Source organism: Hydrogenophaga sp., from assembly GCF_011772445.1.
Taxonomy (GTDB): domain Bacteria; phylum Pseudomonadota; class Gammaproteobacteria; order Burkholderiales; family Burkholderiaceae_C; genus Hydrogenophaga.
This window is the reverse complement of sequence record NZ_WVZN01000013.1, coordinates 55,112-111,699: the sequence shown is the minus strand read 5'-3', so window position 1 is coordinate 111,699 and position 56,588 is coordinate 55,112. Positions and strand designations below refer to the sequence as shown.

The 56,588-nt window shown below is 69.2% G+C and carries 48 protein-coding genes (2 of these 48 running past the window's edge); 30 read left to right on the top strand and 18 right to left on the bottom strand.

All coding sequences use genetic code 11. The annotated features are described in order from the left end of the window. Positions 1-720, bottom strand: the 5' portion of a protein-coding gene (gene argB, locus GTO19_RS06200; RefSeq protein WP_291019229.1) for an acetylglutamate kinase. Its footprint begins 177 nt before the window's first position; 720 of the gene's 897 nt are visible here — the first part of the coding sequence; the start codon lies at positions 718-720; the stop codon falls past the left edge of the window. Between the two features lie 57 nt (positions 721-777). Beyond that, positions 778-2,763, bottom strand: a complete 1,986-nt coding sequence (locus tag GTO19_RS06195; RefSeq protein WP_291019226.1) for an SDR family oxidoreductase — start codon at positions 2,761-2,763, stop codon at positions 778-780. Positions 2,764-2,979: 216 nt separating this feature from the next. On the opposite strand from GTO19_RS06195, the gene GTO19_RS06190 reads away from it, so the two are divergent. The 3 genes from GTO19_RS06190 to GTO19_RS06180 are packed head-to-tail and all read left to right on the top strand — an operon-like array spanning position 2,980 to position 5,493. Beyond that, positions 2,980-3,546 carry a phasin family protein gene (locus GTO19_RS06190; RefSeq protein WP_291019224.1) on the top strand — a complete coding sequence of 189 codons (567 nt, stop codon included), beginning with the start codon at positions 2,980-2,982 and terminating at the stop codon, positions 3,544-3,546. A gap of 56 nt (positions 3,547-3,602) precedes the next feature. After that, positions 3,603-4,826, top strand: coding sequence for a patatin-like phospholipase family protein (locus GTO19_RS06185; RefSeq protein WP_291019222.1), 1,224 nt, complete (start codon positions 3,603-3,605; stop codon positions 4,824-4,826). Between the two features lie 13 nt (positions 4,827-4,839). Next, on the top strand, positions 4,840-5,493 hold the full coding sequence (locus tag GTO19_RS06180) for a TetR/AcrR family transcriptional regulator (protein ID WP_291019220.1): 654 nt from the start codon (positions 4,840-4,842) through the stop codon (positions 5,491-5,493). Here the strand turns inward: GTO19_RS06180 and GTO19_RS06175 are convergent. From GTO19_RS06175 to GTO19_RS06160, 4 genes are all read right to left on the bottom strand, one after another. Continuing rightward, positions 5,462-5,827, bottom strand: coding sequence for a hypothetical protein (locus tag GTO19_RS06175; protein WP_291019217.1), 366 nt, complete (start codon positions 5,825-5,827; stop codon positions 5,462-5,464). The genes GTO19_RS06180 and GTO19_RS06175 overlap by 32 nt on opposite strands. 119 nt (positions 5,828-5,946) lie before the next feature. Next, positions 5,947-7,044: a M14 family metallopeptidase gene (locus GTO19_RS06170; RefSeq protein ID WP_291019214.1), complete on the bottom strand. Its 1,098-nt coding sequence runs from the start codon at positions 7,042-7,044 to the stop codon at positions 5,947-5,949. Further along, the gene (locus tag GTO19_RS06165; protein WP_291019211.1) at positions 7,041-8,261 is read right to left on the bottom strand and encodes a M20 aminoacylase family protein; all 1,221 of its coding nucleotides are present in this window, start codon (positions 8,259-8,261) and stop codon (positions 7,041-7,043) included. The genes GTO19_RS06170 and GTO19_RS06165 overlap by 4 nt, the downstream gene beginning before the upstream one ends. Before the next feature lie 104 nt (positions 8,262-8,365). Then, entirely contained in the window at positions 8,366-9,514 is a 1,149-nt protein-coding gene (locus GTO19_RS06160; RefSeq protein WP_291019208.1) for an ABC transporter substrate-binding protein, read from the bottom strand. A 146-nt stretch (positions 9,515-9,660) separates the two neighbouring features. Between GTO19_RS06160 and GTO19_RS06155 the strand changes: the two genes are divergently transcribed. From GTO19_RS06155 to GTO19_RS06145, 3 genes are read left to right on the top strand one after another with little or no spacing between them, the layout of a single operon-like run. Beyond that, complete coding sequence (locus GTO19_RS06155) at positions 9,661-11,712, top strand: molybdopterin oxidoreductase family protein (RefSeq protein ID WP_291019205.1); 2,052 nt, start codon at positions 9,661-9,663, stop codon at positions 11,710-11,712. Next, on the top strand, positions 11,712-12,782 hold the full coding sequence (locus tag GTO19_RS06150) for an aminopeptidase (protein WP_291019202.1): 1,071 nt from the start codon (positions 11,712-11,714) through the stop codon (positions 12,780-12,782). The genes GTO19_RS06155 and GTO19_RS06150 overlap by 1 nt, the downstream gene beginning before the upstream one ends. Positions 12,783-12,802: 20 nt before the next feature. Further along, positions 12,803-13,138, top strand: coding sequence for a polyhydroxyalkanoic acid system family protein (locus tag GTO19_RS06145; RefSeq protein WP_291019200.1), 336 nt, complete (start codon positions 12,803-12,805; stop codon positions 13,136-13,138). Here the strand turns inward: GTO19_RS06145 and GTO19_RS06140 are convergent. Then, entirely contained in the window at positions 13,131-13,385 is a 255-nt protein-coding gene (locus tag GTO19_RS06140; protein ID WP_291019197.1) for an acyl-CoA-binding protein, read from the bottom strand. The two genes, GTO19_RS06145 and GTO19_RS06140, sit on opposite strands and share 8 nt — an antisense overlap. A gap of 99 nt (positions 13,386-13,484) precedes the next feature. Here GTO19_RS06140 and GTO19_RS06135 point away from each other — a divergent pair, with 99 nt between their 5' ends. Next, positions 13,485-14,978 carry a wax ester/triacylglycerol synthase family O-acyltransferase gene (locus tag GTO19_RS06135; protein WP_291019195.1) on the top strand — a complete coding sequence of 498 codons (1,494 nt, stop codon included), beginning with the start codon at positions 13,485-13,487 and terminating at the stop codon, positions 14,976-14,978. Between the two features lie 3 nt (positions 14,979-14,981). Here GTO19_RS06135 and GTO19_RS06130 read toward each other — a convergent pair whose 3' ends face one another. Together GTO19_RS06130 and GTO19_RS06125 are read right to left on the bottom strand one after the other, a co-directional pair. After that, positions 14,982-15,752 carry a type III pantothenate kinase gene (locus GTO19_RS06130; RefSeq protein ID WP_291019193.1) on the bottom strand — a complete coding sequence of 257 codons (771 nt, stop codon included), beginning with the start codon at positions 15,750-15,752 and terminating at the stop codon, positions 14,982-14,984. 47 nt (positions 15,753-15,799) lie between these two features. Continuing rightward, positions 15,800-16,468: a helix-turn-helix transcriptional regulator gene (locus GTO19_RS06125; protein WP_291019191.1), complete on the bottom strand. Its 669-nt coding sequence runs from the start codon at positions 16,466-16,468 to the stop codon at positions 15,800-15,802. 183 nt (positions 16,469-16,651) lie between these two features. On the opposite strand from GTO19_RS06125, the gene GTO19_RS06120 reads away from it, so the two are divergent. Beyond that, a complete protein-coding gene (locus GTO19_RS06120; protein ID WP_291019190.1) occupies positions 16,652-17,899 on the top strand; it encodes a sensor histidine kinase KdpD in 1,248 nt (415 codons plus the stop codon). After that, on the top strand, positions 17,890-18,876 hold the full coding sequence (locus tag GTO19_RS06115; protein ID WP_291019188.1) for a response regulator: 987 nt from the start codon (positions 17,890-17,892) through the stop codon (positions 18,874-18,876). The genes GTO19_RS06120 and GTO19_RS06115 overlap by 10 nt, the downstream gene beginning before the upstream one ends. 37 nt (positions 18,877-18,913) lie before the next feature. Here the strand turns inward: GTO19_RS06115 and cqsA are convergent, their stop codons facing one another. Further along, a complete protein-coding gene (cqsA, locus tag GTO19_RS06110; protein ID WP_291019186.1) occupies positions 18,914-20,155 on the bottom strand; it encodes an alpha-hydroxyketone-type quorum-sensing autoinducer synthase in 1,242 nt (413 codons plus the stop codon). 502 nt (positions 20,156-20,657) lie between these two features. On the opposite strand from cqsA, the gene GTO19_RS06105 reads away from it, so the two are divergent. The 6 genes from GTO19_RS06105 (at position 20,658) to GTO19_RS06080 (ending at position 29,722) form a co-directional block, all read left to right on the top strand. Beyond that, positions 20,658-21,776 (top strand): TRAP transporter substrate-binding protein, encoded by a 1,119-nt coding sequence (locus GTO19_RS06105; RefSeq protein ID WP_291019184.1) that lies wholly within the window; start codon positions 20,658-20,660, stop codon positions 21,774-21,776. A 64-nt stretch (positions 21,777-21,840) separates the two neighbouring features. Continuing rightward, positions 21,841-22,461, top strand: coding sequence for a TRAP transporter small permease subunit (locus GTO19_RS06100; RefSeq protein WP_291019182.1), 621 nt, complete (start codon positions 21,841-21,843; stop codon positions 22,459-22,461). Next, positions 22,461-24,473: a TRAP transporter large permease subunit gene (locus GTO19_RS06095; RefSeq protein ID WP_291019181.1), complete on the top strand. Its 2,013-nt coding sequence runs from the start codon at positions 22,461-22,463 to the stop codon at positions 24,471-24,473. The genes GTO19_RS06100 and GTO19_RS06095 overlap by 1 nt, the downstream gene beginning before the upstream one ends. A gap of 134 nt (positions 24,474-24,607) precedes the next feature. Then, a complete protein-coding gene (locus tag GTO19_RS06090) occupies positions 24,608-25,489 on the top strand; it encodes a PPK2 family polyphosphate kinase (RefSeq protein WP_291019178.1) in 882 nt (293 codons plus the stop codon). Positions 25,490-25,511: 22 nt separating this feature from the next. Then, a complete protein-coding gene (icmF, locus tag GTO19_RS06085; RefSeq protein WP_291019176.1) occupies positions 25,512-28,805 on the top strand; it encodes a fused isobutyryl-CoA mutase/GTPase IcmF in 3,294 nt (1,097 codons plus the stop codon). 23 nt (positions 28,806-28,828) lie between these two features. Then, positions 28,829-29,722 carry a diacylglycerol kinase family protein gene (locus GTO19_RS06080; RefSeq protein ID WP_291019175.1) on the top strand — a complete coding sequence of 298 codons (894 nt, stop codon included), beginning with the start codon at positions 28,829-28,831 and terminating at the stop codon, positions 29,720-29,722. Positions 29,723-29,732: 10 nt separating this feature from the next. Here the strand turns inward: GTO19_RS06080 and GTO19_RS06075 are convergent, their stop codons facing one another. Beyond that, positions 29,733-30,905, bottom strand: a complete 1,173-nt coding sequence (locus GTO19_RS06075) for a hypothetical protein (RefSeq protein WP_291031098.1) — start codon at positions 30,903-30,905, stop codon at positions 29,733-29,735. Between the two features lie 250 nt (positions 30,906-31,155). Here GTO19_RS06075 and rocF point away from each other — a divergent pair, with 250 nt between their 5' ends. After that, positions 31,156-32,073 (top strand): arginase, encoded by a 918-nt coding sequence (gene rocF, locus GTO19_RS06070; RefSeq protein ID WP_291019169.1) that lies wholly within the window; start codon positions 31,156-31,158, stop codon positions 32,071-32,073. Here rocF and GTO19_RS06065 read toward each other — a convergent pair. Continuing rightward, positions 31,976-33,709: a GMC family oxidoreductase gene (locus GTO19_RS06065; RefSeq protein WP_291019166.1), complete on the bottom strand. Its 1,734-nt coding sequence runs from the start codon at positions 33,707-33,709 to the stop codon at positions 31,976-31,978. The two genes, rocF and GTO19_RS06065, sit on opposite strands and share 98 nt — an antisense overlap. A 160-nt stretch (positions 33,710-33,869) precedes the next feature. Here GTO19_RS06065 and GTO19_RS06060 point away from each other — a divergent pair, with 160 nt between their 5' ends. Beyond that, positions 33,870-34,727 (top strand): 3-hydroxybutyryl-CoA dehydrogenase, encoded by an 858-nt coding sequence (locus GTO19_RS06060; protein ID WP_291019163.1) that lies wholly within the window; start codon positions 33,870-33,872, stop codon positions 34,725-34,727. Between the two features lie 54 nt (positions 34,728-34,781). Here the strand turns inward: GTO19_RS06060 and GTO19_RS06055 are convergent, their stop codons facing one another. Both GTO19_RS06055 and GTO19_RS06050 read right to left on the bottom strand, forming a co-directional pair. Then, a complete protein-coding gene (locus GTO19_RS06055; RefSeq protein WP_291019162.1) occupies positions 34,782-35,243 on the bottom strand; it encodes a hypothetical protein in 462 nt (153 codons plus the stop codon). A 175-nt stretch (positions 35,244-35,418) separates the two neighbouring features. Further along, positions 35,419-36,843 carry a hypothetical protein gene (locus tag GTO19_RS06050; RefSeq protein ID WP_291019160.1) on the bottom strand — a complete coding sequence of 475 codons (1,425 nt, stop codon included), beginning with the start codon at positions 36,841-36,843 and terminating at the stop codon, positions 35,419-35,421. Between the two features lie 142 nt (positions 36,844-36,985). On the opposite strand from GTO19_RS06050, the gene gorA reads away from it, so the two are divergent. After that, positions 36,986-38,401: a glutathione-disulfide reductase gene (gene gorA / locus GTO19_RS06045; RefSeq protein ID WP_291019158.1), complete on the top strand. Its 1,416-nt coding sequence runs from the start codon at positions 36,986-36,988 to the stop codon at positions 38,399-38,401. Between the two features lie 97 nt (positions 38,402-38,498). Continuing rightward, positions 38,499-40,286, top strand: a complete 1,788-nt coding sequence (locus tag GTO19_RS06040; RefSeq protein WP_291019156.1) for an FG-GAP repeat protein — start codon at positions 38,499-38,501, stop codon at positions 40,284-40,286. A 20-nt stretch (positions 40,287-40,306) separates the two neighbouring features. Here the strand turns inward: GTO19_RS06040 and GTO19_RS06035 are convergent, their stop codons facing one another. Then, positions 40,307-41,581, bottom strand: a complete 1,275-nt coding sequence (locus GTO19_RS06035; RefSeq protein WP_291019153.1) for a DUF4010 domain-containing protein — start codon at positions 41,579-41,581, stop codon at positions 40,307-40,309. 14 nt (positions 41,582-41,595) lie between these two features. On the opposite strand from GTO19_RS06035, the gene GTO19_RS06030 reads away from it, so the two are divergent. The 9 genes from GTO19_RS06030 (at position 41,596) to GTO19_RS05990 (ending at position 52,327) form a co-directional block, all read left to right on the top strand. Beyond that, positions 41,596-43,104: an AMP nucleosidase gene (locus GTO19_RS06030; RefSeq protein ID WP_291019150.1), complete on the top strand. Its 1,509-nt coding sequence runs from the start codon at positions 41,596-41,598 to the stop codon at positions 43,102-43,104. 24 nt (positions 43,105-43,128) lie between these two features. Further along, complete coding sequence (locus tag GTO19_RS06025; RefSeq protein ID WP_363302956.1) at positions 43,129-43,833, top strand: DUF6088 family protein; 705 nt, start codon at positions 43,129-43,131, stop codon at positions 43,831-43,833. Continuing rightward, a complete protein-coding gene (locus GTO19_RS06020; protein WP_291019146.1) occupies positions 43,820-44,851 on the top strand; it encodes a nucleotidyl transferase AbiEii/AbiGii toxin family protein in 1,032 nt (343 codons plus the stop codon). The genes GTO19_RS06025 and GTO19_RS06020 overlap by 14 nt, the downstream gene beginning before the upstream one ends. 7 nt (positions 44,852-44,858) lie before the next feature. Beyond that, positions 44,859-47,132 (top strand): molybdopterin cofactor-binding domain-containing protein, encoded by a 2,274-nt coding sequence (locus GTO19_RS06015; protein WP_291019144.1) that lies wholly within the window; start codon positions 44,859-44,861, stop codon positions 47,130-47,132. A gap of 10 nt (positions 47,133-47,142) precedes the next feature. Next, positions 47,143-47,598 carry a (2Fe-2S)-binding protein gene (locus GTO19_RS06010; RefSeq protein WP_291019142.1) on the top strand — a complete coding sequence of 152 codons (456 nt, stop codon included), beginning with the start codon at positions 47,143-47,145 and terminating at the stop codon, positions 47,596-47,598. Between the two features lie 121 nt (positions 47,599-47,719). Then, entirely contained in the window at positions 47,720-49,096 is a 1,377-nt protein-coding gene (locus tag GTO19_RS06005) for an acyclic terpene utilization AtuA family protein (RefSeq protein WP_291019139.1), read from the top strand. After that, a complete protein-coding gene (locus GTO19_RS06000; protein ID WP_291019137.1) occupies positions 49,093-49,455 on the top strand; it encodes a hypothetical protein in 363 nt (120 codons plus the stop codon). Before GTO19_RS06005 ends, GTO19_RS06000 begins: the two co-directional genes overlap by 4 nt. A gap of 42 nt (positions 49,456-49,497) precedes the next feature. Continuing rightward, positions 49,498-50,481, top strand: coding sequence for a tripartite tricarboxylate transporter substrate binding protein (locus GTO19_RS05995; RefSeq protein WP_291019135.1), 984 nt, complete (start codon positions 49,498-49,500; stop codon positions 50,479-50,481). Between the two features lie 226 nt (positions 50,482-50,707). After that, positions 50,708-52,327 carry a tannase/feruloyl esterase family alpha/beta hydrolase gene (locus GTO19_RS05990; protein WP_291019133.1) on the top strand — a complete coding sequence of 540 codons (1,620 nt, stop codon included), beginning with the start codon at positions 50,708-50,710 and terminating at the stop codon, positions 52,325-52,327. Between the two features lie 33 nt (positions 52,328-52,360). On the opposite strand, the gene purT is transcribed toward GTO19_RS05990, so the two are convergent. Continuing rightward, a complete protein-coding gene (gene purT / locus GTO19_RS05985; RefSeq protein WP_291019131.1) occupies positions 52,361-53,563 on the bottom strand; it encodes a formate-dependent phosphoribosylglycinamide formyltransferase in 1,203 nt (400 codons plus the stop codon). Positions 53,564-53,591: 28 nt separating this feature from the next. Next, on the bottom strand, positions 53,592-54,443 hold the full coding sequence (gene asd, locus GTO19_RS05980; protein ID WP_291019129.1) for an archaetidylserine decarboxylase: 852 nt from the start codon (positions 54,441-54,443) through the stop codon (positions 53,592-53,594). A gap of 51 nt (positions 54,444-54,494) precedes the next feature. Between asd and GTO19_RS05975 the strand changes: the two genes are divergently transcribed. After that, positions 54,495-55,439 carry an ATP-binding cassette domain-containing protein gene (locus tag GTO19_RS05975; RefSeq protein ID WP_291019127.1) on the top strand — a complete coding sequence of 315 codons (945 nt, stop codon included), beginning with the start codon at positions 54,495-54,497 and terminating at the stop codon, positions 55,437-55,439. Between the two features lie 105 nt (positions 55,440-55,544). Then, positions 55,545-56,366 (top strand): ABC transporter permease, encoded by an 822-nt coding sequence (locus tag GTO19_RS05970; protein ID WP_291019125.1) that lies wholly within the window; start codon positions 55,545-55,547, stop codon positions 56,364-56,366. 15 nt (positions 56,367-56,381) lie between these two features. Here GTO19_RS05970 and GTO19_RS05965 read toward each other — a convergent pair whose 3' ends face one another. Further along, positions 56,382-56,588 carry the 3' portion of a hypothetical protein gene (locus GTO19_RS05965; RefSeq protein ID WP_291019124.1) on the bottom strand. 51 nt of this gene lie beyond the right edge of the window, so 207 of the gene's 258 nt are visible here — the last part of the coding sequence; its start codon lies beyond the right edge, outside the window; it ends in the stop codon at positions 56,382-56,384.

Here is a 56,588-nt window from a genome sequence, read left to right as displayed (position 1 = left end):
GATGCGCTGGGGCGTGAGCTCGGTGAGCAGCTCGCCGTTCTTGTCGAGCACGCCGCGGATGTTGGTGAGCATCAGCAGTTTCTCGGCCTGCAGGACGGTGGCCAGCCGGGCGGCCACCACGTCGGCGTTGATGTTGTAGCTCTCGTTCTGCTCGCCATAGCCGATGGGGCTGACGACGGGGATGAACTGGTCGTCCTGCAGGGCCTTCACCACCGCGGGCTCGATGCCCACGATGTCGCCGACCTGGCCGACGTCGTGTTCACGCGCCGGATCGGCCTGATCGGCCAGCCGCAGCTTGCGCGCGCGGATCATGGCGCCGTCGCGGCCCGTGAGGCCCACGGCCTTGCCGCCGGCCTGGTTGATCAGGCCCACGATGTCCTGCTGCACCTCGCCGGCCAGCACCCATTCGACGACTTCCATGGTCTCGGCGTCGGTGACGCGCATGCCCTGGATGAACTCGCCCTTCTTGCCCAGGCGCTTGAGCAGGGTCTCGATCTGCGGGCCGCCGCCGTGCACCACCACGGGGTTGATGCCCACCAGCTTGAGCAGCACCACGTCTTCGGCGAAGTCCTGCTGCAGGGCCGGATCGGTCATGGCGTTGCCGCCGTACTTGATGACCATGGTCTTGCCGTGGTACTGCCGGATGTAGGGCAGCGCCTGGGCCAGGATCTCCGCGCGGTCGCGCGGGGCGATGGTGGTGATGTCGGGGGCGGTGGTCATGCGCGGCTTCTTCCGTGAGGAGCAAAAGCCCGGATTCTAGGGATGCGCCGCGACCGCTCAGAAGTGAATCCCTCGCATCATCTGCTGCATGGCGATGGCTTCGGGCGACAGCTGCGGCTTCGCGCCCTTCTCGCCCTTGGCCGCCGCGGAGTCCGGGAACATGCGAAAACTCGTGTTCATCACGATCTGCGCGATGCGCGGCACCAGCGCGTGCATCACCTGGCCGGTGATGCCCAGTCGCGTGGCGATGCGCACCGGCTTGTCGATGCAGGCCTGCGCGATCATGTCGGCGGCCTCCTCGGGGCTGAGCGTGGGCACGTTGTTGTAGATCTTGGTGGGCGCGATCATGGGCGTGCGCACCAGGGGCATGTTGATGGTGGTGAAGGTGATGCCCTGGTCGGCGAACTCGCTGCTGGCGCAGCGCGTCCAGGCGTCGAGCGCGGCCTTGCTGGCCACATAGGCCGAGAAGCGCGGCGCGTTGGTCAGGACGCCGATGGAGCTGATGTTGACCACGTGCCCCCGGCGCCGCTGCACCATGCCCGGCAGCAGGCCCATGGTCACACGCAGGCAGCCGAAGTAGTTGAGCTGCATGGTGCGCTCGAAGTCGTGGAAGCGGTCGTAGCTGCCCTCGATGGCGCGGCGGATGGAGCGGCCCGCGTTGTTGATGAGGAAGTCCACGCCGCCGTGGTTCTGCACCAGCAGTTGCGTGAAGCGGTCGCAATCGGCCATGTCGGCGATGTCGGCCGGGTAGGCGATGAACGCGTAGCCCTTGGCCTTGGCTTCCTTGCAGGCTTCGTCGAGCTTGTCCTGGTCACGGCCGCAAATGATGGTGGTGGCACCGGCCTGGGCAAAGGCATGCGCCGCCGCCAGGCCGATGCCCGAGCTCCCGCCCGTGACCAGGACCACCTTTCCCGCGACGGTCCCCCGCAGGCTGCGGTCGCGGTGCAGGTCGGGGTCGAGGTGGCGCTCCCAGTAGTCCCACAGGCGCCAGGCGTAGTCTTTCAGGTTCGGGCACTCCACGCCGCTGCCCTTGAGCGCGGCCAGTGTGGCGCGGCAATCAAAGCGCGTGGGGTAGTTGACGAAGGTGAGCATGTCCTCGGGCAGGCCCAGGTCCTTCATCACCGCGTCGCGCACGCGTCGCACCGGGGCCAGGGCCATCAGGCCCTTCTTCACGCTCTTCGGAATGAAGCCCAGCAGCGCGGCGTTGACGAACAGGTTCATCTTGGGGGCGTGCGCGGCCTTGCTGAAGATGTCGAGCACGTCGCCCACGCGGTAGCCCACCGGGTCCACCAGGTGGAAGCACTCGCCGCCCTTTCGCTCGCCATGGGCGATGTGGTCGAGCGCGTTGACCACGAAGTCCACTGGCACGATGTTGATGCGCCCGCCTTCGAGGCCGATGCTCGGCATCCACGGCGGCAGGATCTGGCGCATGCGCTGGATGAGCTTGAAGAAGTAGTAGGGCCCGTCGATCTTGTCCATCTCGCCGCTCTGGCTGTCGCCCACCACCATGGCGGGGCGGTACACGGTCCAGGCCAGCTTGTTCTCGGCGCGCACGAGCTTCTCGCTCTCGTGCTTGGTCATGAAGTACGGGTGGTCGATGTTCTCGGCCTCCTCGAACATGTCCTCGCGGAACACGCCTTCGTACAGGCCGGCGGCGGCGATGGAGGAGACGTGGTGGAAGTGGCCCGCGCCGATCGCCTTGGCCAGCTCCAGCGTGTGGCGCGTGCCGTCGATGTTGACGGCCACCTGGCTGTCCTCGTCGGCGCCGAGGTCGTACACCGCGGCCAGGTGGAAGAAGTGGTCGATCTGGCCTTTCAGGGCCTTGATGTCCTCGGCCGACACGCCGAGCTTCTTCTCGGTGAGGTCACCGAACACCGGCAGCGCGCGCGTGGGCCCCACGCCCCAGTACTCGCGCAGGGCCGCCACCTTGGCTTCGCTCTCGCGGCGGATCAGGAAGTGCACCACCGCCCCCTTGCGCTGCAGCAGCTTGCGGACGAGGCGCTTGCCGATGAAGCCGGTGGCTCCGGTGACGAAGTACTGCATGGGGGGCTCCTGCGTGTTGTGGTTCGGGTGCCGCGAGGCGGCATTGCTCGCGATTCTGTTGCACGCCATCGGAGGGCCCATTCCGCAGAAACCCGCGGCCGGTTTTAGTCGCCGTCCCCTACACAGGGCCGGCACGGGCGGCCACCATGCGCGGCAATGGCGGTGCCTCGCGCGCCACCAGCGCATCCGCAGCAACCACCACAGGAGCCCCGCATCATGGTCAAGAAGATCCAGAAGAAGGGCGGCAGCGCCCGCGCATCCGCCTCGAACGGCACCGCCGGCTCGCCCCTGGCCGGCGCCATCAAGGACTCGGCCCAGCAGATCTGGCTGGCCGGTCTGGGCGCTTTCGCCAAGGCGCAGGAAGAAGGCGGCAAAGCCTTCGAGACCCTGGTGAAGGAAGGCATGAGCATCCAGCGCAAGACCCAGACGGCGGCCGAAGAACGCATCAGCGAGGCCACCAGCCGCGTGAGCAGCATGGCCAACGAGATCCAGAGCAAGGCCGCCGGCCAGTGGGACAAGCTGGAGAGCCTGTTCGAGGAGCGCGTGGCCAAGGCGCTGGGCAAACTGGGCGTGCCCTCGGCGCGCGACGTGGAGGCGCTGATGGAGCGCATCGACGCACTCAATCAGCAGGTGCTCAAACTTGGCGGCGTGGGCGTGTCGGCCGGCAAGCCCGCGCGCAAGGCCGCCACCCGGTCCGCCGCAACCAAGGCCGCTCCCCGCAAGGCGCCCGCCAGGCGCGCCCCGGCACGCAAGGCCGCCGCGAAGAAGGCCCCGGCCGCCTGACGCGCGCTGCTGCACCGCAGCAGCGCTGAGCAGGGCCGCGCCCTACACTCGATCGAATGAGCCGCACCCGCCCACGCACCGCCACCACCCAGCGCGCGCCGCGCATCGCGCTGGCCCTCGCCGGTGGTGGCCCGCTGGGCGCCATCCACGAGATCGGCGCCCTGTGCGCGCTCGATGACGCGCTGGATGGTCTGGACCTCAATGCCTGCGACCACTACGTGGGCGTGTCGGCGGGCGGCTTCATCGCTGCCGCGCTGGCCAACGGCATCAGCCCGCGTGAGTTGTGCGAAACCTTCATCGAGGACCGCCCCCGGCTCGATGGCTTCGACCCCGCCTGGCTGATGCAACCCGCCTGGGGCGAGTTCGCGCGGCGCCTGCGAACGCTGCCGCGGCTGGCCGGCGAGGCCGCCTGGTTGTGGCTGGTTCAAGGCAAGGCCTTGAGCCAGGCGGCCGAGCGGCTGGGGGCCGCGCTGCCGGCCGGCGTGCTGGACAACGAAACCATCCACCGCGAAATCGCCCGCCTGTTCAGCCTGCCAGGGCGCAGCAACCGCTTTGGCGACCTGCGGTCGCGCCTCACCCTGGTCGCCACCGACCTGGACTCCGGCGAGGCCGCCCCCTTCGGCCAGCCGGGTTGGGACCACGTGCCGATCTCGCTCGCCATCCAGGCCAGCGCCGCCCTGCCCGGCCTGTTCCCGCCGGTCGAGATCGATGGCCGCCACTACGTCGACGGCGCGCTGCTCAAGACGATGCACGCCTCGGTGGCGCTGGAGGCAGGCGTGGACCTGGTGCTCTGCATCAATCCCCTGGTGCCCTATCACGCCACCCCGGACGCGACGCACGAAGGCCGCATCCCCGCGCTGGTGGAAGGCGGCCTGCCGGTGGTCATGAGCCAGACGTTCCGGTCGATGATCCACTCGCGCCTCGTGCTGGCCTTCGAACGCTACGAGCGCACCTACCCGGACACCGACATCGTGCTGATCGAGCCCGACCAGCGCGACGCCGAGCTGTTTTTCGCCAACACCTTCAGCTACCGCCAGCGCCGCGAAATGGCCGAGCACGCCTACCAGCGCACGCGCGCCTTGCTCAAGCTGCGCGCCGGGCGCCTGGAACCGCAGCTGGCGCGCCACGGCATCCGCATCAACCACGCCCTGCTGGCCGATCCGGCGCGGCGCCTGATCGACACGCGCTGGCAACCCGCCGACAGCGCCGCGGCCATGCGCCTGCACCGCGTGCTCGACGAACTGCAGCGCCGTCTGCCGACCGCTGCCCCGTCTCGGTGAGGACAACGCGCGCATGCCCAAGAAAGCCCCCCGCCGCACGGCCGAGCGCATCCTCGAGACCACGCTGGCGCTGTTCAACCGCTTCGGCGAACCCAACGTCTCCACCACGCTGATCTCGGCCGAGCTGGGCATCAGCCCGGGCAACCTGTACTACCACTACCCGGCCAAGGACGAGCTCATCAACTCGCTGTTCGAGCGTTATGAGCGGTCACTGGGCGAGCTGTTGGGCGCAGCCGAGGGTGTGCGCCACGTGGAAGATGCCTGGTTCTTCCTGCACTCGCTGTTCGAGCGCATCTGGGAGTACCGCTTTCTCTACCGCGACCTCAACGACCTGCTGTCGAAGAACCGCCTGCTGGAGACGCGCTTTCAGGGTTTGCTGGCGGCCAAGTCACGCGCCGTGCGCGGCCTGCTGGGCGGCCTGGGCCGCTCGGGCGCGATCCAGATCGACAGCCGCGAACTGGAGCCCACGGCGGACAGCATGGTGGTGCTGTTGACCTACTGGCTGAGCTTTGAATACGTGCGCGATCCGCGCCACGCGCTGGAGCCGGACCACGCACAGGCTGCGCTGCTGCGTGGCGCGCAGCACGTGCTGCACCAACTGGCGCCCTACCTGGAGCCGGCGCAACGGCAGCACCTCATGGCGCTGTCATCGGCATACCAGCGGTGAACGGCATCCCCAGGAAGCGCGCCGCGCTGCGGATGGCCGGCTTCATGCTGCCGATGTGCAGCCACAGAAAGTAATTCGCCGCGTCGAACGGGCTGGTGAACACCGAGGGGCGCAGCCGGCGCCCGCGCTCGGCGTAATACACCAACCACACATCCCCCTCGTAGTGGATGCACCAGCCGCCCCGCGGAAAGGCATCGGGCACGCCCAGCATCTTCACATCGACGCCGACCCGCAAACGGTCGAGTTCCTCCGCCAGATCGTCGAATGCCCAGGTCAGCGGCAATTCCCGTCGGGGCAGAGGCAACTCGTAGTACGGATCCCACTCGATGTTCATGATTCCTCCTGAGGTGGTTGGCCAGCGAAGTACGCCGCCTGCCATTGAACGCCGGGAGCGCCGGGAACGGATTCAGGACCCGAACGGAATCACGCATCGATCACAAACGGGGCGCACGCTCACCCCGCCAGGCCGTCCACGGCCTGGAACAGTGCCTGGCGCGCCTGGCTCACGATCTGCCCGCGCCAGGTGTCGGTGTCGGTATAGAACGCGTCCTTCACGCGCTGCTTGATGGCGGCCTGCAATTCGGCGGGCGCGTCAGGGTGCTGGTGCAGCCAGTGGTCGCCGCGCAGCGAGCCGATCACCTCGGCGATCGGCACGGTGCCGTACTCCAGCGCGATGCCGGTGTACTCGGCCTGCGGGCACTCCGCGTACACGGCGGCCCACATCATGCCGGTGAGCCTGGCGGAGGTGGACGAGCCGTCGTAGATGGAGGTGATGGGTGTGGCGCCGTCGCCGCCCCACCAGGCCTTGGCCCGCTGGAAGGCGGCCGCGTCGTCGCGGCAGGCGAAGATGCGCTCGCCCAGGCCGCTGGGGCCCAGGCCGGTGTGCAGGTCGATCCACGCCACGCGGCGCGCGTGGCCGGCCTGCTCGCGCAGCACCTGGCGCACGGTGGCGTTGTTCCAGGTGGGCACGGTGCCGCCGAAAAACAGGCCGTCGGCGAAGCGGTGCTGGCCGATGGTGATGGCGGCCTGGAAGGCGGTCATGCCATGCTCGGCGATCCAGGCCTGCACCGCCGCCTCGTTCCCGGCTGTGGGCGGCCACGTCTCGGGCAGCAGCAGGTGGTGCAGTTCCGCATAGGCCTCGTTCACCGGCAGGGGTTTCGAGAAGTCCTGGAAGTTGCGGTTGAGGTCCACGTTCTCGTGCGTCACCCGGCGCAGCCACGAGAAGCCGTGCGGGTTGAGCGCGTGGATGTAGAGCACCGCCACGCCCGCGTCCCGGGCCTTGGCGCGCCACTCGGCGTCGTGCGCGGCATACACCTGCACGCCCGACCCGCAGAAGCCTTCGACGCCGTGGCAGGCGCTGCTCACGATCAACAGGTTCTGCGCATCCGGCGAACCGTCGAGCGCCGTGTCCATGGCCAGGGTTTCGCCTTCGCGGCCCTTGAGCGGGTGCTCGTGGCTGCGAATGGCCATGCCCGCCGCGGCGGCGGCTTCGAGGAACTTGATGCGGGCCCGGGCGTAGGAAGGGGAGAAAGCGTCGCGGATGTCGATCACGCCGCACCCCCGGTGGCGCGCGGCCGGGCCAGCCATTTCTCGGCCAGGCGCACCCAATAGGTGGCGCCCAGTGGAATGAGGTCGTCGTTGAAGTCGTAACTCGGGTTGTGCAGCATGCAGGGGCCTTCTCCGTGGCCCATCTCGCGGTGGGTGCCGTCACCGTTGGCGATGAACACGTAGCAGCCGGGCCGGGCCTGCAGCATGTAGGCGAAGTCTTCCGCGCCCATCGTGGGCTCCTGGGCGAGCACGCGCTCGGGCCCCACGATGTCGGCCAGCACCTCGCGCGCGAAGGCGGTCTCCACCGGGTGGTTCACGGTGGGCGGGTAGTTGCGGTTGAACTGGAACTCGCAGGTGGTGCCGTAGGCCGCGCACAGGTGATCGGCGATTTCCTTCATGCGACGCTCGATCAGGTCGAGCACCTCGTAGGTGAAGGTGCGCACGGTGCCGCGCAGTTCTGCGCTGTCGGGCACCACGTTGTTGGCCTCGCCGGTGTGGATCATGGTGACGGAGATGACGCCCGCGTCCACCGGCTTCTTGTTGCGCGAGATGATGGTCTGGAAGCCCATGACCATCTGGCAGGCCACCGGCACCGGGTCGATGCCGTTGTGCGGCATGGCCGCGTGCGCGCCCTTGCCGCGGATGGTGATGGTGAAGTCGTTGCTGGAGGCCATGACCGGGCCGGCGCTGGCTGCGAAGTTGCCGGCGGGCAGGCCGGGCCAGTTGTGCATGCCGAACACCGCCTCGACGGGGAATTCGGTGAACAGGCCGTCCTTGATCATCTCGCGCGCGCCGCCACCGCCCTCTTCGGCCGGCTGGAAGATCAGGTAGACGGTGCCGTCGAAGTTGCGGTGCTCGGCGAGGTGCTGGGCCGCGCCCAGCAGCATGGCGGTGTGGCCGTCGTGGCCGCAGGCGTGCATCTTCCCGGCGTGCTGGCTGGCGTGCGCAAAGTGGTTGTGCTCCTGCATGGGCAGGGCGTCCATGTCGGCGCGCAGGCCGATGGCGCGTCCGCTGGCGCCGCCGTCGCGCCCGTGCACGATGCCGACCACGCCGGTGGTGCCCATGCCGCGCCGCACGGGAATGCCCCATTCGGTGAGCTTGGCGGCCACCAGGTCGGCGGTGCGCACCTCCTCGAAGCAGAGTTCGGGGTGCGCGTGGATCTCGCGCCGCACGGCCGCGATGCCCGCGGCCTGGGTGACGATGGAATCGATGAGTTTCATGACCGGTCTCCGAAACCGGGCATGGTATCGGTATCAGACCGGGCCGCGCGCGCCGGGCGCGACAGCCCCGCGCGGACGTCGGGCAAGGCCCCGACGCGGGCCGATCAGCGCCGGATGCGCCCGTCTTCGGTCAGCAGAGTGAGCTCGACGAACCGGGAGCCGGTGTGCTTGTTCGGCCCGAAGTCCACCGGAAAGCCGCCCAGGTCCAGGCCCTTCATGCCCTGGATGGCGGTGATGAAGCCTTCCCGGTTGACGCTGCGGCCGGCGCGGTTGAGCGCTTCGCTGAACACCTTGGCGGCCACGTAGCCCTCGATGCCCGAGTAGTTGGGCGCGCGGCCCTGCTTGGCGCGCACCGCGGCCAGGTACTCGCCCGACAGCGCCGTCGCCGGGCTGTAGGGGAAGGGCATCACCTGGCTCACCGCCACGCCGCGCGCGTCCTTGCCGAGTTCGTCGAGCAGGGCCTGCGTGCCCACGAAGGACACGTTGTAGAGGTTGCCGGCGAAACCGGCCTTGCGCGCTTCACGGATGAAGGCGGCACAGGACTTGTAGGCGCTGATCTGCACGATGGCCTCGGGCCGGCCGGCCATGATGGACTTGATCGACTCGGCCACGTCCACGGTGTTGCGCTCCACCGTGCCGGTGGAAGCCGGCTCCATGTTGAGCGCCTTGAGCGCGCGCGTGACACCCTCCAGGCCGGCCTTGCCATAGGCGTCGTTCTGGTAGAAGACCGAGATGCGCTTGATGCCGACCTGGGTGAGCTGGCGCACGATGGCGGCCGTCTCGTCGAAGTACGAGGCGCGCACGTGGATGGCGTAGCGGTTGAACGGGTTGCGCAAGGCCTCGGCGCCGGTGAAGGGCGCGAAAAACGGGACCTTTGCCTCGGTGGCCAGTGGCAGGGCGACCACGCTGGTGGGCGTGCCGATGTAGCCGAACAGGGCGAACACGCCCTCGCCGATGAACTGCTTCGTGTTGGCCACGCAACGATCGGGCTCGTAGCCATCGTCCAGTCGCTTGAGTTCGATGCGCCGGCCGTGCACGCCGCCCTTGGCGTTGAGTTGCTCGAAGAAGAGCTGGGCGCCCAGGTGGAACTGCAAACCCAGCTGCTCGGCCGCCCCGCTGAAGGGAGCCGACTGGCCGAGCACGATGGCGCTGTCGGTCAGGCCGGCCTGGGCGTCGGCCCGCCGGGGCAGCAGGCTCAGGGCGGGCAGAACGGCCGCGGATCCGGTGGCGGTCAGCAGGTGGCGACGTCTCATGGCGGTTTCCTCGTGGTGGACCGGGCGCTGATACCCCGCAAGGGTATAAACAGCTGTTCATATGTGGGCTGGCGCATCCGCCAAGCGGCGCCCGGAGCGGGGCCAGCGCGGCGGCCTATGATCCCCCCGCCACACCGGTACCCGTCATGACCGAAGCATCACCCGTTGTTCGCGGCGCCTGTCCCCACGACTGCCCCGACACCTGCGCCCTGCTCACCACCGTGGAAAACGGCCGCGCCGTGCGGGTGCAGGGCAACCCCGCGCACCGCCACACCGATGGCGTCTTGTGCACCAAGGTCTCGCGCTACGCCGAGCGCACCCACCACCCCGACCGCCTGCTGCAGCCGCTGCGCCGCGCCGGCCCCAAGGGCAGCGGGCGCTTCGAGCCCGTGTCGTGGGACGAGGCGCTGGACGACATCGCCGCGCGCCTGAAGGCCATTGCCGCGCGCGACCCGCAGGCCATCCTGCCTTACAGCTACGCCGGCACCATGGGCCTGGTGCAGGGCGAGGGCATGGCCGCGCGCTTCTTTCACCGCCTGGGCGCGTCCTTCCTGGACCGCACCATCTGCGCCTCGGCCGGCAGCGAAGGCCTGACGCAGACCTTGGGCGGCAAGGTGGGCATGAAGGTGGAGCACTTCGCCGAGGCGAAGCTGATCCTGATCTGGGGCAGCAACAGCATCGCCAGCAACCTGCACTTCTGGAAGCTGGCCCAGCAGGCCAAGCGCGAGGGCGCGCGCCTGGTCTGCATCGACCCGCGGCGCAGCGAAACCGCCGAGAAGTGCCACGAGCACCTGGCCATCCGCCCCGGCACCGACGCGGCGCTGGCGCTGGCGCTGATGCACGAGCTGATCGCGCACGACTGGCTGGACCACGACTACATCGAACGCCACACCCTGGGGTGGGAAGGCCTGCGCGAGCGCGCCCTGCAATGGCCGCCCGCCCGTGCGGCCGAGGTTTGCGGCATTCCCGAGCAGCAGATCGTCGACCTGGCACGCGCCTACGGCACCACGAAGCCGGCCGCGATCCGCCTGAACTACGGCATGCAGCGCGTGCGCGGGGGCGGCAACGCGGCGCGCGCCGTGGCCTGCCTGCCGGCGCTGGTGGGCGCGTGGCGCCACCGGGCCGGCGGTCTGCTGCTCTCCAGTTCCGGCCAGTTCCCGGTGCGCAAGGCCGAGATGCAGCGCCCCGACCTGCTGGCCGGCCGCGCGCCGCGCACCATCAACATGACGACGATCGGCGACGACCTGCTGCGCGAGGCCTCACCCGACTTCGGGCCCAAGGTGGAGGCGCTGGTCGTCTACAACAGCAACCCGGTGGCGATCGCGCCCGACTCCAGCCAGGTGGTGAAGGGCTTCGCGCGAGAGGACCTGTTCACCGTGGTGCTGGAGCACTTCCAGACCGACACCGCCGACTACGCCGACTACGTGCTGCCGGCCACCACCCAGCACGAACACTGGGACATCCACACCGCCTACGGCCACACCGACGTGCTGCTCAACCGGCCCGCCATCGCCCCACAAGGCCAGGCGCGCAGCAACACCGACATCTTCCGCGCCCTGGCCGCGCGCCTGGGCTTCGACGAGCCCTGCTTTGCCGAGGACGACCTCACGCTCTGCCGCACGGCCTTCGGCGATGACATCGACTTCCAGCAACTGCTCGACGTGGGCTGGGCCACGGTGCCGGTGCCCGAGGCGCCCTTCGCCGAGGGCGGCTTCCCCACGCCCTCCGGCCGCTGCGAATTCCACAGCGCGCGCCTGGCCGCCATGGGCCTGGACCCGTTGCCCGACCACCTGCCCAACGCCGAGCCCGGCGGCACGCACCCCGACTTTCCGCTGGCCATGATCTCGCCGCCCGCGCGCAACTTCCTCAACAGCAGCTTCGTCAACGTCACCAGCCTGCGCGACATCGAGGGCCAGCCGCGGCTGGAGATCCACGCCGACGACGCCGCGCCGCGCGGCATCGCCACCGGCCAGATGGTGCGCGTGTTCAACCAGCGCGGCGAGTACCGCTGCGTGGCCGAGGTTTCCTCTCGCGCGCGCCCGGGAGTGGTCAACGGCCTGGGCATCTGGTGGCGCAAGCTCGGGCCCTTTGGCACCAACGTCAACGAGGTGACCAGCCAGCGCCTGACCGACCTGGGCCGCGCGCCCACCTTCTACGACTGCCACGTGCAGGTGGCGCCGCTGGAGGCCCGCCACTGATGCGCGCTACCGGCCTGGCGCTGCTGCTCGCGGCGACGGCGCTGGCCACTGGTTGCGCGCGCACGCAGGGCGCGGGCTACTACTGGCAGTCGGTCACGGGTCACGTCGACCTGATGTGGCGGGCGCGCCCCGTGGACGACTGGCTGGCCGACGAGGGCACGCCAGCGGCGCTGCGGCAGCGGCTCGAGCTGGCGCGCCGGCTGCGCGCCTTCGCCGTGAGCGAGCTGGCCCTGCCCGACAACGCCAGCTACCACCGCTACGCCGACCTGGAGCGCAACGCGGCGGTCTACAACGTGGTCGCTGCGCCGCCGCTGTCGCTCACCCTGCAGACCTGGTGCTTCCCGGTGGCCGGCTGCGTGGGCTACCGCGGCTACTACCGCGAGGCCGACGCGCGGGCCTTCGCCGCCAGCCTGGGCGACGAACTGGAGGTGGGCGTCTACCCCGTGCCCGCCTACTCCACCCTGGGCTGGATGAACTGGGCCGGTGGCGACCCGCTGCTCAACACCTTCATCCGCTACCCCGAAGGCGAGCTCGCGCGCCTGCTGTTCCACGAACTCGCTCACCAGGTGCTCTACGCGAAGGACGACACCGGTTTCAACGAGTCCTTCGCCACGGCGGTCGAGCGCATCGGCGTGCAGCGCTGGTTCGCGCAGGCGTCCACGCCGGCGGCGCGCGTGGAGTACGAGGCCTTCGACCAGCGCCGCCGCGCCTTTCGCGCGCTCACGGCCTCGGTGCGGGAGCGGCTGCAGGTGGTGTACGGCGACGCCACGCTGGACGATGCCGCCAAGCGGGTGCGCAAGGCACAGGTGATGGCCGACTTCCGCCGCGAGTACGAGGCGCTCAAGGCCTTCTGGGGTGGCTTCGCGGCCTACGACCCCTGGGTGGCGCGCGCCAACAACGCTCTGCTGGGCGCGCAAGGCGCCTACGACCAGCTCGTGCCGGGCTTCGAGGCCCTGTTCGAGCGCGAGGGCCGCGACTTCACGCGCTTTTATGATGCGGTGCGCACCCTCGCCGCCCTGCCCAAGGAAGAACGGCACCAGCGCCTTCAGGCACTGGCGATCACGCGCTGACCATCCGGAGAAACCGCCCCATGGCCGACATCCACATCGAACGCGAGCACACCCTGGGCCTTCCCGCCGCGCGCAAGCTCGCCTGGAAATGGGCCGAGCAGGCCGAGGAAGAGTTCGACATGAGCTGCACCTACGAGGAAGGCGCGCGCGAGGACGCCGTGGAGTTCACGCGCTCCGGCGTCAGCGGTTGCCTTCAGGTGACGGCGAACCGCTTCGTGCTCGACGCGAAGCTCGGTTTCCTGCTCGGCGCCTTCAAGGAACGCATCGAGGCCGAGATCGTGAGCAACCTGGACACGCTGCTGGCGGGCAAGAAGCCCGCTGCAAAGAAGACAGCCACCAGGAAGAAGATCAGCTGAGGGATTCGATGAGGTCGATGTACTGCTGCATCGCGTCATCGGATGAAGCACCCTTGAAGCCGTTCCACGCGTCCCACTTGGCGCGGCCCACCATGTCGCTGAAGCCGGGTTTCTTCTCCGTGTTGTCACCCGCGGTGGCCTGCTTGTACAGGCCGTAGATCTTCAGCAGCGTGGCGTTGTCGGGCCGCTCGCTGAGCTTCTTGGAATTGGCGACGGCGGTCTCGAAACGGGCTTTGAGGTCGGACATGGGGTCTCCTGAGGATGGACACCGCGGGGATGGCGGTTTGTCCCGGTATCTTACGGAGCGTGGCCTGCCCACAATAGAGAACCCACCCGAGGAGACACCATGGACCACCGCGTCGCGGCCGTCACGCAGGCACTGAGCAGCACGCTCGGCCTCCAGGGCGAGCGCATGAGCAAGGTCGACACCGCCTGGCTGCGCATGGACTCGCCGGCCAACCTCATGATGATCGTGGGCGTCTGGGTGCTGCAGCCGGGCGTGGCGCGCGAGGCACTGGCCCAACGCGTGAGCGAACGCTTGCTGCCCTACCGGCGCTTCCGGCAGATCGCGCGCGAGGACGCGGCCGGCGCGGCGTGGATCGACGACCCGGACTTCGATCTGGCCCGCCACATCACCACCCACCGCCTGCGCCGTCGCCGCGGGCAGAGCGAACGCGAGGCGCTGCAGGCCCGGGTGGGCGAGCTCGCCGTGCAGCCGCTGGACCACCGCCACCCGCTGTGGCAGTTCGAGCTGATCGAGCGTTACGGCGGCGGCTCGGCGCTGATCGCGCGCATCCACCACTGCATCGCCGACGGCATCGCCCTCATCAGCGTGATGATGAGTCTGGTGGACGGCGGCGAAGCCCCGGCGCCACGCGCCCGACGCGCCAAGGCCTCGGCCAACGGTGCCGAGGACTGGCTGGCCGACACGCTCATCCGCCCGCTGGGCGACATCACCGCGCGCGCGCTGGAGGTGGCGGGCGGCGGCGCGGCGAAGTCGCTCTCGCTCATGGCCGCTCCGCAGCAGACCCTGGCGGGCACGGTGGATCAGGCGGTGGACCTGGCCCGCATCGGAGCCCAGCTCGCCAGCGACGCTGCCGCGCTGGCCCTCATGCCTGACGACTCGCCCACGCGGCTCAAGGGCACGCCCGGGGCCGTGAAGCGCGTGGCCTGGTGCGAGCCGGTCCCGCTGGATGCGGTCAAGGCCATCGGCCGCGCCTTCGACGCCTCGGTCAACGACGTGCTGCTGTCCTGCGTGGCCGGCGCCATCGGCCAGTACCTGCGCGGCCACGGCGATGACACCGCCGGCAAGGAAATTCGCGCCATGGTGCCGATCAACCTGCGCCCGCTGGAGGACGCCTGGAAGCTCGGCAACCGCTTCGGCCTCGTGCCGCTGCTGCTGCCTGTTGGCCTGGCGAACCCGGTGGAGCGGCTCTACGCCGTCCGTGCGCGCATGCGCGGGCTCAAGGGCAGCCTGCAACCCCTGCTGGCCTTCGCGCTGCTGTCGGTGGCGGGCCTGCTCATCAAACCCGCGCAGGAGGCCCTGCTCAGCCTGTTCGGTCGCAAGACCACGGCGGTGATGACCAATGTGCCCGGGCCCGGCAAGAAGCTGCAGTTCTGCGGCAGCACGCTGGAGCAGACCATGTTCTGGGTGCCGCAGACCGGCAGCGTGGGCCTGGGCGTGTCGGTGCTGAGCTATGGCGGCGGCGTGCAGTTCGGCGTGATCGCCGACACCGCGCTGTGCCCCGACCCGCAGGCCATCATCGACGGCTTCACGCCAGCCTTCGAGCAGTTGCTCGCCCTGACGCTGATGCTGCCCTGGGGACCCGAGCCCGGTTAGTGCTCAGGCCATCGCCAGGCGCTTGCTGGCGATGTGCAGCAGGCCGTCGAAGATCAGGCTTTCGACCAACTCCACTTCGGTGGACATGGACGGCGCCATCTTCCAGCCCGCCCCCCCGGTCATGTAGACCTCGGGCGTTTCGCCGCAGTGCTGGCGCAGGTTCTCCACCATGCGTTGCACCGCACCCGCGATGGCGAAGGTGCCGCCGCTGGTGAGCGCGTCACTGGTGTTGGTGGGGAAGTCGCGCACCTCGCCGGTGGGCACGTGCAGGCCCGCGGTGCCCGATTCGAGCGCCCGCAGCATGATGCCGTGCCCCGGCAGGATGAGGCCGCCCAGGAACTTGCCCTCGGTGTCGATGGCTTCGACCGTGACGGCCGTGCCCACCATCACCACCACGCAGGGCCGCGGCCGCCCGTGCGACAGCAGGCGCTGGCGGGCGCCGATCATGGCCACCCAGCGGTCGGAACCCAGCCGCGCGGGGTGGTCATAACCATTGATCACACCGGCCTCGGCGTTGCCCGACACCACCCACTGGGGCGTCACATCCCACATCTCCAACTGTTCCTCGACGCGGCGCTTGACCGCGTCGCCGGCCACGATGCAGCCCAGCACCCAGCGCGGCGTGGGCAGCTGGCTCCAGTCGCCCTCTTCCAGGGTTTCGATGTTCTCGAGGAACTGGGCACCGTGCGTGATGAGCCGGGCACCGACACGCGGTTCTTCGTACAGCGCCCACTTCAGGCGCGTGTTGCCGACATCCAGGGCGAGAAAGGCCATGGGGCGCGATTATGACAACGGCTTGACCCACCCGCGGCGGGGATGGATCAGATCAAGCCCAGCCAGCAGGCCCGCTGCACAGCCCCCAGCTTGTTGTCCGTCTGCAACTTGGACATGGCATTGGCCAGGTGGTAGTTCACCGTGCGCTCCGAGCAATCCATGCGCAGCGCGGTCTCGCGCGCCGTCAGGCCCTCGAAGGCAAGGTTCAGGCTTTCGAGCTCGCGCGGGCTCAGGCTCACGCGCTGCTCGGCCAGGGCGCGCTTGAGCATGGGCCACACATTGAAGACCGACCAGGCCAGCGTGGCGGCCTCCAGTCGGCTGTCGTAGGCGCGGGGGCTGAACATGAAGCATTCGAAAGCCCGGCCGGCCGGCAGCGGGAAGGCCACGCGCACCAGGCTTTGCTGACCGTGGGCCAGAAACAACCGACGCCAGCGGCTGGAGTGCTCGGCGGCCGACTTGGAGATATCCTGCCAGGCGACCAGGGGCGCGTCGCTCTCCCTCCAGCTCGCACCGAAGTCCGTGCTGGCGGCCAGCGCCTCGGCGGGGGCCAGCATGCGGGGCGGGTGGACAGCCAGCAGCTCGCGGCGCTCACTGGGTCCCAGCGGGTCCGGCCCGAGCACCAGAACGACCTCGACGCCCTGTTCGCGCAAGGCCATGAGCCAATCGGCCAGGATGCTGTCGACACCGACACTGTCAAAGTTGACAGGGAGTGTCATGGGCGCCTTGGCTCACAAGGTTGCAGAATGCGCGCAACTCGGGCGTCGACGATGACATCCGTTAGCGTCCAGTCAGGACAGGAGACCATATTGCGGCTGAACCGGTTGCAGTGGAAAAGCGGGTGGGCAAGGTGGCGGCAGTGGTTGCTCGACGAAGTCGTGCACACGCCGCTGGAGCCCATTTTGCACCCATCGCCCCGCCGGCTGGTGTGGATCGGCTTCTTCACGTTCAGTGGGCACCTGCTGATCTACTGGATCTGGGCGCACGCCGTGCCCCAGCCCTACGAGAACCTGGGCGCCCGCCTCATCATGGCCCTGCTGGCGCTCTTCTACCTGATGCCGGGCCTGCGCCGCGACCCGACTTCCGCCATGAGCGGGCGCCTCTTCAGCCTGGCCACCTGGATCCAGCTGCCCTGGTTCTTCAGCTGGATGTACGCCATGAACGGCGGCAACCAGGCCTGGCTGGGCAGCGTGGCAGCCATGGTGCTCATCTACTACCACGCCACCGACTGGCGGCTGGCCACGCTGGGCTTGCTCTCGGGCGGGGCGGCCGGCCTGTACTCCGCGCACCTCATGGGCGCCTCGCCGGTCGGTCCCGACCAGCCCATGGCCAACGTGGTGGTGATCGCCTTCGCCTGGACCATGGGCCTCATGCTGGGCATCTCCAGCGCCAACCTGCGCCGCGCGCGGCTGCTCAACACCCTCTCGACCATGGGCGTGATGGCGCACGAATTGCGCACGCCCCTGGCCACGGTGAACCTGATGGGCGACGTGTTGCGCAACCTCTCGCAGCACGACGTGAGCGACGCCAAGCGCAAGAAGTTCGAGGAACTGGCCACGCGGCTGCAGAATCTGGTGCGCAGCATGAACCGCCAGATCGATACCCAGATCTCCAACGCCCAACTGCTGCGGCTGCCGCGCGAGCACAGCGCCATCCAGGCGGCCGAACTGGTGCAGGAGGTGGTGGCCAACTACCCCTACCGCAGCTCGCGTGAACGCGACTGCGTGCGCGTGCAGGTGCAGCAGGATTTCTGCTTCATGGGTTCGCGCTCGCTGTTCGCGCAGGTCGTCATCAACCTGCTCAAGAACGCCCTGCACGCCCTGGCCGCGGCCAGCCACGCGCCGCAGCCCGGCGACCTGCGGGTCGACGTGGGCATCCACCACGGCAAGGGCCGCATCGCCGTGTCCGACGATGGCATCGGCATCTCGCATGAACTGCAGAGCCGCATCTTCGAGCCCTTCTATTCCTCGCAAGCCGGTGCCGGCAACGGACTGGGCCTCACGTTCTGCAAGAACGTGGTGGAGGGCGCGCACGGCCGCCTCAGCGTGCACTCCGAACCGGGGCTGGGCGCCGTCTTCATGATCGACCTGCCACTGACCACCACGGCGCCCGTGCGGCCCGCCGCCACCGCGCAATCCCAATGGCTCTGACACTTTCCCTATTCCAGCGGCCGGGGGGCGTCCTGTTCCTCGACGACGACCCGGACTACCTCGACATGCTCGGCATGGTGGTGCCGGCCCAGACCCAGGTGGAGTTGTACGCCCGGCCGTCTGCCTTCCTGACGCGCATGCAGTCCGAGCCCGCGCACTGGGAAGCCGATGCCGCGCTGCAACTGCAGATGGTCGACCGCTGGCGCCAGGGCCAGGCCCTCATTCCCCAGGTGCTGCGCTACTGGGCCAGCCGCCCCGAGCGCTACCACCTGGCCCAGGTCTGCGTGGTCGACTACGCCATGCCCGGCACCGACGGGCTCACCGTGCTCAACACCCTGCTCGACTGGCCGGGTGCGCGCGTGCTGCTCACCGGCCAGGCCGACGAGCAGATCGCCATACAGGCGTTCAACAATGGCCTGATCGACCAGTTCGTGCCCAAGCAGGCCACCGACATCACGCGCCACCTGCTGGGCGTGCTGCGGCGCCTGGCCCAGGCGCCGCACCCGCGGCTGAACACGCTGTGGCGCGGCGTGCTGCGGCCCAACCAGCTCTCGCTGCTGCAGATCCCGTCGGTGGCGCAGTGGCTGCGCGACTACACCCACCACCACTGGGTGGAGTACGTGGTCATCGGCGAGCCCTTCGGCCTGATCGGGCTGGACATGGCCGGCCAGGTGCACTGGCTGCAACTGGAGCCCACCTCCAGCCTGCCTGACCTGGCCGACCTTGCCGCCTCGGCCGCGCTGGGCATGGACGTGGTGCAGTCCATCCGGTCCGGCCAGCGGCTGGCGGCAGTGGAGCTGCACCAGCAGTTGGCCCTGCCCGGCAAGGTGCGCACCGCACCGGCGATTGCCATCGGCGAGGACGGCCTGCTCATGGCAGCGCCCTTCCAGCTCGAGTCTTCCGAGCTGCAACAGCCGATCTACCCGTACCGCAACTTCCTGCAGGCCGAGAACCACCGGACGGTGCAGGACGGCTGATCCCCGGCGGGAGCGCCACCGGGGCTGGCCGCGCGCTTCAGTCGGCCGCGCCCGCGCGGGCGCGGCGTGCGATCGGCCACTCCCAGGGCTGCACGATCGGCGCCACCTCCCGCAGCACGGCCTCGATGTGCTCGATCTCGGCCTCGGTCAGCGCGGCGCTCAGCGTCAGACGCACCATGGCGCGGTTGCGGCTGGTGGCCGGCGCGCAGAAGATCGCGCCGAACACGCCGCGCGCCTCCAGCTCGTCGCGCAGGCGCATGGTCTCGGGCTCGGTGCCGGCCTCCAGGGCAATGATCTGCTCGGTGCCCTGGTGGATGGGGTAGCCCATGTCGCTGATGCTCGCGCGCAGCCGGCGCGTGATGGCCATCAGCCGCTCGCGCTGGGCGTCGGCGCGCTGCAGCACGCCCACGGTGGCGCGCAGACCGGCCACCTCGTGCGGCAACAGGCAGGAGCTGAAGATGTTGGGGAAGCTGGAGCTCAGCATGTAGTAGCGCATGCTGGCCGGCATGGTGAAGAAGCCTGCCCGCCCGGCCATGGCCTTGGCCAGGCTGGCGGTGATGAAGTGCACGCGGTCGGTGAGGCCCAGTTCGGCGCACAGGCCGGCGCCGCGCGGGCCGTGCGTGCCCAGCGAGTGCGACTCGTCCACCAGGATCATGGCGCCGTGCTTTTCCACCACCTCGACCATCTCGCGCAGCGGGCAGATGGCCCCCGTGGTGCTGTAGACCGAGTCCACCACCACCACGCCCGGCCCCTTCTTGGCCAGCACGCGGTCCAGGTGGTCGGGATCGTTGTGGCGGAACGGGGACGCCGGCGCGCGCGCCGCGTGCGCGCCTTCCCACAGCGAGGTGTGGGCCATGGTGTCGATGTAGACCGGGGTGTCGGCGTTGGCGATGGCCTGCAGCAGGCCCACGTTGGCCGAGTAGCCCGACTGGCAGATCAGCGCGTCTTCCTTGCCGACCCAGCCGGCCATTTCCAGTTCGAGCGCGCGCGAGGGGTGCTGAGCCAGTACAAATACCCCGGACTGCACCACGAACTCGGTGTTGCGGGTCAGGGCGGCGACCTGGGCCGACACGATGTCGGGGTGTCCGGTGACGCTCAGGTAGTCGTTGCCGTCGAGGCGCACCGCGTTCGGACCGGGTTGGCTGCCGTGCAGCACGAACTTGCCCCCCCAATGGCCTTCCCAGCGCGGCACGAAGTCGCGCTGGATGCGGGCGCGCAGGGCGGGGTTGAGCGGCGGGTCCTTCGGCGCCGCGAGTTCGAGCATTCCCAACGTAGTCATGGAGTTCCTTTAGAAAGCCTTTAAAAGGCCCGAGGGCTCCATTGAAAAAAGGAATGTGTGACGGATCGCACAAACCCTGTCAGGATTGACAGGGGGTATGACGCTTTCGACTCATATTTGAGGCTGCAAAACCGACCAGTGGTCGGATGAGCTCAGCGTCTGAGCAACATTTTGTGGCTGGTTTTCCGTCCCGTTACTGCCCCCAGGCGCCGCGCCGGCCCTGCTGCGTTGCAGCAGCACCAGATCGGGGCATCGCTTCGACTGCCCCCGCTAGCCCTGTTTGGTCGCGGCAGGCCGCCCACTTCGCATGATGAAAGCCTGAAGAATTTCAGCTTCGCTTTCAAAAAAATTCATGCCCCTCTTCCCCCTCATCTTTCCCGTCAGGAGAAGGCGGACGAGAAGCTGACACCACCCCTCCCGCTCGGTGAAAACCCTGTCTTGGTAAGCATGCACGCGGAAGGATGATCCCCGCTCCACCTGAACCCTCACTGGAGACAAACCGATGTCCGAGAAGAAAACCGTCACGTCCCGCCGCGGCGTGCTCAAGGGTGCTGCGGTCGCCACCGGCGCCATGGCCGTGCCCATGGTCGCCACCGCGCAAACCACCACGCTTCGCTTCCAGTCCACCTGGCCCGCCAAGGACATCTTCCACGAGTACGCCAACGACTTCGCCAAGAAAGTCAACGACATGGCCGGTGGCCGCCTCAAGATCGAGGTGCTGCCCGCGGGCGCGGTGGTGCCGGCTTTCCAGCTGCTGGAAGCGGTGTCCAAGGGCACGCTCGACGGCGGACACGGTGTGATCGCCTACCACTACGGCAAGAACTCGGCCCTGGCGCTGTGGGGCTCTGGCCCGGCCTTCGGCATGGACCCGAACATGGTGCTGGCGTGGCACTACTACGGCGGTGGCAAGGACCTCGTCGAAGAGATCTACAAGTCGCTGAACATGGACGTGCAGTCCTTCCTGTACGGCCCGATGCCTTGCCAGCCGCTGGGCTGGTTCAAGAAGCCGGTGGCCAAGGTCGAAGACATGAAGGGCCTGAAGTTCCGCACCGTGGGCCTGGCAGTGGACGTCTTCACCGCCATGGGGACGGCGGTCAACCCGCTGCCCGGCGGCGAGATCGTGCCCGCCCTGGACCGTGGCCTGATCGACGCGGCCGAGTTCAACAACGCCTCGTCCGATCGCGTGCTGGGCTTCGCCGATGTGGCCAAGAACTGCATGCTGCAGAGCTTCCACCAGAGCGGCGAACAGTTCGAGATCCTGTTCAACGGCGCGAAGTACAAGGGCCTCAACGCCGAGCTCAAGGCCATCATCGACTACGCCGTCCAGGCCGCCAGCGCCGACATGAGCTGGAAGGCCATCCACCGCAACAGCGAGGACTACATCGAGCTCAAGAAGGCCGGCGTCAAGTTCTACAAGACGCCCGACCCGGTGCTGCGCGCGCAACTGGCCGCCTGGGACACGACCATCGCCAAGAAGGCGGGCGAGAACCCGCTGTTCAAGAAGGTGCTCGACTCGCAAAAGGCGTTTGCCGCGCGCGCCGGCCAATGGCAGAACGACTACACCGTCGACTTCAAGATGGCCTACAACCACTACTTCGGCCGCGGCGCGAAGAAGAGCTGATCACCGCTGACAGCCCAGGAGAGGGCGCCCCTGTGGGCGCCCTTTCTGTTTCCCGGAAATCCTCATGCAAAAGCTTCTCTTGACGGTCGACGCGATATCAACCTGGTTCGGCAAGGCCTGCGCCTGGACGGTGGTGGCCCTGACCCTGCTGATCAGCTGGGAGGTGTTCTCCCGCTACGTGCTCAACGACCCGCACGCCTGGGTGCTCGACGCCCAGATCATGCTGTACGGCGTGCTCTTCATGACCGCGGGCGCCTACACCCTGGCCAAGAACGGTCACGTGCGCGGCGACGTGCTCTACGGGTTCTTCCAGCCGCGCACGCAGGCCTGGATCGACCTGACGCTCTACATCCTGTTCTTCCTGCCCGGCATCGTGGCGCTCACCTGGGCGGGCTGGACCTTCGCCAACGAATCGCTGGCCATCCGCGAGCAGACCTTCAACGCCGACCCGCTACCGGTCTACCCCTTCAAGTTCTTCGTGCCCATTGCCGGCGCCTTCCTGCTGCTGCAGGGCATCGCCGAAATCATCCGCTGCGTGATCTGCATCCGCACGGGCGCCTGGCCCAGCAAGGAAGAGGACGTCGAGGAAGTCGACGTCGACAAACTCAAGGAGATGGTGCACGTGAAAGACGCCGACATCGAGGCGCTGGACCAGAGCCTGGCCAAACAGAAAGGCGGCCAGTGATGACGATCCGCAAGGAACTCTGGTTCGGCTTCATCCTGATGGGGATCATTCTGGCCGGCGTGGTCGGCATGGTGATCAGCGTCGACACGATGACCAACGGCCACTACGGCCTGCTCATGCTGTCGCTGGTGGTGGTCGCCATCATGCTGGGCTTCCCTACCGCGTTCACGCTCATGGGAATGGGCATGATCTTCACCTTCTTCGCCTACCACTCCGGCAAGCAGACAGCCGGTGGCGCGATCACCCAGACGCTGGACCTGATGGTGCAGCGCGCGTTCTCGGTGATGGCCAGCGACGTGCTGATCGCCATTCCGCTGTTCGTGTTCATGGGCTACCTGGTCGAGCGCGCGAACCTGATCGAGAAGCTGTTTCGCAGCCTGCACCTGTCGCTCGCGCGCGTGCCGGGTTCGCTGGCAGTGGCCACGCTGGTCACCTGCGCGGTGTTCGCCACGGCCACCGGCATCGTCGGTGCGGTGGTCACGCTCATGGGGCTGCTGGCGCTGCCGCAGATGCTCAAGGGCGGCTACGACACGCGCCTGGCCGCGGGTTCCATCACCGCCGGCGGCTGCCTGGGCATCCTGATCCCGCCCTCGGTGCTGCTCATCGTCTATGGCGCCACGGCCGGCGTCTCGGTGGTCAAGCTGTACGCGGGCGCCTTCTTCCCCGGCCTCATGCTGGCGGGTCTGTACATCGTGTACGTGATCATCCTGGCCAAGCTCAAGCCGGCCTGGGCCCCGCCCCTGACGGCCGAGCAACGGCAGGTGCCGCTGCCCGAACCGCTGCTGAAGATCGGCGCCACCGCCGGCAAGTCGGCGCTGCTCGGCCTGCTGTCCGCGCTCAAGGGGCGCAACAACCAGGGCGTATCCACCGGCTACCTGCTGCGCCAGCTCGGCGTGGTGCTGCTGCCGGCGGCGCTGTTCGTGGCCGTCGCCGTGCTCAGCTACCCCAGTGCCAAGCCAGTGGCGGCCGACGTGCCGGCCGGGCTGGTGCCCCTGGGCCTGGGCAGCCCCTCGCAGGACGCGGGCACAGGTCTGGCCGAACCCCCCGGGGGCGAGGCGCAGGGCCTGGCCGAGCCCGAGGGCGGCCTGAGCGAGCCCCCCGGCGACGAGGGCGGCGCGGGCCTGGCCGAACCGCCGTCCGGGGACCAGCCCGAGGCCCTGGGCGAACCCGAGCCCGAGCCCGCGGGTGGCCTCGCGGAGCCGTCGGGCTCGCCCGCCAGCCCGGACGAGGGCCCGACGGATGCCGACACGGCCGTGGGCGGCGCGGGCGCGGGCTACTGGATCGGCGTGGCCGTGGGCGCACTGGCGCTCGCGGTGTTCTACGCACTGTTCAGCTACGCGCGGGTCGAAATCTTCAAGATGCTGCTGTCCAGCTTCTTCCCGCTGATGGTGCTCATCCTGGCCGTGCTCGGCTCGATCGTTTTCGGCCTGGCAACACCCACCGAAGCGGCAGCCGTTGGCGCCTTCGGCGGCTTCCTGTTGGCCGCCGCCTACCGCCAGCTCACCTTCAGCGTGGTCAAGGAGAGCGTGTTCCTCACGGCCAAGACCAGCGCCATGGTGTGCTGGCTCTTCGTGGGCTCGGCCATCTTCTCGGCCGCGTTTGCGCTGCTGGGCGGCCAGGAGCTGGTGGAGCAGTGGGTGCTGGGCATGAACCTGTCCAAGACGGAGTTCCTGATCCTGTCGCAGATCATCATCTTCATCCTGGGCTGGCCGCTGGAGTGGACCGAGATCATCGTGATCTTCATGCCGATCTTCATCCCGCTGCTGGACAACTTCGGCGTCGACCCGCTGTTCTTCGGCCTGCTGGTGGCGCTGAACCTGCAGACCGCCTTCCTGAGCCCACCGGTGGCCATGAGCGCGTTCTACCTGAAGGGCGTGGCGCCGAAACACGTGACGCTGAACCAGATCTTCGCCGGCATGATTCCCTTCATGGGCATCCAGATCATCGCCATCGTGCTGCTGTACCTCTTCCCCGAGATCGGCCTGTGGCTGCCTTCGGTGCTCTACAACTGATCACCGCTCATCCCGCACGGGGGCGCTTCGGCGCCCCTTTTTCATGGTTTGCCGCTACCATTGACGTTTACGTTAACGTCAATTCAATGGTGCCCGGTCAGGGTATCTGCCGCTCCCCCACCAAGCCCGCCGACATGCCCAATTCCCGCGACGCCCGCCTGCCCTTCGACGCGTCGGTGCTGCGCGCGCCCAAGGGCGCCCCCTGGCGCGACTGGCAGATCGACCCCGAGGCGGCCAGACCGAAGGTGTCGCTCGACGCGCTGGACCCTGGCGCCAAACCGTTCTCCGGCGGGGACAAGGCAGCCGACAAGGAGGCCGTGGAACGCCTCGCCGGCGAGATCGACGCCCTGCAGAACGTGTTCCACCCCGATCGGCGCTACAAGCTGCTGGTGGTGCTGCAAGGCACCGACACCGCCGGCAAGGACGGCACCGTGCGCGGCGTGTTCGGCCGCACCAGCCCGCTGGGCGTGCGCACCGTGGGCTGGAAGGCGCCCACCGAACCCGAACGCGCGCACGATTTCCTCTGGCGCATCCACCAGGCCATGCCGGGCGATGGCGAGATCGTGGTCTTCAACCGCAGCCACTACGAGGACGTGCTCGTGCCCGTGGTCAACGGCTGGATCGACCAGGCGCAAACGCAGCAGCGCTACGCGCACATCAACGACTTCGAGCGACTGCTGGCGCAGACGGGCACCGTGATCCTGAAGTTCATGCTGCACATCGGCTTCGAGGAGCAGCGCCAGCGCCTGCAGGACCGCATCGACGACCCCGACAAGCACTGGAAGTTCAGCCTGGGCGACCTGGAGGTGCGCAAGCAATGGCCCGCCTACCAGAAGGCCTACCAGGCGCTGCTGGAGGCCACCAGCACGCCCTGGGCGCCCTGGACCGTGGTGCCCGCCAACAGCAAGACCCACCGCAACCTGATGATCGCGACCATCGTGCGCGACACCTTGAAGCGGCTGGAACTGCGCTTTCCCCCCGACGACCCCGCGCTGAAGAACCTGCGCGTCGAATGAATCCACCCGAGAGAGACGAGCCATGACCCAGTTGAGCGCCGATTACCAGGCCCTGACCCAGTACCGCCCGAAGCACAAGGTGCGCTTCGTCACGGCCGCGAGCCTGTTCGACGGGCACGACGCGGCCATCAACATCATGCGCCGCATCCTGCAGGGCATGGGCGCCGAGGTGATCCACCTGGGCCACAACCGAAGCGTGGACGAGGTGGTGACGGCCGCCCTGCAGGAAGACGTGCAGGGCATCGCCGTCAGCAGCTACCAGGGCGGCCACGTCGAGTACTTCAAGTACATGGTGGACCTGCTCAAGCAGCGCGGCGGCGAGCACATCCAGGTGTTCGGCGGCGGTGGCGGCGTGATCGTGCCGAGCGAGATCCAGGAGCTGCAGGCCTACGGCGTGACGCGCATCTACAGCCCCGAGGACGGGCAGCGCATGGGCCTGCAGGGCATGATCGGCGAGATGGTCATGCGCTGCGACCAGGACCTCTCACCGCACGCACCGACGGCTTTGAAGGCCATCCAGGGCCGGGACGAGGCCCAGTGGCGCGCGCTGGCCCAGCTCATCACGGTGATCGAGAACGGCCAGGCCGACGCCAGGCTCGTGCAGGCCGTGCGCGACGCGGCCGCCGCTACGAAGGTGCCCGTGCTGGGCATCACCGGCACCGGCGGCGCGGGCAAGTCCTCGCTCACCGACGAACTCATCCGGCGCCTGCGCCTGGACCAGGGCGACGCGGCGCGCGTGGCCGTCATCAGCATCGACCCCTCGCGGCGCAAGAGCGGCGGCGCGCTGCTGGGCGACCGCATCCGCATGAACGCCATCGCGCCCTGGCAGAAGGGCCCGCGCGTCTTCATGCGCAGCCTGGCCACGCGCGACTTCGGCAGCGAGATCAGCGCCGCCCTGCCCGACGTGATCGCCGCCTGCAAGGCCGCCGGCTTCGACCTGGTCATCGTCGAGACCTCGGGCATCGGCCAGGGCGACGCGGCCATCGTGCCGCACGTGGACGTGCCGCTGTACGTGATGACGCCCGAGTTCGGCGCGGCCAGCCAGCTCGAGAAGATCGACATGCTCGACTTCGCCGACTTCGTGGCCATCAACAAGTTCGACCGCAAGGGCGCGGCCGACGCCCTGCGCGACGTGGCCAAGCAGGTGCAGCGCAACAAGGAGGCCTGGGGCAAGCGGCCGGACGAGATGCCCGTGTTCGGCACCATGGCCGCGCGCTTCAACGACGACGGCGTGACCGCGCTGTACCAGGCGCTCAAGCCCCGCCTGGGCGAGCTGGGCCTGGCGCTGGGTGAAGGCTCGCTGCCCGTGGTGAGCGTGCGCCACAGCACCAACCAGACGCCCATCGTGCCGCCCGCACGCACGCGCTACCTGGCCGAGATCGCCGACACGGTGCGCGGGTACAAGCGCGGCGTGCACCAGCAGGCCAGGCTCGCGCGCGAGATCCAGCAACTGCGCGCCAGCGCCGGGATGCTGCGCGTCGACAAGCCCGAGCGCTCGCGCGCCGCCGAGGCCGTGATCGATCTCGCCCAGGTGCGTGAGCTCGACCAGGACCCGGGCGCGCGCAAGCTGCTGGCGCAATGGCCCGACATGCAGAAGGCCTACGCGGGCGACGAGTACGTGGTGAAGATCCGCGACAAGGAGATCCGCACCGCGCTCACCACGAAGAGCCTGTCCGGCACCGTGATCCGCAAGGTCGCCCTGCCCCGCTACGAGGACCACGGCGAGTTGCTCAAGTGGCTGATGCTGGAGAACGTGCCCGGCAGCTTCCCCTACACCGCCGGCATCTTCGCCTTCAAGCGCGAGGGCGAGGACCCCACGCGCATGTTCGCCGGCGAAGGCGACCCCTTCCGCACCAACCGGCGCTTCAAACTGCTCTCCGAAGGCATGCCGGCCAAGCGCCTGTCCACCGCCTTCGACTCGGTCACGCTCTACGGCAACGACCCCGACCAGCGCCCCGACATCTACGGCAAGGTGGGCAACTCGGGCGTGTCCATCGCCACGCTGGACGACATGAAGGTGCTCTACGGCGGCTTCGACCTGTGCCACCCGGCCACGTCCGTCTCCATGACCATCAACGGCCCGGCGCCGTCCATCCTGGCCATGTTCATGAACACGGCCATCGACCAGAACCTGGAGAAATTCCAGGCCGACAACGGCCGCGAGCCCACCGCCACCGAGGCCGCCAAGATCCGCGAATGGGTGCTGGCCAACGTGCGCGGCACGGTGCAGGCCGACATCCTGAAAGAAGACCAGGGCCAGAACACCTGCATCTTCAGCACCGAGTTCAGCCTGAAGGTGATGGGCGACATCGCGAGCTACTTCGTGCACCACGACGTTCGCAACTTCTACTCGGTCTCCATCAGCGGCTATCACATCGCCGAGGCCGGCGCCAACCCGATCAGCCAGCTCGCCTTCACGCTCGCCAACGGCTTCACCTTCGTGGAGGCCTACCTGGCGCGCGGCATGCACATCGACGACTTCGCGCCCAACCTGTCCTTCTTCTTCAGCAACGGCATGGACCCGGAGTACACCGTGATCGGCCGCGTGGCGCGCCGCATCTGGGCGGTGGCCATGCGCGAGAAGTACGGCGCGAACGAGCGCAGCCAGAAGCTGAAGTACCACGTGCAGACCAGCGGGCGCAGCCTGCACGCGCAGGAGATCCAGTTCAACGACATCCGCACCACGCTGCAGGCGCTGATCGCGATCTACGACAACTGCAACAGCCTGCACACCAACGCCTACGACGAGGCCATCACCACGCCGACCGAGGAGTCGGTGCGCCGCGCCATGGCGATCCAGCTCATCATCAACCGCGAGTGGGGCCTGGCGAAGAACGAGAACCCCAGCCAGGGCAGCTTCATCATCGAGGAGCTGACCGAGCTGGTGGAGGAGGCCGTGCTGGCCGAGTTCGAGCGCATCGCCGAGCGCGGCGGCGTGCTGGGCGCGATGGAGACCGGCTACCAGCGCGGCCGCATCCAGGACGAGTCGATGCACTACGAGACGCTCAAGCACACCGGCGAGCTGCCCATCATCGGCGTCAACACCTTCCGCAACCCGCACGGCGACCCGATCCCCCAGTCTCTGGAGCTCGCGCGCTCCACCGACGAGGAGAAGCAAGGCCAGTTGAAGCGCCTGCAGGACTTCCACGCGCGCCACGCCGCCGAGTCGCCGGCCATGCTCGAGCGCCTCAAGCGCACCGTCATCGACAACGGCAACGTCTTCGAGGTGCTGATGGACGCGGTGCGCTGCTGCTCGCTGGGCCAGATCACCAACGCGCTGTTCGAGGTGGGCGGCCAGTACCGGCGCAACATGTGACGGCACCGCCCGCTTAGGACCTGGTGCGCGCCGTTCTGTTCAACCCCAGCGCCCGCGCCGGCCGGGCCGCTGCATTGCTGCCCGCCCTGCGCAGCGCCCTGCCGGCCGACGTGGCGCTGCACGTGCCCGACAGCGCCGAGGCCGCGCTCGCGCTGTTGCAGGCCCTGCCCCGCGGCAGCCGCGTCGTCGCCGTGGGTGGCGACGGCACCCTGCACCGCTGGCTGCCCGCGCTCATCGAGCGCGACCACGAACTCGGCCTGGTGCCGCTGGGCAGCGGCAACGACGTGGCGCGCGCGCTCGGCCTCGACCACGACACGCCGCTGGCCTGGCTGTCGCATGCGCTCAATGCCCCCGCCGGCTTCATCGACCTGGGCCTGGCCCTCTGGCACGACGACCAGGGCCGCGCGCACGAAAGCCATTTCATCTCCAGCCTGAGCGCGGGCTTCGACGCCGCCGTGGCGCGCCGCGCGCTCGACGGCCCGGCCCGCCTGCGCGGCCTGCCGCGCTACCTGTGGGCCACGCTGCGCGAACTCGCGGCCTTGCGCACCTGGGCGCTGGATATCACCATGGACGGCGAGCACCTGCACAGTGGCCCCGCCCTGTTCGCCGCCAGCCTGAACACACCCACTTTCGGCGGCGGCATGCCCGCCACGCCGGGCGCACGCACGCACGACGGCCTGCTCAATCTGTTGCTGGCGGGGCCCTTCACGCGCGGCGGCGCGCTGCTGATGCTGCCGCGCCTGCTGCGCGGCAGCCACCTGGGCCACCCGCGCATCCGCACGCAGGCCTTCGAGGCGCTGCTGATCCTGGCCCGTGGTGATCTGCCCCTGGCGGCCGACGGCGAATGGCTGGGCCTGGCGCGCTCGGTTCAGGTGGTGGTGCGGCCGTCGGCCTTGCGCGTGGTGCGCAAGGGCTGATCGGAAGCCGTCAGGGCGCGGACTGCAGCGCCCCGGCCACGCGGCTGCCCCCGCCGATGGCGCGCAGCACGAAGGGGCGTGGCGTGTCGTTCACGTAGGTGGCGTCGGGCACGCCCGACAGGCCGATGCGGGCCTGCAGGGTGGCGTTGGGCCAGAAGTTCGGGGCGCTCACGTTGGTGGCGCCGGGGATGTTGGCCGCCACGTCGAACACGTTCTGGCTCTGGCTCACGTTGCCGCTGGCGAAGCCGCCCGTGATGAGCGCCGGGCTGGCGGTGCCCGCGAACAGGTTCGCTGTGAGGCTCACGCTGCTGGCGCCATTGGCCACGTACAGATAGCCGCCGCCCGTGCGTGTGCTCACCAGGGTGTTGTGCACCAGGTGCAGTGATCGCGCGGGGTTGGAGTAGCCCTCGAAACCGTAGGCGACCAGGTAGGCGTTGTCCGCGTTCGGGCCCTTCTGCAGGAAGTTGCCGCGCAGCACGACCTGGCCGCCGTTGGGGAAATCGGTCTGGTAGCTGGCGGTGCCGCTGGGGCCGTCCATGAAGTAGCTGTTTTCGATCAGGCTCTCGCGCGCGCGGCTCTTGAGGTTGTGCCCGATGCGGGCCTGGCGGAAGAAGCTGGCGCGCACCACCAGCCGATCGATCTGGCCGACGTAGAGGTTGTGCGTGTAGCCGTCGCCCCGGCCGTTGCCGGCGAACTCGGAGTAGCTGATGTCGATGCTGCCGTTGCCCGCAGTGGACAGCAGGCCGTTCTCGTTGTCGTAGAAGCCGCTGTTGACGATGCGCAGCGTGCCGCTGGTGTGCTCCGCGCGGATGCCGGCACCGTTCTGGTCAGGCACGGTGGCGTTGTGGAAGGACACGCCATCGACCGTGACGTTGGCGCCACCGATGACCCAGATGCCCTTGCCGCGCGCGTTCTGGCCATCGGCGTACAGGCGGGCATGGCCGCCCACGCCGCAGATCGTGAGGTCGCTCGCCGTCCACTGCGCCACGGCGGCCGAGCCCCGGTAGTCGCCCGCGCTGATGCGGATGGTGTCGCCGGCGCGGGCGGCACCCGCGGCGGCACTGGGCGAGGCATACGCCTTGCCGGGTCCGACCTCAAGCACCCGGCCGGCGGGATTGGCGCAGGCGGCCCCCAGACCGGGGCCGGCGCCCGGCGGCAGGGGCGTCACGCCCGACGGTGGCACGGGCGCCGGACCCGGGTTCTGGCTGGGTGGGGCCGCCCCTCCGTCTGCGCCGCCTCCACCGCCGCAAGCGGCCAAGGCAACAACGAGGGAAGAGAGCAGGAGCAGACGATGAGACATGAAACAGCACCAAGGCCTGCACGCACGCAAGGCCGGAAAAGACAAGGGGATGGACTCAGTATCCGACGCTCCCCGCCACCCGCCGGCCCCGCGGGCGGTAGCGATTCGTAAAAGTCGCGCCGAGAATGCGCCCATGAACACCTCCATCCGCCTCATCGGCGTGCCCACCGACATCGGCGCTGGCGCACGCGGTGCCTCCATGGGTCCCGAGGCCCTGCGCGTGGCCGGCCTCGCGGCCGTGCTCGAGGCGCAGGGCCTCTCGGTGACCGACCTCGGCAACCTCGCGGGGCCAGCCAACCCCTGGCAGCCGCCAGACAAGGGCTACCGCCACATCGACGAGGTGCGGGCCTGGAACCTCGCCCTGCACGGCGCCGTGCTCGCCGAACTGCGCGCCGGGCACCTGCCCATCGTGCTGGGTGGTGACCACAGCCTGGGCCTGGGCTCCATCAGCGCCGTGGCAACCCATTGCCGCGAAAGACACAAAAAGTTGCGGGTGCTGTGGCTGGACGCTCACGCCGACTTCAACACCGCCGCGCTCACGCCCAGCGGCAACCTGCACGGCATGCCCGTGGCCCTGCTGTGCGGCCTGGGGCCGCCCGAGCTCACGGGCATCGGCGGCCATGTGCCCGCCGTGCAGCCGGCGCAGATCCGCCAGATCGGCATCCGCAGCGTGGACGCGGGCGAGAAGCGCCTGGTGCACGAGCACGGGCTGGAAGTGTTCGACATGCGCTACATCGACGAGATGGGCATGCGCCACACCATGGAGCAGGCCCTGGACGGCGTGGACGCGGACACCCACCTGCACGTGAGCTTCGACGTCGATTTCCTCGACCCCGAGATCGCGCCCGGTGTCGGCACCACGGTGCGCGGCGGCCCCACCTACCGCGAGGCGCAACTGTGCATGGAGATGATCGCGGACACGGGCCGGCTGGCCTCGCTGGACGTGATGGAGCTCAACCCGGCACTGGATGTGCGCAACCGGACGGCTGAACTGGCGGTGGATCTGGTGGAAAGCCTGTTCGGGAAATCGACGCTGATGCGCCAAGCGTAGCGCGGCGCGACGCCCGGATCATGTCCACCGCCTTCTCGGCGATCATGATCACGGGCGCGTTGGTGTTGCCGCTCACCACACGCGGCATCACCGAGGCATCGACCACGCGCAGACCCCGCACGCCGTGCACGCGCAGCTCGTGGTCCACCACCGCGCCTTCGCCCGGCCCCCCTGCCGGCCCCATTCGGCAGGTGCCCACGGGGTGGTAGATGGTGTCGGCGTGGTTGCGCACGAACTGCTCGATCTGTGCCTCGCTTCGGGCCTCGGCCGAGGCGCGCGATTCGACGCCGCCGAAGCGCGCGAGCGCGGGCTGGCCCAGCAATTGCCGCATGAGCTCAAAGCCGCGCACCAGGCGCGCGGTGTCGTCCGGGTCCCGCAGGAAAGCGGGGTCGATCAGCGGCATCACCTGCGGGTCGCGGCTGGCCAGGCGCAGCGTGCCGCGGCTCTTGGGCCGCAGCAGGCACACGTGGCAGGAGTAGCCGTGGCCAAACACCGTCTTGCGCCCGTGGTCCACCAGCTTGCCGATCACGAAGTGCAGCTGCAGGTCGGGAACGGACTCGTCGGGCGCGCTGCGGATGAAGCCACCCGCCTCCGCGAAGTTGGTGGTCAGCGGGCCGGTGCGCGCCCGCCGCCACTCGGCGATGCCGCGCAGCGCCGACCACACACCCTTGAACGACAGGCCGAACAACTCGGTTGCGCGCGGCGCATTGACCACCTGCACCACGTCCACGTGGTCGTGCAGGTTGGCGCCCACGCCGGGCAGGTGGTGCAGCACGCGGATGCCGTGCTCGCCCAGGTGATCGCCCGGCCCGATGCCCGAGAGCATGAGCAACTGCGGCGAACCGAAAGCGCCCGCGCTGAGCACGACTTCGCCGCTCCCCTCCTTGCAGCGCAACAGTTGCAGCGGGCCGCGCCCGCCATTGGCGCGGTACTCCACCGCCACGGCACGCGGTGCCTGGCCTTCTTCCTCGTCCACCACCACGCGGCACACCAGCGCGTCGGTGACGACCGTGAGGTTGGGCCGGCCCAGGTGCGGCGTGAGGTAGGCCTTGGCGGCGCTGAAGCGCTCGCCGTTCTTGTGCGTGACCTGATAGTGGCCGATCCCCTCCTGTCCGGCGCCGTTGAAGTCGGCGTTGATCGGGTAGCCCGCTTCGCGCGCCGCCTGAATGAAGTGGGACACGAAAGGGTTGGGACTGGTGAGGTCGCGCACGTTGAGCGGCCCGCCGGTGCCATGGAACGCATCGGCGCCGCGCTCGTTGTGCTCCGCCCGCTTGAACAGCGGCAGCACGTCGGCCCAGGCCCAGCCCGGGTTGCCCTCGGCGGCCCAGGCGTCGTAGTCGCCGGGCTGGCCACGGGCGTAGATCATGGCGTTGACCGAGCTGGAACCGCCCAGCACCTTGCCGCGCGGCTGGTAGCCGCGCCGCCCGTTCAGGCCGGGCTGTGGCACGGTCTCGTAGCACCAGTTGGCCTGGCCGTTTTTCGCCAACACGGCCAAGCCGGCGGGGCAATGAATGAGCACGCTGCGGTCGGGCGGGCCGGCCTCGATGAGCGCCACGCGCAGGGCCGGGTCTTCGCTGAGGCGGCCGGCCAGAACGCAGCCGGCCGATCCGCCGCCCACGATGATCACGTCGTACATGCTGTCTCCTGCATTGCCGCAGACGCCCGGACGGGTACACGACAATCGGAGGCCAAGGTATCAGGCGCCCCCCTCGTGGTGTAGGCAGGCGCGCCTAGCCGAGACGCCCGCGCGACGCGGGTTTCCCCTCATCCCACTCCCTTCTCGACGAGGTTTTCGCATGAGCAGCAACAGCATCCAGACGGTCGGCATCATCGGCTCGGGCACCATGGGCAACGGCATCGCCCAGGCCTGCGCCACCAGCGGCATCCGCGTGGTCATGGTCGACATCGCGCAGACCGCGCTCGACAAGGGCCTGGCCACCGTCGCGGGGAGCCTGGACCGGCTGATCAAGAAGGAGAAGATGACGGCCGAGGCCAAGGCGCAGGCGCTGTCGCTCATCAAGGCCAGCACCCACTACGACGACCTCAAGGGCGCACAACTCGTGATCGAGGCCGCCACCGAGAACGAGCCCCTGAAGATCAGGATCCTGCAGCAGCTCGACGCGCTGCTCGCGCCCGAGGTGATCGTCGCCACCAACACCAGCTCGATCAGCATCACCAAGCTGGCCGCCGCCACGAAGCGCGCCGACCGCTTCATCGGCATGCACTTCTTCAACCCCGTGCCCATGATGGCGCTGGTGGAAATCATCCGCGGCCTGCAGACCAGCGACGCCACGCACGCCACCGTGAGGGCCCTGGCCGAGGCACTGGGCAAGACGCCCATCACCGTGAAGAACGCGCCGGGCTTCGTGGTCAACCGCATCCTGGTGCCCATGATCAACGAGGCATTCTTCGTGCTGGCCGAGGGCCTGGCCACGGCCGAGGACATCGACGCCGGCATGAAACTGGGCACCAACCAGCCCATCGGCCCGCTGGCGCTGGCCGACATGATCGGCCTGGACGTGTGCCTGGCGGTGATGAACGTCTACGTCGAGGAATACAACGACAGCAAGTACAGGCCCGCCCCGCTGCTCAAGGAGATGGTGGCCGCGGGCTGGCTGGGGCGCAAGACGGGGCGCGGGGTGTACACGTACTGAGGCGTCAGGCCCGGGCCCGCGGATGTCCGGGCGCCCCGGCCTGCCTCATCGCGGCTACTCGTCTTCGCAGACCCTACCAGTGGGATAGGTGGTAGTGGTGCCGTGCAGGGCACCCATGTAGGCCAGGTAGCGCTCCGCGCGCTCGGGGGTGTTGGCGGTGATGGCCTGGAGCTTGAGTGTGATCGAAAACCCGACCTTACCTGCTTGGCTTTGTTGCTCCAATGGCAAACCCATCTCGGCAGACTCTGACATGCATGCGGTCGCAGCCATACTGGCATCGGCCAGCGCCATCAACGCAGCACGATCGTTCAAGTCGATGGTTGCGATCCTCTGCTGCACGCGAGCCCTCTGCCTTGCCGCTTTTTTGACCGCATCGCTCACCGGCAGTGCGGCTATGTAGACATCGATGTCATCGCGAATGCCGTTGTTATCGGCATCCGGTCCAGCGACGTCAGTGGAGCGGTCAAGTTCCGGCAGAACGCCCTGCTTCTCCAGTGCGTCGAGTTGGTCCTTCATGCTGGGTTCGGCTGGCCGCGTCACGGGTTCGGTGGACACAGGTGCGGAGGCGGACGGTGACGAAGACTTGCCACCACCGCAAGCGGACGCCAACAAGGCGAGGATCGCGAGGACGAGAGGTCGAGTGAAGCGGACAGTCGATGTGAACATGGGTGCCTCCTTGTGTCGTGGGTGATCAGAGCGCATCGAGCGCCTTCGTGACGAACTGACGGATCTGGGCGCGCACGGGGCCCGCCTCGTCCAGGTAGGTGGCGAGCAGCTTGTGGCCCGAACGGTCCTGGCTGTTCACCGGCAGGCTTACGTTGGACACCGGCAGATAGGTGCCGTCGACCCGCCGCAGGCCGTTGATGACGACGTCGCTGTCGGCGAGCACATAGGGGCCGCGCAGCGTGGGGGAAGCGGGCGCGATGTGCACCACCTGCGCCGCGACGTAGCCGGTGTCCTCGCCCACCACCTGGCCGGCCCGCCGCGAGTGCGCCAGATAGGCGTCGTAGGCCGCGTTGACGAACAGGTTGCCCTGGGAATGGGCCACCAGCACGGCGCGCTCGGCCCGCTGCCCCGCCCGGATCAATTGCGCGGTGTGCTCGGCCGTGTCCTGGGCGGTGGGCGGGTCATCGGCCAAGGCCGTGCTCAGGGCGGTGATCTTGGCCAGCGTGGCGTTGGCCAGTCCATCGAACCAGCTGGACAAGGCCTTGTCGCTGCGCACCACGCGGGCCACCAGTCGTTGGGTAAGCGAACCGGCCTGGTCGCTCTGACCGGTGACTTGGTCCCAGAAATACTCCCATCGCCGTGAGAGCAGGCCGTCCATTTCGGCGCTGCGCTGGCGGAACACCTCGGCCACGTCCTGCAGGCACACGTCGTCGGCCCTGCGCTTGCAGCTCTGGTTGTAGAACAGCTCGTAGCGGATCGGTGCGTCGCGCCAGTTGCGGCCAAGAAAGTCCTGCTTCTTCATCACCTCCAGCGAGCGCTCCGCTTCTTCTCGCGTATTCCAAACCCCATTGAAGAACCCCACCAGATAAGCCATCGTGTAGCAGGGATACTGAAAGTCGCTGCCGAATCCGATGCTTTCAAAGGTGCCGCGATGCTGAAATCCCGGGCGGCCATCGTGAGGCCAGACCCTGTAGAGGTCGTAGCGGACCCAGAAGGGAAACTCGGAAATCACATCCACTGCGGGGTTCGTCACCCAAGGCCGCGTCGTTTTGCTCAGCTCCGGCGTCTGGTCCGTCAGATAGGACAGGCGCGCAACCGCATAGTCGTCCCATCCACTGCTGTCCTCCGGACAGGGCTCTCCCTTGATATGCCCGTCACCGCCGCAATCGACGAAACCCGGTTCACACTCAGGAGGCCCCATGCGCGCCTCGAGAAATGGCAGATCACAGGTGAGTCGCCGGGTGCCTTCGACCGTTCGCTGATCCGGCCGGGGCGGGTAGCGGAAGTTGGTCTCGATAACCTGCCGCTTCATGCGAACGTCCCCACACAATTGATAGGGCTTGGCGGCGGCAGTCAGGCTGGCCGCGAAGAACACAAAAGGCATCACTGCCCACGCATAACGGGTGCACACGGCTTTCTCCCTGAAACGGCCATGGCGCGGGATGTCCATGGCGCGGCGGCAGCTTAGGCCGCAGCGTTCATGCATACCCTCCGGGAGTGGTCAGCAGACGACCAACCAAGGCCCTTGAAGCGCGCAGGGAACTGGAGGAAGGACCGGCGGCACGCCACGCGCCTGGCCTACCATCACGGCCATGAGCGACTACGACTTCGATCTCTTCGTCATCGGCGGCGGCAGCGGCGGCGTGCGCGCCGCGCGCATGGCCGCGCAGCGCGGCCTGCGCGTGGCCCTCGCCGAGGTGCTGGGCACGCAAGGCCTGGGCGGCACCTGCGTCAACCTGGGCTGCATCCCCAAGAAGCTGTACAGCTACGCCGCGCACTACAGCGAAGCGTTCGAGGAAGCCCGTGGCTTCGGCTGGCAACTGGGCGAGACGCGCTTCGACTGGGCCACGCTCAAGGCCAACCGTGCGAAGGAAATCGCCCGCCTCAACGGCGTCTACGCCAACCTGCTCAGCGGCTCGGGCGTCACGCGGTTCGACGGCTTCGCGCGGCTGGTCGGCGACCACGACATCGAGCTCGCGACCCTGCACGCCGACGGCTCGCCCGGCCACCAGCGCTTCAGCGCCGCCCACATCCTCATCGCCACGGGCGGCACGCCCCATGTGCCGCATTTCAGCGGGCGAGAGCACGTGATCACCAGCAACGAGGTGTTCGACCTCGAGCCCTTCCCGAAGCGCCTGCTGATCGTGGGCGGCGGCTACATCGCCTGCGAGTTCGCGTGCATCTTCAACGGCCTGGGCGCACGGGTCACGCAGCTCTACCGCGGCGAACAGGTGCTGCGCGGCTTCGACGACGAGATCCGCCACTTCGCGTCCGCCGAAATGGCCAAGGCCGGCGTGGACCTGCACCTCAACGCCGGCGTGGTCGACATTCGCAAGACCGACGACGGCCTCGTCGTGCGCTGCGAGGACGGCAACACCCTCACCGTGGACGCCGCGCTTTACGCCACCGGCCGCGTGCCCAACACCGAGGGGCTCGGGCTCGAAGCCGTGGGCGTGGCCCAAGGCGCCAAGGGCGAGGTGATCGTCGACGAACGCTACCGGACCAACGTCCCTCACGTCTTCGCCGTGGGCGACGTGACCGACCGCGTGCAGCTCACACCCGTGGCGCTGGGCGAGGCCATGGTGGTGGTGGACGAGATCTGCGGCCCGGCGCCAGGCAAGGCGCCGCGCGACATGAGCTACGACTTCGTGCCCACGGCCGTGTTCACGCACCCCAGCATCGGCACCGTGGGCCTGAGCGAAGCCCAGGCGCGCGAGCGCTTCGGCGATGTGACCATCTTCCGCAGCGAGTTCAAGGCCTTGAAGCACACGCTCTCCGGCCGCAACGAGCGCACCTTGATGAAGCTGGTGGTGGACACGAAGACCGACCGCGTGGTGGGCCTGCACATGGTGGGCGCCGAGGCGGGCGAGATCGTCCAGGGCTTCGCCGTGGCGCTCAAGGCCGGCGCCACCAAGGCGGTGTTCGACAGCACCATCGGCATCCACCCCACGGCCGCCGAGGAATTCGTGACGATGCGCGAGCCGGTGAAGCGTGCCGCGGCCGGCTGAACAGACCGCGCGGCATCCCCGCAGGCGAATCGTGCATTCGCGGTATGGCATGGAGAACTCGGTAGGGTGAGCATGCGGCTCCTTCCCAGGATGCCCCATGTCCACCCGCACCAAGCCCACCCACTCCGATTTGTTCCGGCTCCTTTGCCTGGCGCTCTGTACCCTGGGCGCCCTGCTGCTCACACTGACCTTGCTGCCGGGCTGCGGGGGCGGCCTCGCCACGCCGCCGACCACCGGTGCCGTGAACAGGAATGCTCCGCCGCCCGGTGCCGAGCCCTCACCCATCGAGCTCACCGCCTCACTGGCCACCGTGAAGCGGCTCACATTGAATTGGTCCTGGTCCGAACTCGCGTCGGTGCAACGCGCGCTCATCCTCGAAGACCCGGACGGCGATGGTCCTCTGCCTGCCACGCCACTGGCCGAGGTGCCCGCGGCCGCCGGCAATGCCACCGTCGAGATCTTCTTGCCCATCGCTCTCCAGGCAAGCTATCGGGTCGCGCTTTGCGATGGCGAAGCGTGTACGTCGTCCGGCACTCTTCGCCTCCAGGGCAGCCTCGAGGAAACCATGGGCCGCTTCAAGGCAGACGCACCGCTGCAGAACGCGGAATTCGGCATCTCCGTCGCTCTGTCGCAAGACGGCTCGGTCATGGCGGCGGGCGACATCACCGGCGCGGTGCACCTGTTCGAGCGCTCGGGCCCCGGCTCGTGGACGTCGCGCGGGCCAGTGGAGGCGCCGAGCCCCGCCCCTGGCCAACTGTTCGACCGGGCTCTCGTCCTGTCGGCCGATGGCAGCGTTCTGGTCTTCGGCTCCATCGGTCTCAACGCCGCAGGTGCGGCGTACGTCTACCGCCGCCAGGGTGATCGCTGGCTGTTCGAACGCCACCTGCAAGGCAGCGAGCTCGGCCCGAACGACCAATTCGGCCACAGCCTGGCGCTGAGCGGTGATGGCCGCACACTGGCGGTCGGTGCACCCACCGACGACGGGCCCGCCGACAGCCGCCTGGACGACGGCGCCGTCTACGTCTTCACAGAAAGCAATGGCCTTTGGACGGAAACGCTGCTGCTGCGCGACGGCAGCGGCGCGCAGGAAGAGTGGTTCGGCGCCTCGCTGACGCTCAACGCCGACGGCACCGTGCTGGCGGTGGGCAGCGCGTACAACAACGCCTCGGGCCTGGGCGTGCATGCATTGCCCATCGACGATGTCAATGCGCCCGGCTCCGGCGCGGTCTACCTGTACACACGCACGCTGGGCACCTGGTCCCTCGACGCGTTCATCAAACCCCCGATGGACCTCGGCACCGGAGCGTTCGGCTCCGCCGTCGCACTGGACGCCCGGGGCAAGACATTGGCCGTGGCCGCCCGCGAGGCCGACCTGGACGCGAACGGCCTGGTGTCCAGACCGGCCCACTCGAACAGCGGCAGCGTGCACGTCTTCGTGCGCTCGGAGGGCGGGCCATGGGCGCCCCACGGCGCGCCCTTGCGCAGTCCCGTGCCCCGCAGGTCCGACGAATTCGGCCGGGCCCTGGCGCTCAGCGCGGACGGCCAGACCGTGGTGATCGGCACGCAGTACAACGACTACAGCGGTCTTGGCGTGTCAACCGCCGAGTCGCCGATCGTGACCACCGATGCAGGCTCGGCCTACGTCTTTCGGCGCCAGGCCAGTGGCTGGGAAAGCGCCACCATCCTTCAGCCCAGCGACCACAGCACCACCGGCGACCGGGACGTTCGCCTCGGCAGCGCGGTGGCCATCAGCGGCGACGGGCGCACCGTGGCCGTGGGCGCCCGCTCGCACGGCGGCCCCGGCTCGGGCGTGAGCAGCGATCCGGCGATTGCCTACGGCGACGACCCCGCTTTCGCCTTGTCCGGGGCGGTCTTTCTCTATTGACCGGCACCCGCCGGCGCGGCTCAACCCATCCACGCCAGCAGCCCCACGCCGAGCAGCGTGTGAAGCCACAAGCCGGGCGCCAGCCATCGCAGGTAGGCCCAGCCGCCCGACGCGCCAGCGGTGACCGACTTGCTGCCCGCGTGCACCAGCAGCACCAGCATCAGGGCCTGCCGCCCCGGCGCGCCGGGGGCGGCGTCCGAGAAGACGGCGGCGGCGGAAGCGTGCAGGTCGGCCAAGGCGCCAATCACCGCGCCCGCGAGCAGGCCCGCCTCGCCCAGCCAGCCCTGCAAGCCGTGCACCAGCGCCTGGATGGCCGCCAGCAGCACCGCCACGGCCAATGCGCCGCCCAGGCTGAACATGCGGTCCTCGCGCGGCGCGGGCAGCGCCTCGGTGCGCGGCGTGGCGCCGGTCACGGCCACCTCGGCGCCATCGCGGTGCACCAGCCACCAACCCCAGGCCAGCGCCAGGGCCCCCGCCGCCAACGCCGGCAGCCACAGCACCGACAACCAGGCCGGCCGAACGGCGGCGGCCACCATCAGCAACTGCAACTGCGTGGACACGCAGGACAGCAGGCCACCGCCCGCCATGGCCCGTGCGCGCGCGGCGTGCGGCCGAACCGCCAGCCCCAGGCTCGCGATGGTGGCCGTGCTCGACACGAATCCCGAGGCCAGCGCCGACAGCGCCACCGCGTGCCGCGTGGCCAGCAGCCGGCGCGCCAAATGGGCCGCCGATTGCAGCGCCAGCAGCAAGGCCAGCAGGGTGCCGATCGCACGCGGATTGAGGGCCTCCCCCCACAGCGGCCGATCGGGCAGCAGCGGCAGGGCCAGCAGCACCAGGGCCGCCAGCAAGAGGCCATCGCGCAGCTCGCTGGGTCGCAACCAGTGCGTCGCGAAGCGGTGGGCGCGTTCGCGCACCGCCAGCACCACCGTGAGCGCCACCGCCAGCCCCGCTGCCAGCGCGGCGCTGTGCGCGCTCAGCACGCCCACCAGATAGGTCAGCAGCAGCGCCACCTCGGTCGTCACGCCGGGGTCATCGGAGCGGTCCTTCAAATAGGCCACCACACCCAGGCCGGCGATGAAGGCCGCGCCCGCCACCACCACGCCATTGAGCCCCGTGAGCATTGCCGCGGCGCCCGTGACGCAGGTGAGCGCGAAGCTGCGCAGGCCGGCCAGCGCGCGCGCCGGCCCCTGACCCTTGCGCCGCTCGCGTTCGATGCCCACCAGCAGGCCGCAGCCCAGCGCCACGGCCAGCGTGGCGGCCGCGTGGGACAGGTCAGCAGAATTCAGGCCGTTCACTCCACAATAGCCGCATGCAAAAGACGCCCGAATTTACCGCCCCCCAGCGCTTCGACGACCCGGACGCCGCGCTCGCGCAGGTGCGCCGCATCTACCAGAACAGCGTGGAGTTTCTTCGCCAGGCACTGCACGACTACGTGGACGGTGCCGACTTCCACGACGTGCGCGTGCGCGCCTGCTACCCCTACGTGCGGCTGGTTAGCCACAGCAACCTGCGCCTGGGCGAAGGCGCCGACGAACTCGGCCGCCAGCGCCTGAGCTATGGCTTCGTCGCCGGCCCGGGCCGATACGAAACCACGCTGACCCGGCCCGACCTGTACGGCGACTACTACCGGGAGCAGTTCCGCCTGCTGCTGGCCAACCACGGGGGCGAGATCGAGGTGGGCACCAGCACCCAGCCCGTGCCCATCCACTTCTCCTTCGCCGAGCACGACCACGTCGAAGGCCAGATGAGCGTGACGCGCCGCGCCTTCATGCGCGACGTGTTCGACCTGCCCGACCTCACCGCCATGGACGACGGCATCGCCAACGGCACCCACGAGCCAGGGCCGGGCGAGGCGCACCCGCTGTCGCTGTTCACCGCGCCGCGGGTGGACTACTCGCTGCAGCGCATGCGCCACTACACCGGCACCTCGCCCGACTGGTTCCAGAACTTCGTTCTGTTCACCAACTACCAGTTCTACATCGACGAGTTCATCAAGCTCGGCCACGCCGAGATGGAGAACCCCGACAGCCCCTACGTGGCCTTCATCGAGCCGGGCAACGTGGTCACGCGCCGCGCGGGCCTGCCACACGTGGCGGGCGACGAACTCGGCCACGCCCCGCCGCGCCTGCCACAGATGCCCGGCTACCACCTCATGCGCGAAGACCGCAGCGGCATCACCATGGTCAACATCGGCGTCGGTCCGGCCAATGCCAAGAACATCACCGACCACATTGCCGTGCTGCGCCCGCACGCCTGGCTGATGCTGGGCCACTGCGCCGGCCTGCGCACCACGCAGCAACTGGGCGACTACGTGCTGGCCCACGCCTACGTGCGCGAGGACCACGTGCTCGACGAGGAGCTGCCGCTGTGGGTGCCCATCCCGGCATTGGCCGAAATCCAGCTCGCGCTGGAGGCGGCGGTGGCCGACGTCACTGGCGTCGCCCCGGGCGAGCTCAAGCGCATCATGCGCACCGGCACCGTGGCCAGCACCGACAACCGCAACTGGGAGCTGCTGCCGAACAACATGCCGCAACTGCGATTCTCCCAGTCGCGTGCGGTGGCGCTGGACATGGAATCGGCCACCATTGCGGCCAACGGTTTCCGCTTCCGCGTGCCCTACGGCACCCTGCTGTGCGTGAGCGACAAGCCCCTGCACGGCGAGATCAAGCTGCCCGGCATGGCCAACCACTTCTACCGCGAACGCGTGGACCAGCACCTGCGGATCGGCATCCGCGCGGTGGAGCTGCTGCGCGAAGGCGGCGTCGACCAGTTGCACAGCCGCAAGCTGAGGAGCTTCGCGGAGGTGGCGTTTCAGTAGCGGGCTTCTATTTGTCCGAAATACATGCTATTTTTCGGACAAATAAGCGCTTTCCACTCCATGCCCCGCGCCGCTTCGCCCCACAGTCTGGACACCCTGATTTCGCGCCGTGTGCAACGCTCACAGGCCGGCGCCGTGTTCACGCCCGATGCCTTCGCCGCCATGGGCAGTCGCGCGGCCATTGACAAGGCCTTGCAGCGCATGGTCCAACGAGGCGAACTGCGCCGCCTGTCCCGTGGCCTCTATGACAAGCCGCGCCACGACGCACTGCTGGGCGTTCTGTGGCCCTCCGTCGACGCCATCGTGAAGGCGGTGGCGGGCAAGGATCGCATCCGCACCCAGCCCACAGGGGCGTATGCAGCCAATCTGCTCGGTCTGTCGGAACAGGTTCCTGCTCAAGTGGAATTCCTCACCGATGGCATCAGCCGAAGGGTGCAAGCCGGCCCCCTGAAGCTCAGTTTCAAGCGCACCACGCCACGCCAGATGGCTGCGGCCGGCCGCTTGAGTGGCCTGTTGATCCAGGCCTTCAAGAGCCTGGGGGCTCCCCACATCAGCCCTGCACGCATTCGGCACCTGCGCGAGACACTACCGGTCGAAGAGCGGGCAAAGGTGCTGCAGGACCTGGCACTGGCCCCTGCCTGGATGAGACCCCTGTTGCGCGAAGTCGCGCGCACAGATGAAGCACCTGCACAACTTTCTGCAGGGAAAACACCGCATGCCCTTCGCTGAACAGTTCCTGTCCTTGTCGGCGGAACGCCGCGCCCTGGCCTTTGAACAGGCGGCCGCTGGCCGGGCAGGCCAGTCGGTCATCCTCGAAAAAGACTTCTGGGTCTCCTGGCTGCTGGGCCTGCTGTTCTCGCAGCCCGAGCTCGCGCCGCACCTCGTGTTCAAGGGCGGCACCTCGCTGTCCAAGGTGTATGGCGTCATCGACCGCTTCTCCGAAGACATCGACCTGTGTCTGGTGCCCGAGTTCGTGGGCGCCGACGCGGCTGGCTTCGACACGCTGGGCAGCCGGGTGAAGCGCGACGCGGCCATGCTGGAGATGCAGCGCCTGTGCGCCCACAAGACGCAGGAACTGCTGATGCCGCTGCTGGAGCGGCGTATCACACAGGCGCTGGGCCAGGCGCCCAAGGGCACATGGCTGCGCTACGAGCTGGACACGGACGCGAAGTCGCCCATCGTGTACTTCCGCTACCCGAGCGCGCAAGCAACCGACTTCGCCTACCTGGCCCGGGAGGTGAAGCTGGAACTGGGCACGCTGACGGATCAGCAACCGACCGAAAATCGCCCGGTTCGCCCCCTGCTGGCGGACGCGTTTCCTGCACTCTTCGGCGACTGGACCTGCGAAGTCACCACCCTGGCCCTGCAGCGCACTTTCTGGGAGAAAGCGACGATCCTGCATTCGGAATTCCATCGCCCACCCGACTCGCCCACGCCAGACCGCTACGCCCGCCACTACTTCGACACGGTCAAGCTCCTGGGTCATCCGGATGCCATCCGTTTCCTGGCCGACAAAGTGCAATGCGAGCGCGTGGTCGATTGGAAAAGCCGCGTCTTCGCGCGCGGCTGGGCGCGCTACGACCTGGCGCGACACGGCAGCTTCCGGCTGGTTCCAGCCGACCAGCGCCAGCGCGCACTGGCGCAGGACTATGCAAGGATGCGCCCCATGTTCCTGTCCGAGCCGCCGCCCTTCGATGACCTGATCGGGCGGTTGGCGAACGCAGAGGACGCCATCAACCGATCCTGAGTTCGCCATGGCCACCACCCGACGCAAGTTCATCCTAGGCACGCTGGGCGTCACCGGCGCCCTGGTCATCGGCTGGAGCCTGATGCCGCCGCGCCAGCGGCTCACCACCTCGCGGCCACTGCCCACCAGTGAAGGCGAGGTTGCCTTCAACGGCTGGGTCCGCATCGCGCGCGACGGCACGGTGACGGTGACACTGGCCAAGAGCGAGATGGGCCAGGGCGTGGTCACCTCGCTGTGCATGCTGCTGGCCGAGGAGCTTGACGCCGACTGGTCGCGCGTGCGCTGGCAGCAGTCACCCATCGACAGGATCTACAACAACATCGCCAGCGTGGTGGATGGCCTGCCGGTGCACCCAGACACCGACCACCCCGGCATCGACACCTTGAAGTGGCTCACCGCCAAGGCCATGCGCGAGATCGGCGTGATGATGACTGGCGGTTCGTCGAGCGTGAAGGACCTGTGGATGCCCATGCGCCAGGCCGGCGCGTCCGCGCGCGAGATGCTGGTGGCCGCCGCCGCCGCGCAGTGGGGCCTGGCACCCGCCGACTGCCAGACCGAGAACGGCGAAGTGATCGCGCCCGACGGGCGCCGCCTGGGCTACGGCGCCCTGGCCGCCGCCGCAGCCCAGCAGCCGCTGCCGCGCGACCCGGCGCTGAAGGAACCCGGGCGCTTCAAGCGCATCGGCCAGCCCACGCGCCGCCTGGACACGCCCGGCAAGATCGACGGCAGCGCGCGTTTCGGCGTCGACGCCCTGCCCCAGGGACTGCTGTACGCCAGCGTGCGCCTGTGCCCCACCCTGGGCGGGCGCGCGCAGCGCCACGACGACGCGCCCGCGCGCGCGCTGCGCGGCGTGAAGGCCGTGACGGCGGTGGAACCGCTGCGTGGCGGCACGGGCGGTGTGGCGGTGATCGCCGACCACCCCTGGCGCGCAAGGCAGGCCGCCGACCGGCTGGACGTGACCTGGGACCACGGCGCGCTGGCCGAGTTCAGCAGCGCCGCCGCGATGCAGCGCCTGGCCGACGCCGCGCGCAGCGAGCGGGGCTACGCCTTCTACGAAACCGGCGAGGTGGACGCCGCGCTGGCGGGCGCGGCCAAGCGCATCGACGCCGAGTACCGCGCGCCCTGGCTCGCGCACGCGGCGATGGAACCGATCAACTGCACCGTGCTGTTCGAGGGCAACAAGGCCACGGTGTGGGCGTCCACCCAGGTACCCGGCCTGGCCCGCGCGGCGGCGGCCGAGGCCCTGGGCCTGCCAGACGAGGCGGTGACGGTGCACGTGCTGATGCTGGGTGGCGGCTTCGGCCGGCGACTGGAAACGGACTTCATCGCGCAGGCCGCGGCCATCGCCAAGGCGGTGCCGGGCCAAGCCGTGCAGACGATGTGGAGCCGCGAGCAGGACACGCGCCATGACCTGTACCGCCCCGCCTGCGTGGCGCGCTTCGAGGCCGGCTTCGACGCCGACCAGCGCCTCGTGGCCTGGAAGAACACCAGCGCGGGCCAGGCCATCGTGCCGCAGGTACTGAAGCGCGCCTTCGGACTGCCCGGCGGCGGACCCGACAAGACCACAAGTGAAGGCGCCTTCGACCAGGCCTACGAATGGCCGGCCGCGCGCATCGCGCACGCGGCGGTGGAGCTGCCGCTGCAGGTGGGCTTCTGGCGTTCGGTGGGCCACTCGCACCAGGCCTTCTTCAAGGAAGGCTTCGTCGACGAGTGCGCGCACGCGGCGGGCGTGGACCCCTTGGCCTTTCGCGAATCGCTGCTGCGCCAGCACCCGAAACAGTTGGCCGTGCTGCAAGCCGCGGCGAAGGCCGCGAACTGGGGCACGCCCTCGCCGCCCGCGCCCGACGGCGCCCGGACCGCGCGCGGCATCGCGCTGCACGACTCCTTCGGCTCCAGCGTGGCGCAAGTGGCCGAGGTCTCGCTCGGTCCCGACAAGGCCATCCGCGTGCACCGCGTGTGGTGCGCCATCGACTGCGGCTTCGCGGTCAACCCGGCGGGCATCCGCCAGCAACTGGAAGGGGGCGTGGTGTTCGGCCTGTCGTCCGCGCTGCACGGCGGCGTGGACATCGTCGATGGCCAGGTGCAGCAGAGCAACTTCCACGACCAGCCCATCCTGCGGCTCAACGAATCGCCGCGTGTGGAGTGCGTGATCCTGCCCGGCAACGGCCACCCCGAGGGCGTGGGCGAACCCGGCGTGCCTCCCATCGCGCCCGCCGTGGCCAACGCGCTCTTCGCGCTCACGGGCCAGCGCCTGCGCAGCCTGCCGCTGAAACTTGCCTGAGGAGTTCACCATGACCACCACGCTCAAGGTCAACGGCCGCGAGGTCACCGTCGACGCCGACCCGGACACGCCGCTGCTGTGGGTGCTGCGCGACGACCTGCAGCTCACCGGCACCAAATTCGGCTGCGGCATGGCGCTGTGCGGCGCCTGCACGGTGCACGCCAATGGCAGCGCCATCCGCTCCTGCGTCACGCCGATCGCAGCGGTGGCGGGGCAGGACATCACCACCATCGAAGGCATCGAGGGCCCCGAGATCGCCGCCCTGCGCGCGGCCTGGACCACGGTGGACGTGGTGCAGTGCGGCTACTGCCAGAGCGGCCAGCTCATGAGCGCCTGCGCGCTGCTCAAGGCCAACCCACGGCCCGATGCCGACGCCATCCGCGCCGCCATGAGCGGCAACCTGTGCCGCTGCGGCACCTACCAGCGAATCGAGGAAGCCATCGCCCTCGCCGCAACACCGCGCTGACCGCCGCTCGCCCGCCAGGGCGTCCGGCCCCGGACATTCATCCAGAACGCAGATGAATTGATCCGAACAATCGAATTCACAGCAGGTGCCGCCTGGCCTAGATTCGCGCCAGGAGACCCACATGACTGAGCGTTCGAGCCTGATGATCGGCTGCGCGGCCGGCTTTTCGGGGGACCGCACCGACGCGGCCCTGCCGGTGGTGCGCGAGCTGATCGCACGGGGACAGGCGTCCGTGCTGATATTCGAGACCCTGGCCGAGCGCACCTTGGCCCTGGCGCAGCTGGCGCGCCGCGGCAACCCCGACCTGGGTTACGAGCCCTTGCTGGACGAGCTGCTGGCCCCCGTGCTGGCGCTGTGCCTGGCGCACCGCATCCGCATCGTCAGCAACTTCGGCGCCGCCAACCCGCTCGGCGCGGCGCGCCGCATCCGCGCCCTGGCAAAGGAACTGGGCCTGCGCCGCCCGCGCATCGCCGTGGTACACGGCGACGACGTCAGCGGGCTGCAGCACCGCGCCCTGCTGGAGCGCTCGCTCGGCCAGGCCATGCCCTGCGAGCCGCTGGTGAGCGCCAACGCCTACATCGGCGCCGCGCCCATCGCCGAGGCGCTGACGGCGGGGGCCGACATCGTGGTCTGTGGCCGCGTGGCCGATCCCTCGCTGGTGCTGGGCCCTGCGCTGGCGCACTTCGGCTGGCGCCAGGACGACTGGACCCGCCTGGCCCGCGCCACGATGGCGGGTCACCTGCTGGAGTGCGGCGCGCAGGTCACCGGCGGCTACTTCGCCGACCCCGGCTACAAGGACGTGCCGGGCCTGGCCTCGCTGGGCTACCCGATCGCCGAGATCGAGGACAGCGGCGACTGCACGATCAGCAAGCCCGAAGGCAGCGGCGGCCGCATCGACGAGCGCACCGTCAAGGAACAACTGCTGTACGAACTGCACGACCCCGCGGCCTACCTCACGCCGGACGTGGTCGCCGACATCACCACCGCGCGCGTGCGCCAGATCGGCCCCGACCGCGTGCGGCTCGAGGGCGTGAGCGGCCACCCTCGGCCGCCGACCCTCAAGGTCAACGCCTGCTTCGAAACGGGCTGGTTCGCCGAGGGCGAGATCTCCTACGCCGGCGCGCGTGCGGTGGCGCGCGCGCGCCTGGCCGCGCAGGTGCTGCGGGAACGCCTGGCCGACGCCGGCCCCCTGCGCGTGGACCTGATCGGCGTGACCAGCGTGCTGGGCGACGACAGCAGCCGCTGGCTGGACGACCCGCTGGACGAGGGCGTGCGCGACGTGCGCCTGCGCGTGGCCCTGCAGCAGCGCGATCGCGCGCAGGCCGAGCGCCTGGTGCGCGAGGTCACGGCCCTGTACTGCTGCGGCCCCGCCGGCGGCGGCGGCGTGCGCACCGCGATCCGCCCGCGCCTGGGCATGGTCTCCTGCCTGGTGCCGCGCGAGGCGGTGTCGGTGGGCCACGCCATGGTCGACGAGTCGCGGCAGGAGGCCCAGCCATGAAGACCAACCAAACGACCGTGCCGCTGTACCGCGTCGCGCACAGCCGCACCGGCGACAAGGGCAACCGCTCCAACATCAGCGTGATCGCCTGGCACCCGGCCTTGTGGGACCTGCTCGTCGAGCAACTCACCGAAGACGCCGTGGCCCGCCACTTCGCCGCGCGCCGGCCCAGCGCCGTGCGCCGCTACCTGCTGCCGCAACTGCACGCCATGAACTTCGTGCTCGACGACGTGCTCGACGGCGGCGTGAACGACTCCCTCAACCTCGACAGCCACGGCAAGGCCTTGTCCTTCCTGATGCTGGACCTGCCGGTCGCCGTGCCGGACGCCTTGCGCACCCACCTCGCGGGCGGCCCCTGAGCCGCCCCGGGTTTTTCACCCACCGACCCAGGAGACAGACACATGAACACCCCTTTCACGCGCCGCCACGGCCTGCTGGCTTGCGCCCTCACGGCCCTGCTGGGCGCGGCCCCCGCCTGGGCCCAGGCGCCGGCCTACCCCACGCGCCCCATCACCTTCGTCGTGCCCTTCGCGGCGGGCAGCGCCACCGACCAGCTCGCGCGCGCGCTGGGCCAATCGGTCAGCAGCGAGACCGGCCAGCCCGTGGTGATCGAGAACAAGGCCGGCGCCAGCGGCGCGATCGCCGCATCGGCCGCTGCCAAGGCCCCCGCCGATGGCTACACGGTGCTGATCACCACCAACACCACGCACGCGGCCAACGAGCACCTCTACAAGAAGCTCAGCTACGACCCACTGAAGGACTTCGCGCCCATCACCGCGCTGGGCAAGGGCGGGCAGGTGATGGTGGTCACCACCGGCTCACCATTCAAGACCGTGGGCGACGTGATCGCCGAGGCACGAAAGTCACCGGGCAAGCTCAACTTCGGCAGCGGCAGTTCATCGAGCCGCATCGCTGGCGAGCTGTTCCAGCAGATGGCCAAGGTGCAGATCCTGCACGTGCCCTACAAGAGCAACCCCAACGCCATCACCGATCTGCTCGGCGGCCAGATCGACATGATGTTCGCCGACATGTCCACGGGCGTGCCGCAGATCCAGGGCGGCAAGCTGCGCGCGCTCGGCGTGACGGCCAGCAAGCCCTCGCCAATGCTGCCGGGCGTGCCCACCATCGCCGAGGCCGGCGTGCCCGGCTACGAGATGGGCTACTGGTTCGCGGCCTATGCACCCGCGGGCACGCCCGCCGCCGTGGTGCAGCGCCTGAACGAGCTGCTGGTCCGCGCCACGGCCAGCCCGGCCGCCAAGGGCTTCTTCGAGGCCAGCGGCTCGGAGGCCTTCACCAGCACGCCCGACGGGCTGGCGCGCTTCCAGGCCGCGGAGACCCGCAAGTGGGGCGACATCATCAAGGCTGCGGGCATCCAGGCCGAGTGAGCCCCTGAGCCGGCCCGCGCCGGCTCAGCCCCTTCCCCACTTCCCCAGCACCAGGCACGACGCCGGGGCGCGTGACACCGCCCCGGGGAGGCGTCGTCGCGCCTGCGCGGCCGTGCCCCGCCCATGCGGCACGGCGCTGCGCCCGGCCACCCAGCCGGACGGCCCCCACGCAGAGGCGCCGAAGAAGCCGCCCTGCCCCATCCCACCACGACAAGAGGAGACAGACATGACCACCACATCCATTTCGCGACGGCCCGCCTGGGGCGGCCTTGCACTGCTCACCCTGCTCGCGGCCTGCGGCGGCGGCGGCGACGGCGGCACGGGCGAAGGCCCCGCCGCACCACCACCAGCGCCACCCGAGCGCCTGGCGCGCGCCTGCACACCCGAGGCCTTCGCCGACCTGCAGGTCCCCGGGGCCGTGCTGAAGACGGTCGCGCCCATCGCGGCCGGCACGCACCGCGGCCAGGCCAACCTGCCGGCCTTCTGCCTGATCACGGCCAGCGCGCACCCCACCAGCCGATCGAACATCAACTTCGAACTCTGGGTGCCCGAGGGCGAGGCCTGGAACGGCAAGCTCGTCACCACGGGCAACGGAGGCTACAGCCCCTCGCTGAGCTACGGCGACATGGCCTACGCCCTGCGCCAGGGCTACGCCACCATCGGCGGCGACACCGGGCACCAGACGGAAGACATGCTCTGGGGCGTGAACAACCCCGAGAAGATCGAGGACTGGGGCAGCCGCTCGATCAACAGCATCACCGTGGCCGGCAAGGCCCTGCTGGACGGCTTGCGCGCGAAGCCCGCGCAGCGCGCCTACTACCTCGGCTGCTCCACCGGCGGCCACCAGGGCTTCGCCGAAGCGCAGCGCTACCCGGACGACTTCGACGGCATCATCGCCGGCGCCCCGGGCAACAACCGCACGGCGCTCAACATCGAGTTCATGTGGCGCTTCCGCTCCAACCGGCCCGACAGCGTCAACAACGTCACCTACCTCAACAACACCAAGCTGCAGCTGCTCACCAGCCAGGCCGTGGCGGCCTGCGACGCGCTCGACGGCGTGAGCGACGGCGTGATCGACGACCCGCGCCAGTGCACCACGGCGCAGTTCGACCCCGATGGCCTGCTGTGCGCGGGCGCCGACGCACCCACCTGCCTCACGGCCGACCAGCTCAACGCGGCGAAGAAGATCTACCAGGGCCCGCGCAACCCGCGCACCAACGCGCAGCTCTACCCGGGCTGGCCGGTGGGCAGCGAATCGGGCTGGGGCAGCTACATGGGTGGCACCGAACCCACGCGCGCCGACTTCTGGCGCTACTGGGTGTTCGACGACCCACAGTGGAACTGGTGGACCTTCGACTTCGACCGCGACGTGGCCTACGCCAACGCCAAGATCTCGCCGCTGGTGGACCAGACCAACGCCGACCTCTCGCGCTTCAAGGCCGCGGGCGGCAAGCTGCTGGTCTACCACGGCTGGAACGACCCCGTCGTCAGCGCCCACGACAGCATCGGCTACTACGAGCGCGTGCGCACCTTGCAAGGCTCGCAGGCCGCCACCGACACGTTCTACCGCCTCATGCTGGTGCCGGGCATGGGCCACTGCTCGGGTGGTGCCGGCGCCGGCACGCTGCGCGCGGACGGCACGCTGATTCCGCTGGACCCCAGCCGCGACCTGCTGGCCGCGATGGACCGCTGGGTCGAGCAGGGACAGGCGCCCGACGACTTCGTTGCCTCGCGCGTGTCGGGCGGTGCGGTGCAGCGCACGCGGCCCCTGTGCAGCTACCCCAAACAGGCCGTGTACAGCGGCGCGGGCGACACCAACAGCGCCAGCAGCTACCGCTGCCAATGAGCGGGGATGCGCCCGGCGGGCGCGTCGCGAGCGTCAGGCCCGCCGCGGCCTGACCTTCGAGGCCGCGAGCTTGGCGTTCTCGCGCGCCCGCTCCACGTCCGTGTGGCGCGCCAGGGCCACACCCATGCGGCGCTTCTCGAAGCTCTCGGGCTTGCCGAACAGGCGCAGTTCGGTGCCCGGAACGCGCAGGGCTTCGTCCACGCCGTCGAAGGCGATGCCCTGGGCCTGCACGCCGCCGTAGATCACGGCGCTGGCGCCCGGGCTCCGGAGCGTGGTGTCCACCGGCAGGCCCAGGATGGCGCGCGCGTGCAGCTCGAACTCGTTCTGCCACTGCGTGGCCATGGTGACCATGCCGGTGTCGTGTGGACGCGGGCTCACCTCGCTGAACCACACCTGGTCGCCGGCCACGAACAGCTCCACGCCGAACAGACCCTGGCCGCCCAGGTTGTCGGTGATGGCCTTGGCGATCTCGCGGCTCTTTTGCAGCGCGGCGGCGCTCATGGGGTGCGGCTGCCAGCTCTCCACGTAGTCGCCCGCCACCTGCACGTGGCCGATGGGGTCGCAGAAGTGCGTCTCGGCCTCGCCGTTGGCGCCCAGCGCGCGCACGGTGAGCAGGGTGATCTCGTAGTCGAAGCGGATGAAGCCCTCGACGATGATGCGGCCGTGGCTCACGCGGCCACCGGCCATCGCGTAGTCCCAGGCTTTCTTCACGTCGTCGGGGCCGTCGATCTTGCTCTGCCCCTTGCCGCTGCTGCTTATCACCGGCTTGACGATGCAGGGGTAGCCGATGCCGCTGTCGATGGCAGCCTGCAGTTCCTGCAACGAGTCGCAGAACTGGTAGGGGCTGGTTGGCAGCTTCAGGGTTTCCGCGGCGAGGCGGCGGATGCCTTCGCGGTCCATGGTGAGCCGGGCGGCGCGCGCGGTGGGGATCACGCGCACCACGCCCGCGGCCTCGAGCTCCTGCAGCATGGGCGTGGCGATGGCCTCGATCTCCGGCACCACCAGGTGCGGGCGCTCGCGCTCGATCAGCGCCTTGAGCTGGGCCGGGTCGCTCATGGCGATGGTGTGCGCGCGGTGCGCCACCTGCTGGCCCGGCGCGTTCTCGTAGCGGTCCACCGCGATGGTCTCCACACCCAGGCGCTGCAAGGCGATCAGCACCTCCTTGCCGAGTTCGCCGCTGCCCAGCAGCATGACTTTGGTGGCCGAGGGCGACAGCGGTGTGCCAAGCGTGGTCATGTCGTGATGTCCTGATGAAGGAAGGGATTCAGCGCGCCGCGCCCATGGCCTCGCCCAGGCGCACGGCGCGCGCGGCGGCCCAGTCGGGGTTGAAGGCGATGGTGTCCGGCGGCCACAGCAGCACGACGGTGGAGCCCAGCAGGAAGCGGCCCATCTCGGCGCCCTTGTCCAGGTGCACGGGGGCGTCGTCGTAGCGCCACTCGCGCACGGTGCCGGGGCGCGGCGGGTTCACCACGCCGTGCCACACCGTGGCCATGCTGCCCACGATGGTCGCGCCCACCAGCACCAGGGCGAAGGGCACGGTGCGATCGCCCACCGGCATGTCGAACACGCACACCACGCGCTCGTTGCGCGCGAACAGTCCCGGCACGCCCGCGGCCGTGGCCGGGTTCACCGAGAACAGATCGCCCGGCACGTGCAGCATGCGGCGCAGCGTGGCCGCCGCGGGCATGTGGATGCGGTGGTAGTCGCGCGGACTGAGGTAGACGGTGGCGAAGCTGCCGCCCTGGAAGGCCTGCGCGAGCGCGGCGTCGCCGCCCAGCAGGGTGCGCGTGTCGAAGTCGTGGCCCTTGGCCTGGAAGATGCGGTCGCCCTCGATGCGGCCGAGCTGGCTGATCGCGCCGTCCACGGGGCAGACGAAGGCCGCATCGGCCAGCGGGCGCACGCCGGGCTTGAGGGCGCGCGTGAAGAAGTCATTGAACGTGTCGTAGGCCCGCGGATCGGGGTTCGCGGCCTCGGCCATGTTCACCTGGTAGCGCGCGATGAAACGGCGGATGGCCCACTGGGTGACGGCCCCGGCGCGTGCGCGGGCGAAAGCCCCCGCCAGGCGCGTGAGCGTCAGCTTGGGCAGGAAGTATTGGAATTGGACGGCCAGCGACATGGGTGGCGGATTGTAAAAGTGGAACCCGTGGGGGTTTTCCAGATGGGCACAATGGCTCGCATGAACTCCCCCCTGTTCGAAGCCGCCGGGCTCATCAAACGCTACGGCGAGAACACGGTGGTCAACGGCGTGGACTTCGCCATCCACCCCGGCGAATGCCTCGGCGTGATCGGTCCCAACGGCGCCGGCAAGACCACCACCATCCGCATGTGTCTGGGGCTCACCGCGCCCGACGCGGGGCACATCCACGCCTTCGGCATGGACATGCCGCGCGACGCCATGGCCATCAAGGCGCAACTGGGCGTCGTGGCCCAGATGGACACGCTGGACCCGGACTTCAACTGCGCCGAGAACCTGCTGGTCTATGGCCGCTACTTCGGCCTGAAGGACGCGGTCATCCGCCCGCGCATCCCCAGGCTGCTGGAGTTCGCCGCGCTCACGCACAAGGCCACGGCGCGGCCCGGCGAACTGTCCGGCGGCATGAAGCGCCGCCTGAGCCTGGCGCGCGCGCTGGTGAACGACCCGCGCCTGCTCATGCTCGACGAACCCACCACCGGCCTGGACCCGCAGGCCCGCCACCTGATGTGGGAGCGCCTGCAGGTGCTGCTGCAGCAGGGCAAGAGCATCCTGCTCACCACGCACTTCATGGACGAGGCCGAGCGCCTGTGCTCGCGCCTGCTGGTGCTGGACCACGGCCGCAAGATCGCCGAAGGCCGCCCGCGCGCGCTGATCGCCGAGCACCTGGAGCCCGACGTGGTGGAGGTGTACGGCCCGGGCGCGCTGGATCTCGCGCAGCGCGACGAGCACGCCCCGCTGCGCGCCCTGGCCGCGCGCGTGGAAGTGAGCGGCGAGACCGTGTTCTTCTACACCGCCCAGGCGCAGCCCCTGCTGGCCGCACTGGGTGAACACCACCAATTGCGCACATTGCACCGGCCCGCGAACCTCGAAGATCTGTTCCTGAAACTCACCGGCCGGCAAATCAGGGAAGACGGTTAAGCATGTGCCCCCACGCTCCACCGCTGCGCGGGTCGCTGCCCCCCGAGGGGGCGCGTTTCGCCTTGGGGCGGCCCGGCGGCGANNGAAACCCATTGGTAAGCACCCATGTCAACACTCACGATCAACCCCTGGTCCCCGCCGCGCCTGTCCTGGCGCTGGTGGCCGGTGTTCCTGCGCAACCTCCTGGTGTGGCGCAAGCTGGCCCTGCCCAGCGTGGTGGCCAACATCGCCGAACCCCTCATCTGGCTGGTGGCCTTCGGTTACGGCCTGGGCGCGCTGGTGGGCACGGTGAACATGGGCACGGCCGGTGGCGGATCGGTGGCGGTGCCCTACATCCTGTTCCTGGCCAGCGGCAGCATCTGCATGAGCGCGATGAACGCGGCCACTTTCGAAGCGCTGTACTCGGCCTTCTCGCGCATGCACGTGCAGAAGACCTGGGACGGCATCATGAACGCCCCCGTGCGGCTGGACGACGTGGTGCTGGCCGAGATGCTGTGGGCCGGCTTCAAGTCGCTGTTCACGGTGACGGTGATCCTGCTGGTGATGCTCGGTCTGGGCATCACGCACTCGCCCAAGCTGCTGGTCGCCTGGCCGGTGCTGGGGCTCGTGGGCATCACCTTCTCGTGCGTCGCGCTGGTGTTCAACGCCCTGGCCAAGGGCTACGACTTCTTCAGCTACTACTTCACTCTGGTGATCACGCCGATGATGTTCCTATCGGGCGTCTTCTTCCCCCGCGAACAGCTGCCCGCGCCGGTGCTGCTGTTCTCCGATCTGCTGCCGCTGACCCACGCCGTGCAACTGGTTCGACCGCTGTTCCTGGACCAATGGCCCAGCGACGCGGCGCTGCACCTGGCGGTGCTGGTGGTGTATGCGGTGGGCGCCTTCTGGCTGGCCCTGGCCCTGACGCGCAAGCGTTTCGCGCGCTGAGGGGCCGCCGCCAACTCAGTGCACCGCGCTCAGGCCGGGCTGCGCCTCGGCGTAGGCCTCGATGCCGCTGTCCATGAATTCCTCTTCATCGATCGCGGCGTCGAACTCGCGGATGGTGGTGTTGAACAGCGTGGGGATCAGCGGCTTGTCCAGCGGGCGGCAGACGCGGCCCCGCAGGCTGCGCAGCGGCTGGCTGCTCTCCATGGCGTTGATGACGGCTTC

Excerpts from the sequence above, each read along its gene's own strand:
- GTO19_RS06195 (WP_291019226.1), bottom strand. The coding sequence starts at position 2,763 with ATGCAGTACTTCGTCACCGGAGCCACCGGCTTCATCGGCAAGCGCCTC.
- GTO19_RS06190 (WP_291019224.1), top strand. The coding sequence starts at position 2,980 with ATGGTCAAGAAGATCCAGAAGAAGGGCGGCAGCGCCCGCGCATCCGCC.
- GTO19_RS06185 (WP_291019222.1), top strand. The coding sequence starts at position 3,603 with ATGAGCCGCACCCGCCCACGCACCGCCACCACCCAGCGCGCGCCGCGC.
- GTO19_RS06180 (WP_291019220.1), top strand. The coding sequence starts at position 4,840 with ATGCCCAAGAAAGCCCCCCGCCGCACGGCCGAGCGCATCCTCGAGACC.
- GTO19_RS06175 (WP_291019217.1), bottom strand. The coding sequence starts at position 5,827 with ATGAACATCGAGTGGGATCCGTACTACGAGTTGCCTCTGCCCCGACGG.
- GTO19_RS06165 (WP_291019211.1), bottom strand. The coding sequence starts at position 8,261 with ATGAAACTCATCGATTCCATCGTCACCCAGGCCGCGGGCATCGCGGCC.
- GTO19_RS06160 (WP_291019208.1), bottom strand. The coding sequence starts at position 9,514 with ATGAGACGTCGCCACCTGCTGACCGCCACCGGATCCGCGGCCGTTCTG.
- GTO19_RS06155 (WP_291019205.1), top strand. The coding sequence starts at position 9,661 with ATGACCGAAGCATCACCCGTTGTTCGCGGCGCCTGTCCCCACGACTGC.
- GTO19_RS06150 (WP_291019202.1), top strand. The coding sequence starts at position 11,712 with ATGCGCGCTACCGGCCTGGCGCTGCTGCTCGCGGCGACGGCGCTGGCC.
- GTO19_RS06145 (WP_291019200.1), top strand. The coding sequence starts at position 12,803 with ATGGCCGACATCCACATCGAACGCGAGCACACCCTGGGCCTTCCCGCC.
- GTO19_RS06140 (WP_291019197.1), bottom strand. The coding sequence starts at position 13,385 with ATGTCCGACCTCAAAGCCCGTTTCGAGACCGCCGTCGCCAATTCCAAG.
- GTO19_RS06135 (WP_291019195.1), top strand. The coding sequence starts at position 13,485 with ATGGACCACCGCGTCGCGGCCGTCACGCAGGCACTGAGCAGCACGCTC.
- GTO19_RS06130 (WP_291019193.1), bottom strand. The coding sequence starts at position 15,752 with ATGGCCTTTCTCGCCCTGGATGTCGGCAACACGCGCCTGAAGTGGGCG.
- GTO19_RS06125 (WP_291019191.1), bottom strand. The coding sequence starts at position 16,468 with ATGACACTCCCTGTCAACTTTGACAGTGTCGGTGTCGACAGCATCCTG.
- GTO19_RS06115 (WP_291019188.1), top strand. The coding sequence starts at position 17,890 with ATGGCTCTGACACTTTCCCTATTCCAGCGGCCGGGGGGCGTCCTGTTC.
- cqsA (WP_291019186.1), bottom strand. The coding sequence starts at position 20,155 with ATGACTACGTTGGGAATGCTCGAACTCGCGGCGCCGAAGGACCCGCCG.
- GTO19_RS06105 (WP_291019184.1), top strand. The coding sequence starts at position 20,658 with ATGTCCGAGAAGAAAACCGTCACGTCCCGCCGCGGCGTGCTCAAGGGT.
- GTO19_RS06100 (WP_291019182.1), top strand. The coding sequence starts at position 21,841 with ATGCAAAAGCTTCTCTTGACGGTCGACGCGATATCAACCTGGTTCGGC.
- GTO19_RS06095 (WP_291019181.1), top strand. The coding sequence starts at position 22,461 with ATGACGATCCGCAAGGAACTCTGGTTCGGCTTCATCCTGATGGGGATC.
- GTO19_RS06090 (WP_291019178.1), top strand. The coding sequence starts at position 24,608 with ATGCCCAATTCCCGCGACGCCCGCCTGCCCTTCGACGCGTCGGTGCTG.
- icmF (WP_291019176.1), top strand. The coding sequence starts at position 25,512 with ATGACCCAGTTGAGCGCCGATTACCAGGCCCTGACCCAGTACCGCCCG.
- rocF (WP_291019169.1), top strand. The coding sequence starts at position 31,156 with ATGAACACCTCCATCCGCCTCATCGGCGTGCCCACCGACATCGGCGCT.
- GTO19_RS06065 (WP_291019166.1), bottom strand. The coding sequence starts at position 33,709 with ATGTACGACGTGATCATCGTGGGCGGCGGATCGGCCGGCTGCGTTCTG.
- GTO19_RS06060 (WP_291019163.1), top strand. The coding sequence starts at position 33,870 with ATGAGCAGCAACAGCATCCAGACGGTCGGCATCATCGGCTCGGGCACC.
- GTO19_RS06055 (WP_291019162.1), bottom strand. The coding sequence starts at position 35,243 with ATGAAGGACCAACTCGACGCACTGGAGAAGCAGGGCGTTCTGCCGGAA.
- GTO19_RS06050 (WP_291019160.1), bottom strand. The coding sequence starts at position 36,843 with ATGGACATCCCGCGCCATGGCCGTTTCAGGGAGAAAGCCGTGTGCACC.
- gorA (WP_291019158.1), top strand. The coding sequence starts at position 36,986 with ATGAGCGACTACGACTTCGATCTCTTCGTCATCGGCGGCGGCAGCGGC.
- GTO19_RS06040 (WP_291019156.1), top strand. The coding sequence starts at position 38,499 with ATGTCCACCCGCACCAAGCCCACCCACTCCGATTTGTTCCGGCTCCTT.
- GTO19_RS06030 (WP_291019150.1), top strand. The coding sequence starts at position 41,596 with ATGCAAAAGACGCCCGAATTTACCGCCCCCCAGCGCTTCGACGACCCG.
- GTO19_RS06025 (WP_363302956.1), top strand. The coding sequence starts at position 43,129 with ATGCTATTTTTCGGACAAATAAGCGCTTTCCACTCCATGCCCCGCGCC.
- GTO19_RS06020 (WP_291019146.1), top strand. The coding sequence starts at position 43,820 with ATGCCCTTCGCTGAACAGTTCCTGTCCTTGTCGGCGGAACGCCGCGCC.
- GTO19_RS06015 (WP_291019144.1), top strand. The coding sequence starts at position 44,859 with ATGGCCACCACCCGACGCAAGTTCATCCTAGGCACGCTGGGCGTCACC.
- GTO19_RS06010 (WP_291019142.1), top strand. The coding sequence starts at position 47,143 with ATGACCACCACGCTCAAGGTCAACGGCCGCGAGGTCACCGTCGACGCC.
- GTO19_RS06005 (WP_291019139.1), top strand. The coding sequence starts at position 47,720 with ATGACTGAGCGTTCGAGCCTGATGATCGGCTGCGCGGCCGGCTTTTCG.
- GTO19_RS06000 (WP_291019137.1), top strand. The coding sequence starts at position 49,093 with ATGAAGACCAACCAAACGACCGTGCCGCTGTACCGCGTCGCGCACAGC.
- GTO19_RS05995 (WP_291019135.1), top strand. The coding sequence starts at position 49,498 with ATGAACACCCCTTTCACGCGCCGCCACGGCCTGCTGGCTTGCGCCCTC.
- GTO19_RS05990 (WP_291019133.1), top strand. The coding sequence starts at position 50,708 with ATGACCACCACATCCATTTCGCGACGGCCCGCCTGGGGCGGCCTTGCA.
- purT (WP_291019131.1), bottom strand. The coding sequence starts at position 53,563 with ATGACCACGCTTGGCACACCGCTGTCGCCCTCGGCCACCAAAGTCATG.
- asd (WP_291019129.1), bottom strand. The coding sequence starts at position 54,443 with ATGTCGCTGGCCGTCCAATTCCAATACTTCCTGCCCAAGCTGACGCTC.
- GTO19_RS05975 (WP_291019127.1), top strand. The coding sequence starts at position 54,495 with ATGGCTCGCATGAACTCCCCCCTGTTCGAAGCCGCCGGGCTCATCAAA.
- GTO19_RS05970 (WP_291019125.1), top strand. The coding sequence starts at position 55,545 with ATGTCAACACTCACGATCAACCCCTGGTCCCCGCCGCGCCTGTCCTGG.